59 protein-coding genes, 1 tRNA gene and 1 other RNA gene (1 of these 61 running past the window's edge) are annotated in these 57,671 nt (G+C 27.6%); 39 read left to right on the top strand and 22 right to left on the bottom strand.

Features of this window, described 5'->3' with window-relative positions; all coding sequences use genetic code 11:
* Window positions 1-569: the 5' portion of a 16S rRNA (uracil(1498)-N(3))-methyltransferase gene (locus BG_RS00300; protein WP_011193414.1), read on the bottom strand. The gene continues 148 nt to the left of window position 1, outside the view; only the first 569 of its 717 coding nucleotides appear in the window; its start codon is at window positions 567-569; its stop codon lies off the left edge, out of view.
* Window positions 570-642: 73 nt separating this feature from the next.
* On the opposite strand from BG_RS00300, the gene trxA reads away from it, so the two are divergent.
* The 8 genes from trxA (at window position 643) to secG (ending at window position 7,720) form a co-directional block, all read left to right on the top strand.
* Window positions 643-996, top strand: a complete 354-nt coding sequence (gene trxA / locus BG_RS00295) for a thioredoxin (protein WP_011193413.1) — start codon at window positions 643-645, stop codon at window positions 994-996.
* Between the two features lie 88 nt (window positions 997-1,084).
* Window positions 1,085-1,543 (top strand): rRNA maturation RNase YbeY, encoded by a 459-nt coding sequence (gene ybeY / locus BG_RS00290; RefSeq protein WP_011193412.1) that lies wholly within the window; start codon window positions 1,085-1,087, stop codon window positions 1,541-1,543.
* Window positions 1,544-2,323, top strand: a complete 780-nt coding sequence (locus BG_RS00285) for a hemolysin family protein (protein WP_011193411.1) — start codon at window positions 1,544-1,546, stop codon at window positions 2,321-2,323. It abuts the gene before it with no gap.
* A complete protein-coding gene (locus BG_RS00280; protein ID WP_011193410.1) occupies window positions 2,320-4,290 on the top strand; it encodes a tetratricopeptide repeat protein in 1,971 nt (656 codons plus the stop codon). The genes BG_RS00285 and BG_RS00280 overlap by 4 nt, the downstream gene beginning before the upstream one ends.
* A 74-nt stretch (window positions 4,291-4,364) precedes the next feature.
* A complete protein-coding gene (gap, locus tag BG_RS00275) occupies window positions 4,365-5,372 on the top strand; it encodes a type I glyceraldehyde-3-phosphate dehydrogenase (protein WP_011193409.1) in 1,008 nt (335 codons plus the stop codon).
* A 25-nt stretch (window positions 5,373-5,397) separates the two neighbouring features.
* Window positions 5,398-6,579, top strand: a complete 1,182-nt coding sequence (locus BG_RS00270) for a phosphoglycerate kinase (RefSeq protein ID WP_011193408.1) — start codon at window positions 5,398-5,400, stop codon at window positions 6,577-6,579.
* A 1-nt stretch (window position 6,580) separates the two neighbouring features.
* Window positions 6,581-7,342 (top strand): triose-phosphate isomerase, encoded by a 762-nt coding sequence (gene tpiA, locus BG_RS00265; protein WP_011193407.1) that lies wholly within the window; start codon window positions 6,581-6,583, stop codon window positions 7,340-7,342.
* A 15-nt stretch (window positions 7,343-7,357) separates the two neighbouring features.
* Window positions 7,358-7,720, top strand: coding sequence for a preprotein translocase subunit SecG (gene secG, locus BG_RS00260; RefSeq protein WP_011193406.1), 363 nt, complete (start codon window positions 7,358-7,360; stop codon window positions 7,718-7,720).
* 97 nt (window positions 7,721-7,817) lie between these two features.
* Here the strand turns inward: secG and ung are convergent, their stop codons facing one another.
* A complete protein-coding gene (gene ung / locus BG_RS00255; RefSeq protein WP_011193405.1) occupies window positions 7,818-8,489 on the bottom strand; it encodes a uracil-DNA glycosylase in 672 nt (223 codons plus the stop codon).
* Window positions 8,490-8,571: 82 nt separating this feature from the next.
* Between ung and BG_RS00250 the strand changes: the two genes are divergently transcribed.
* A complete protein-coding gene (locus BG_RS00250; RefSeq protein ID WP_011193404.1) occupies window positions 8,572-9,228 on the top strand; it encodes a TrmH family RNA methyltransferase in 657 nt (218 codons plus the stop codon).
* Here the strand turns inward: BG_RS00250 and BG_RS00245 are convergent.
* Both BG_RS00245 and BG_RS00240 read right to left on the bottom strand, forming a co-directional pair.
* On the bottom strand, window positions 9,225-9,914 hold the full coding sequence (locus BG_RS00245; protein ID WP_011193403.1) for a queuosine precursor transporter: 690 nt from the start codon (window positions 9,912-9,914) through the stop codon (window positions 9,225-9,227). The two genes, BG_RS00250 and BG_RS00245, sit on opposite strands and share 4 nt — an antisense overlap.
* A gap of 76 nt (window positions 9,915-9,990) precedes the next feature.
* Window positions 9,991-10,665, bottom strand: coding sequence for a queuosine precursor transporter (locus BG_RS00240; protein WP_011193402.1), 675 nt, complete (start codon window positions 10,663-10,665; stop codon window positions 9,991-9,993).
* 113 nt (window positions 10,666-10,778) lie between these two features.
* On the opposite strand from BG_RS00240, the gene ssrA reads away from it, so the two are divergent.
* Window positions 10,779-11,141: a transfer-messenger RNA gene (ssrA, locus tag BG_RS04710) on the top strand.
* A gap of 80 nt (window positions 11,142-11,221) precedes the next feature.
* Here ssrA and BG_RS00235 read toward each other — a convergent pair.
* Window positions 11,222-11,293, bottom strand: a tRNA-Gly gene (locus tag BG_RS00235).
* 150 nt (window positions 11,294-11,443) lie between these two features.
* On the opposite strand from BG_RS00235, the gene BG_RS00230 reads away from it, so the two are divergent.
* On the top strand, window positions 11,444-11,806 hold the full coding sequence (locus tag BG_RS00230) for a DUF3276 family protein (protein WP_011193400.1): 363 nt from the start codon (window positions 11,444-11,446) through the stop codon (window positions 11,804-11,806).
* 14 nt (window positions 11,807-11,820) lie between these two features.
* Here BG_RS00230 and rnhB read toward each other — a convergent pair whose 3' ends face one another.
* Window positions 11,821-12,366, bottom strand: coding sequence for a ribonuclease HII (rnhB, locus tag BG_RS00225; RefSeq protein ID WP_011193399.1), 546 nt, complete (start codon window positions 12,364-12,366; stop codon window positions 11,821-11,823).
* Window positions 12,367-12,458: 92 nt separating this feature from the next.
* On the opposite strand from rnhB, the gene BG_RS00220 reads away from it, so the two are divergent.
* From BG_RS00220 to phoU, 4 genes are read left to right on the top strand one after another with little or no spacing between them, the layout of a single operon-like run.
* Window positions 12,459-14,906 (top strand): AAA family ATPase, encoded by a 2,448-nt coding sequence (locus tag BG_RS00220; RefSeq protein WP_011193398.1) that lies wholly within the window; start codon window positions 12,459-12,461, stop codon window positions 14,904-14,906.
* A 25-nt stretch (window positions 14,907-14,931) separates the two neighbouring features.
* Window positions 14,932-15,333, top strand: coding sequence for a hypothetical protein (locus BG_RS00215; protein WP_011193397.1), 402 nt, complete (start codon window positions 14,932-14,934; stop codon window positions 15,331-15,333).
* Complete coding sequence (locus BG_RS00210; protein WP_011193396.1) at window positions 15,330-16,364, top strand: hypothetical protein; 1,035 nt, start codon at window positions 15,330-15,332, stop codon at window positions 16,362-16,364. Before BG_RS00215 ends, BG_RS00210 begins: the two co-directional genes overlap by 4 nt.
* Window positions 16,365-16,374: 10 nt before the next feature.
* Complete coding sequence (gene phoU, locus BG_RS00205) at window positions 16,375-17,046, top strand: phosphate signaling complex protein PhoU (protein ID WP_011193395.1); 672 nt, start codon at window positions 16,375-16,377, stop codon at window positions 17,044-17,046.
* 82 nt (window positions 17,047-17,128) lie between these two features.
* Here phoU and BG_RS00200 read toward each other — a convergent pair whose 3' ends face one another.
* Complete coding sequence (locus BG_RS00200) at window positions 17,129-17,980, bottom strand: protein-glutamate O-methyltransferase (RefSeq protein ID WP_011193394.1); 852 nt, start codon at window positions 17,978-17,980, stop codon at window positions 17,129-17,131.
* Window positions 17,981-18,171: 191 nt separating this feature from the next.
* Between BG_RS00200 and BG_RS00195 the strand changes: the two genes are divergently transcribed.
* The 6 genes from BG_RS00195 to BG_RS00170 all read left to right on the top strand — a co-directional run bounded on the left by BG_RS00195 (window position 18,172) and on the right by BG_RS00170 (window position 26,271).
* Window positions 18,172-19,674: a peptidylprolyl isomerase gene (locus BG_RS00195; protein ID WP_011193393.1), complete on the top strand. Its 1,503-nt coding sequence runs from the start codon at window positions 18,172-18,174 to the stop codon at window positions 19,672-19,674.
* 11 nt (window positions 19,675-19,685) lie between these two features.
* Window positions 19,686-21,224: a pallilysin-related adhesin gene (locus tag BG_RS00190; protein WP_011193392.1), complete on the top strand. Its 1,539-nt coding sequence runs from the start codon at window positions 19,686-19,688 to the stop codon at window positions 21,222-21,224.
* A gap of 8 nt (window positions 21,225-21,232) precedes the next feature.
* Window positions 21,233-21,970 carry a lysophospholipid acyltransferase family protein gene (locus BG_RS00185; protein ID WP_011193391.1) on the top strand — a complete coding sequence of 246 codons (738 nt, stop codon included), beginning with the start codon at window positions 21,233-21,235 and terminating at the stop codon, window positions 21,968-21,970.
* A gap of 20 nt (window positions 21,971-21,990) precedes the next feature.
* Window positions 21,991-23,790: a DNA topoisomerase IV subunit B gene (locus BG_RS00180; RefSeq protein WP_011193390.1), complete on the top strand. Its 1,800-nt coding sequence runs from the start codon at window positions 21,991-21,993 to the stop codon at window positions 23,788-23,790.
* Window positions 23,790-25,670, top strand: coding sequence for a DNA topoisomerase IV subunit A (locus BG_RS00175; protein ID WP_011193389.1), 1,881 nt, complete (start codon window positions 23,790-23,792; stop codon window positions 25,668-25,670). The genes BG_RS00180 and BG_RS00175 overlap by 1 nt, the downstream gene beginning before the upstream one ends.
* A gap of 67 nt (window positions 25,671-25,737) precedes the next feature.
* Entirely contained in the window at window positions 25,738-26,271 is a 534-nt protein-coding gene (locus BG_RS00170) for a P13 family porin (protein WP_011193388.1), read from the top strand.
* Between the two features lie 73 nt (window positions 26,272-26,344).
* Here BG_RS00170 and smpB read toward each other — a convergent pair whose 3' ends face one another.
* On the bottom strand, window positions 26,345-26,797 hold the full coding sequence (gene smpB, locus BG_RS00165; protein ID WP_011193387.1) for an SsrA-binding protein SmpB: 453 nt from the start codon (window positions 26,795-26,797) through the stop codon (window positions 26,345-26,347).
* Window positions 26,798-26,808: 11 nt separating this feature from the next.
* On the bottom strand, window positions 26,809-28,272 hold the full coding sequence (locus BG_RS00160; RefSeq protein ID WP_011193386.1) for an SUMF1/EgtB/PvdO family nonheme iron enzyme: 1,464 nt from the start codon (window positions 28,270-28,272) through the stop codon (window positions 26,809-26,811).
* Window positions 28,273-28,342: 70 nt separating this feature from the next.
* Here BG_RS00160 and lepB (BG_RS00155) point away from each other — a divergent pair, with 70 nt between their 5' ends.
* The 3 genes from lepB (BG_RS00155) to BG_RS00145 are packed head-to-tail and all read left to right on the top strand — an operon-like array spanning window position 28,343 to window position 30,381.
* Window positions 28,343-29,323, top strand: a complete 981-nt coding sequence (gene lepB, locus BG_RS00155; RefSeq protein WP_011193385.1) for a signal peptidase I — start codon at window positions 28,343-28,345, stop codon at window positions 29,321-29,323.
* Window position 29,324: 1 nt separating this feature from the next.
* On the top strand, window positions 29,325-29,960 hold the full coding sequence (lepB, locus tag BG_RS00150; RefSeq protein WP_011193384.1) for a signal peptidase I: 636 nt from the start codon (window positions 29,325-29,327) through the stop codon (window positions 29,958-29,960).
* Entirely contained in the window at window positions 29,950-30,381 is a 432-nt protein-coding gene (locus tag BG_RS00145; RefSeq protein WP_011193383.1) for a DUF188 domain-containing protein, read from the top strand. The genes lepB (BG_RS00150) and BG_RS00145 overlap by 11 nt, the downstream gene beginning before the upstream one ends.
* Here the strand turns inward: BG_RS00145 and bamB are convergent.
* Both bamB and BG_RS00135 read right to left on the bottom strand, forming a co-directional pair.
* Entirely contained in the window at window positions 30,367-31,416 is a 1,050-nt protein-coding gene (bamB, locus tag BG_RS00140; protein ID WP_011193382.1) for an outer membrane protein assembly factor BamB, read from the bottom strand. The genes BG_RS00145 and bamB overlap by 15 nt on opposite strands.
* A gap of 7 nt (window positions 31,417-31,423) precedes the next feature.
* The gene (locus tag BG_RS00135; RefSeq protein ID WP_011193381.1) at window positions 31,424-32,062 is read right to left on the bottom strand and encodes a BB0027 family outer member beta-barrel protein; all 639 of its coding nucleotides are present in this window, start codon (window positions 32,060-32,062) and stop codon (window positions 31,424-31,426) included.
* 150 nt (window positions 32,063-32,212) lie between these two features.
* On the opposite strand from BG_RS00135, the gene BG_RS00130 reads away from it, so the two are divergent.
* The gene (locus BG_RS00130) at window positions 32,213-33,118 is read left to right on the top strand and encodes a bifunctional 5,10-methylenetetrahydrofolate dehydrogenase/5,10-methenyltetrahydrofolate cyclohydrolase (RefSeq protein ID WP_011193380.1); all 906 of its coding nucleotides are present in this window, start codon (window positions 32,213-32,215) and stop codon (window positions 33,116-33,118) included.
* A complete protein-coding gene (locus tag BG_RS00125; RefSeq protein WP_011193379.1) occupies window positions 33,119-33,850 on the top strand; it encodes a YebC/PmpR family DNA-binding transcriptional regulator in 732 nt (243 codons plus the stop codon). It abuts the gene before it with no gap.
* Window positions 33,851-33,864: 14 nt separating this feature from the next.
* Here the strand turns inward: BG_RS00125 and BG_RS00120 are convergent, their stop codons facing one another.
* Window positions 33,865-35,004, bottom strand: a complete 1,140-nt coding sequence (locus BG_RS00120) for a PQQ-dependent sugar dehydrogenase (RefSeq protein WP_011193378.1) — start codon at window positions 35,002-35,004, stop codon at window positions 33,865-33,867.
* Between the two features lie 69 nt (window positions 35,005-35,073).
* Between BG_RS00120 and ruvA the strand changes: the two genes are divergently transcribed.
* The 6 genes from ruvA to BG_RS00090 all read left to right on the top strand — a co-directional run bounded on the left by ruvA (window position 35,074) and on the right by BG_RS00090 (window position 41,020).
* Window positions 35,074-35,664, top strand: coding sequence for a Holliday junction branch migration protein RuvA (gene ruvA / locus BG_RS00115; protein ID WP_011193377.1), 591 nt, complete (start codon window positions 35,074-35,076; stop codon window positions 35,662-35,664).
* Window positions 35,665-35,708: 44 nt separating this feature from the next.
* On the top strand, window positions 35,709-36,752 hold the full coding sequence (gene ruvB, locus BG_RS00110; protein WP_011193376.1) for a Holliday junction branch migration DNA helicase RuvB: 1,044 nt from the start codon (window positions 35,709-35,711) through the stop codon (window positions 36,750-36,752).
* Window positions 36,727-37,767, top strand: coding sequence for a tRNA preQ1(34) S-adenosylmethionine ribosyltransferase-isomerase QueA (gene queA, locus BG_RS00105; RefSeq protein WP_011193375.1), 1,041 nt, complete (start codon window positions 36,727-36,729; stop codon window positions 37,765-37,767). Before ruvB ends, queA begins: the two co-directional genes overlap by 26 nt.
* Before the next feature lie 77 nt (window positions 37,768-37,844).
* Complete coding sequence (locus BG_RS00100; RefSeq protein ID WP_011193374.1) at window positions 37,845-39,515, top strand: diphosphate--fructose-6-phosphate 1-phosphotransferase; 1,671 nt, start codon at window positions 37,845-37,847, stop codon at window positions 39,513-39,515.
* A 7-nt stretch (window positions 39,516-39,522) separates the two neighbouring features.
* Entirely contained in the window at window positions 39,523-40,035 is a 513-nt protein-coding gene (locus tag BG_RS00095) for a DUF8521 domain-containing protein (RefSeq protein ID WP_011193373.1), read from the top strand.
* Window position 40,036: 1 nt separating this feature from the next.
* Window positions 40,037-41,020, top strand: coding sequence for an RluA family pseudouridine synthase (locus BG_RS00090; RefSeq protein WP_011193372.1), 984 nt, complete (start codon window positions 40,037-40,039; stop codon window positions 41,018-41,020).
* Here the strand turns inward: BG_RS00090 and BG_RS00085 are convergent.
* Window positions 41,017-41,982, bottom strand: coding sequence for a YitT family protein (locus BG_RS00085; protein ID WP_011193371.1), 966 nt, complete (start codon window positions 41,980-41,982; stop codon window positions 41,017-41,019). The genes BG_RS00090 and BG_RS00085 overlap by 4 nt on opposite strands.
* A gap of 129 nt (window positions 41,983-42,111) precedes the next feature.
* On the opposite strand from BG_RS00085, the gene BG_RS00080 reads away from it, so the two are divergent.
* The gene (locus BG_RS00080) at window positions 42,112-42,486 is read left to right on the top strand and encodes a rhodanese-like domain-containing protein (RefSeq protein ID WP_095205635.1); all 375 of its coding nucleotides are present in this window, start codon (window positions 42,112-42,114) and stop codon (window positions 42,484-42,486) included.
* Window positions 42,486-43,106, top strand: a complete 621-nt coding sequence (gene udk, locus BG_RS00075) for a uridine kinase (RefSeq protein WP_004792201.1) — start codon at window positions 42,486-42,488, stop codon at window positions 43,104-43,106. The genes BG_RS00080 and udk overlap by 1 nt, the downstream gene beginning before the upstream one ends.
* On the opposite strand, the gene priA is transcribed toward udk, so the two are convergent.
* Genes priA through cdaA form a run of 7 tightly spaced genes read right to left on the bottom strand, consistent with a single transcriptional unit; the run spans window position 43,103 to window position 49,395 of the window.
* Window positions 43,103-45,085 (bottom strand): replication restart helicase PriA, encoded by a 1,983-nt coding sequence (gene priA, locus BG_RS00070; protein ID WP_011193369.1) that lies wholly within the window; start codon window positions 45,083-45,085, stop codon window positions 43,103-43,105. The two genes, udk and priA, sit on opposite strands and share 4 nt — an antisense overlap.
* Window positions 45,078-45,668, bottom strand: coding sequence for a uracil-DNA glycosylase family protein (locus BG_RS00065; RefSeq protein ID WP_011193368.1), 591 nt, complete (start codon window positions 45,666-45,668; stop codon window positions 45,078-45,080). The genes priA and BG_RS00065 overlap by 8 nt, the downstream gene beginning before the upstream one ends.
* A complete protein-coding gene (truA, locus tag BG_RS00060; protein ID WP_011193367.1) occupies window positions 45,661-46,401 on the bottom strand; it encodes a tRNA pseudouridine(38-40) synthase TruA in 741 nt (246 codons plus the stop codon). The genes BG_RS00065 and truA overlap by 8 nt, the downstream gene beginning before the upstream one ends.
* Window positions 46,402-47,241, bottom strand: a complete 840-nt coding sequence (locus BG_RS00055) for a DUF2225 domain-containing protein (RefSeq protein WP_011193366.1) — start codon at window positions 47,239-47,241, stop codon at window positions 46,402-46,404.
* 3 nt (window positions 47,242-47,244) lie between these two features.
* A complete protein-coding gene (locus BG_RS00050; RefSeq protein WP_011193365.1) occupies window positions 47,245-47,619 on the bottom strand; it encodes a 4'-phosphopantetheinyl transferase superfamily protein in 375 nt (124 codons plus the stop codon).
* Window positions 47,616-48,620, bottom strand: coding sequence for a YbbR-like domain-containing protein (locus BG_RS00045; protein WP_011193364.1), 1,005 nt, complete (start codon window positions 48,618-48,620; stop codon window positions 47,616-47,618). Before BG_RS00045 ends, BG_RS00050 begins: the two co-directional genes overlap by 4 nt.
* A 4-nt stretch (window positions 48,621-48,624) precedes the next feature.
* Window positions 48,625-49,395: a diadenylate cyclase CdaA gene (gene cdaA, locus BG_RS00040; RefSeq protein WP_011193363.1), complete on the bottom strand. Its 771-nt coding sequence runs from the start codon at window positions 49,393-49,395 to the stop codon at window positions 48,625-48,627.
* Between the two features lie 108 nt (window positions 49,396-49,503).
* On the opposite strand from cdaA, the gene BG_RS00035 reads away from it, so the two are divergent.
* The 3 genes from BG_RS00035 to trpS are packed head-to-tail and all read left to right on the top strand — an operon-like array spanning window position 49,504 to window position 52,546.
* Window positions 49,504-50,364 carry an HAD family hydrolase gene (locus tag BG_RS00035; RefSeq protein ID WP_011193362.1) on the top strand — a complete coding sequence of 287 codons (861 nt, stop codon included), beginning with the start codon at window positions 49,504-49,506 and terminating at the stop codon, window positions 50,362-50,364.
* Between the two features lie 53 nt (window positions 50,365-50,417).
* Complete coding sequence (locus tag BG_RS00030; RefSeq protein WP_011193361.1) at window positions 50,418-51,506, top strand: AI-2E family transporter; 1,089 nt, start codon at window positions 50,418-50,420, stop codon at window positions 51,504-51,506.
* 2 nt (window positions 51,507-51,508) lie between these two features.
* Window positions 51,509-52,546, top strand: coding sequence for a tryptophan--tRNA ligase (gene trpS / locus BG_RS00025; RefSeq protein WP_011193360.1), 1,038 nt, complete (start codon window positions 51,509-51,511; stop codon window positions 52,544-52,546).
* Between the two features lie 84 nt (window positions 52,547-52,630).
* On the opposite strand, the gene BG_RS00020 is transcribed toward trpS, so the two are convergent.
* Window positions 52,631-54,418, bottom strand: a complete 1,788-nt coding sequence (locus tag BG_RS00020; protein WP_011193359.1) for a phosphoglucomutase — start codon at window positions 54,416-54,418, stop codon at window positions 52,631-52,633.
* Between the two features lie 139 nt (window positions 54,419-54,557).
* On the opposite strand from BG_RS00020, the gene BG_RS00015 reads away from it, so the two are divergent.
* Window positions 54,558-56,036: a UTP--glucose-1-phosphate uridylyltransferase gene (locus BG_RS00015; RefSeq protein ID WP_011193358.1), complete on the top strand. Its 1,479-nt coding sequence runs from the start codon at window positions 54,558-54,560 to the stop codon at window positions 56,034-56,036.
* Complete coding sequence (locus BG_RS00010) at window positions 56,024-57,043, top strand: glycoside hydrolase family 3 N-terminal domain-containing protein (protein WP_011193357.1); 1,020 nt, start codon at window positions 56,024-56,026, stop codon at window positions 57,041-57,043. The genes BG_RS00015 and BG_RS00010 overlap by 13 nt, the downstream gene beginning before the upstream one ends.
* Window positions 57,044-57,159: 116 nt before the next feature.
* Here the strand turns inward: BG_RS00010 and BG_RS00005 are convergent.
* Window positions 57,160-57,671: hypothetical protein (locus BG_RS00005; protein WP_044007871.1), on the bottom strand; the 512-nt coding region annotated here is incomplete at its 5' end.

Here is a 57,671-nt window from a genome sequence, read left to right as displayed (position 1 = left end):
CCCACAATAATGGTTGCGTTGTTTATTTGCTCTATATCAATTAATTTTTTTTTACTATCTTTTTCAAGCAATATTTTTATTTCAAAATTTTCTTGTTCAATATATTTAAGGCTTTCCTTTAAATTTTTCATAATTTTTATTTTTGGCAAATATGTTGTTCCTCCTTGCATTGCTCCGGCTATTAAATGTTTTTCGTAATCATTATTTTTAAAGATTTTAGAATTTAAATACGACTTTTGAGTAAGCTCAGTGTTAAAAAAAATTATTTCGTATATTCCAATACTAGCAAGTTCTTTTATGATTCTTCTGGCGACAAGTGGTCTTATCATCCCAATTAGTACATTTAATTTTTTGAGTTTATTAGATTCTTCTATTTTAAAGATTTTCTTGAAAAATAGTTTTTTATCTTTTTTGTAAATGCAATGGTAAATGTTTCTTTCTCCAAGAATGCCAAATTTAAATTTGTCGTTATCTTTTAATTTTAAGATTTTAACAAGATGCTCTGCCCTGGTGTCATTTAGTGAAATTCCTGTTTTAAATTCATTAAAAGTTATTAACATTAGATTCATTTCTTATAATTCCTTATTATTAATATTGTATTTGTGATATAATTTTAAGTCGATAGGGGGGCATGTATAATATATGGCTGTTTCTTTAACCAAAGAAGATTTTGTTGCTAAAGTTTTTGATTATAAGAATAATAAAGAGTGGAGTTTTATAGGCAAGAGGCCTGCAATAATTGATTTTTATGCTGATTGGTGTGGTCCATGTAAAATGCTTTCTCCGATTTTTGAAAAATTTTCAAAAAAGTACGAGAATAGAATTGATTTTTACAAAGTAGATACAGATAAAGAGCAAGATGTTGTTTCTGTGCTTGGAGTTAAAAGTCTTCCAACTATTCTTTTTATTCCTGTTGATGGCAAACCAAAGGTTTCTGTTGGCTTTTTACAAGAAGATGCTTTTGAAAATATAATTAAGGATTTTTTTGGTTTTTAGTTTGCAAAATAAAATAAATTAATGAATTACTATAACGATTAATTTGTTTTTGTAAGTTATATATGGATTATTCTAGGGTATAGTTAATTTGTCCAAATCTGATTTGAATTTATTGGTAGAAAATATTAAATTTGAACATCTTAGTGTTTTTCATGATTTTATTTTATCTGTTTTAAATACTCTTTCTATTAGTGATTTTGAACTTTCAGTTATTCTTTGTGATAATGTTTATATACAAAAATTGAACAATAAATTTAGAAATAAGAACGAGCCAACCGATGTTCTTTCTTTTAATTATAATGAACTTAACGAGGGTTTGGTTGGTGGTATAAATTATAAAATACAAGGAGATCTTATAATATCTTTTGAATATTTAAAATTTAGTGCTCAAGAGTTTAATGTTGAAATTTATGAAGAACTTCAACGTGTCACTATTCATGGGATTTTACATTTAATGGGACATAATCATGAAACTAATGATTTTCAAAAGGAAGGTATGTTGATTCTTCAAGAAAATGTCTTAAGAAAAAATAAAAGGGTATTTTAGATGTTGGGATTTTTTAATTTTAAAAACAAAAAGAAGAAAAAAGGAAACCCAAAAAATGATCTTGAAGATAAGTCGAATATTGAAACTTCTTTGATAAAAAATTTCAATGCTCTTAAAGAGACTATTGTAAAAGAGATTATGATTCCTAGGATAGGGGTTATATTTGTTGATTATGCTAAGAGTAAGGACGAGCTTTTAAAGGTTGTGACATCTAGCAGTCATTCAAGATTTCCTGTTTATCATGGTACTATTGACAATATTGTTGGGATAATTCATACAAGAGATGTACTATTGCATATGTGTAAAAAAGATTTCTATGAAATAGATTTAAAAGATATTATGCGAAAGGTTATGTTTGTTCCTGAAAGCAAAAAAACAGACTCTCTTTTAAAAGAATTTCAAGAAAATCACGTTCATATTGCAATTGTAGTTGATGAGTATGGTGGTGTTTCAGGGCTTGTAACTCTTGAAGATATTCTCGAAGAGATAGTAGGCGACATTCAAGATGAATTTGACAATGAGCTTGATGAAATAGTTCGTCTTGATGATGGATCTTATCTTTGTGATGCGAGAATTTTGATAGAGGATTTAAATGAGAAGCTTAATTTAAATTTACCAAATGGAGACTTTGATACTCTTGGTGGTTTCGTTTATGATCTTTTTGGGAGGATTCCTTTGAAAAATGAAAAGGTTGAATACAATAATTTAGTTTTTTCGATTAAAAACATGCATCAAAGAAACATTAAGGTGATAAAGATTTCCGAGAAGGAAGGCTTATGAATTTTAATCGATTTTTAATGTTATTCCTTTTTAACTTTAGTGTTCTATTGGGCAGTGATACTACAGCATTAGGACATTATCAAAAGGCTCATGAATATTATTTATCTAAAAGGTATTATGATGCTATTGATGAGCTTGTTGAGGCTATAAAAATTAATCCCAATTATTATGAAGCTTATAAATTTATTGCATCAATTTATTATTCTCTTAAGATATATACTCAAGCACAATTTTTTATAGAAAAAGCTTATAAAATGTCTAACGAAGACATTGAGTATAAAATTCTTTATGCAAATATATTATTAAAAAATAATAAAATTGATCAAGCAAAAAAAATCTATTCTGAGGTTTTAGTTAAACAGAGAAATAATATTAATGCTTTAGTTGGTCTTGCTTCGATTTTTGAACAAAATGGCTTATTTATAGCTGCCGCTAATTATTATTTATCTATTCTTGATTATAGTCAAAATAATTATAGTGCGTTTGAACATCTTATTGATATTTATCAAAGACTAGGAATGCATGACAAGATTAGACATTTGATAAATAAAGTCAGAGTAAATTTTTTATCTTTTCCAGATTTTCATAAAAGAGTAGCTGAATTTTATATTAGCATTAATAATTTAGGGCTTGCCGAAAAGTATGCTTTAAATTATTTAGCTTTAATTGAAAGTTCTTATAAAGATTTTGGAGTTGTTGGTGCATATCGATTACTTGCGCTTGTTTATCTTCATGAATTTAAATATGAGGATGCAATAGAATCATTACAGAAAGCTATTTTGGTTAATAAAGACTCTGATGAACTTTATTACTTATTGGGATATTCTTACTTAAAATTTGGGAATATTGAAAAGGCTATTTTAAATTTAGAACGAGCTAAAAATCTTAAAAAAGATTTAGAATTTTATAGTATTGCTCTTGAGGAGAGTTTTTTTGCATCGAATTTTAGAAATTTTTTGAAAAACAATTCCAATGCTAAAATTTCTAAGCATTATGAAAATGAAGGATTTAAAGCTTTTAAATCTTTGGATTTAAACAAAGCATTGTTTAATGCAAAAAATTCTATTGATATTTGGCCTGATAATGACAGCGCCAGGTTTTTGCTTTCAAAAATTTATAAGCTTATGAATTTAGATATTATGTCTTATGAGCAGCTTTTTTATTTAGTTAAACAGAGAAATTCCACTGATTCTAGAATTTTGGATTTTTATGATGTTGTGTCTTTTGATGTTAGAAAGTCTTTATTTTATAAATATGGATATAAAAGCATTGCTGATTTTAATAAACTTTACGATGACAGAACGGTTTATAGAATGGCTATTTTTACTCAAAGTGAAAATAAATTTTTTGGGGCAAACGATTTGATATTAAGATACGCTGAAAGGGTGCTTGAGCGTAATTTGAATATAGAAATAGTTAACTATAATTTTGATTACAATAAAAATAGAGACTATTTGATTAATAATTTTTCCGAAGGATTTTCTTATTCAAGGAATAATAATTTGGATTTATTTTTAATTTTTGATTTTAAGGCAGATATTTTGAAAAATACAGCTACTTTATTAGTTAATGTTTTTTCGGGAAAAACAGGAATTAAGGTTAGTTCTTTCTCTTATGATGTGGGGGGTGTTAATTATTTAAGCAATGCTTTAAATTCCTTTTCTAAAGATTTTCATGATTATTTGCCCAAAAAGGGGAAGATCCTTCAAATTAAAAATGAGGATGCTCTTATTAATCTTGGTCAAGTAAACGGTGTTTTAAAGGGTGATATTTTTTTGATTCTTAAAGAAGGCGCTTTAAACGGTGAAACTAGAGATTCTAATTTTATTGTTTATAAAAGATCAGATATTTTGGGGGAGATTTTAATTGAGGATACAAGTGATTATATTTCCAGAGGTACTATAAAATCTTCCACCTTTTTAAAGGATTATATTCAAGAGGGAGCCACTGTGCTTGTAAAAAGATAGTTTGACACTCGTTATTAATTTATGATTTAATAAATCTAGTAAGAATAAAATCAAAAAAAATTGGAGGATTTTGTATGAAATTGGCTATTAATGGTTTTGGTCGCATTGGTAGAAATGTTTTTAAGATTGCTTTTGAAAGAGGAATTGATGTTGTGGCAATAAATGATTTAACAGATCCTAAAACCCTTGCACATCTTTTAAAGTATGATTCGACTTTTGGAGTATATAATAAAAAAGTTGAGTCAAGAGATGGCGCTATTGTTGTGGATGGAAGAGAAATAAAAATTATTGCCGAGAGAGATCCAAAAAATCTTCCTTGGGCAAAGCTTGGAATTGATGTTGTAATTGAATCAACAGGTGTTTTTTCATCAGCAACTAGTGATAAGGGGGGGTATCTTGATCATGTGAATCATGCTGGAGCCAAGAAAGTTATTTTAACAGTTCCTGCTAAGGACGAGATTAAAACAATAGTTCTTGGTGTAAATGATCAGGATATTAATTCTGATTTAAAGGCTGTGTCAAATGCTTCATGCACAACTAATTGTTTGGCTCCTCTTGCAAAAGTACTTCATGAATCATTTGGAATTGAACATGGACTTATGACAACTGTTCATGCTTATACTAATGATCAAAGAATTTTGGATCTTCCTCATTCTGATCTTAGACGAGCAAGAGCTGCTGCACTTTCTATTATTCCAACTTCAACTGGTGCTGCAAAAGCAGTTGGACTTGTTTTGCCTGAACTTAAGGGAAAGTTGAATGGGACTTCAATGAGGGTGCCTGTGCCAACAGGTTCAATTGTTGATCTGACGGTTCAACTCAAGAAAAAAGATGTTACCAAAGAAGAGATTAATTTTGCTCTCAAGAAGGCATCAGAAACGCCCGAACTTAAAGGTATTTTGGGGTATACAGAAGATCCAATTGTATCTTCAGATATAAAGGGAAATTCTCACTCTTCTATTGTTGATGGTCTTGAGACAATGGTTCTTGAAAATGGGTTTGCAAAGGTGTTGTCATGGTATGACAATGAGTTTGGATATTCTACAAGAGTGGTTGATCTTGCCCAAAAATTGGTAAAATAAGTATAACTATTTGTAAGGTAATAAAATGTCAATAAAAACAGTAAAAGACTTTAATAGCTTTGCGGGCAAGCGAGCTTTAGTAAGATGTGATTTTAATGTTCCCCTAAAAGAGGGGAACATTAGCGATGATACTAGAATTAAGGCTGCATTGCCCACAATAGAATACCTGAAAGAAAAAGGAGCTAGAATTGTACTTATAAGTCATTTGGGTAGACCAGAGGGCAAAAAAAATCTTAAATATTCTCTTAAACCTGTTGCCAATAAATTGTCAGAGCTTTTGGGCCAGGATGTCAAGATGCTTTCTGATTGCATTGGAAGAGAAATTGTAAATAATACTTTACAAATGAAAGATGGTGATGTTGTATTGCTTGAAAATGTAAGGTTTTATGCGGAAGAAGAGAAAAACGATAAAAATTTTGCAAAAAAACTTTCTGAGAATGGAGATGTTTTTGTAAATGATGCCTTTGGTGCAGCTCATAGGGCTCATGCTTCAACGGTGGGGGTTTCTGATTATTTACCATCTGTTGGTGGATTTTTAATGGAGAAAGAAGACAAATTTCTTGGAGAAGTATTAAAAAATCCCGAAAGACCATTTGTTTCGATTATTGGTGGGTCTAAGGTTTCTTCAAAGATTGCAGTACTGGAATCACTTTTATCAAAGTCAAATGTAGTTGTGATTGGCGGTGGAATGGCCTATACTTTTTTACATTCCAAAGGATATTCTATAGGCAAATCTCTTTTAGAGAGCGAATATATTGATATAGCTTCTTCTTTTTTAAAGAAAGCAAAAGAGTTGGATGTTAAAGTAATTTTACCGCTTGATCACATTGTAGCGGACGATTTTAATAAAAATTCTACTCCTGAGTATATTGATTCCTTTGATATTCCTGAAAATAAGATTGGCATGGATGTTGGAGGTAAGACTTTAAAAGAAATCGAAAAGGTTATAAAAACTGCTAAGACTATAATTTGGAATGGCCCTCTTGGTGTATTTGAATTTGATTCATTTTCAAAAGGAACTGCAATGGTTGCCGAAATGGTAGCATCTTGCGCAGGTTTAACTATTGTTGGTGGTGGAGATTCTGTTGCAGCTGTTAATAAATTTAATTTATCTGATAAGATCACTCATGTTTCAACAGGTGGCGGTGCATCACTTGAATATCTTGAAGGAAAGATTTTACCAGGTATTAAGGTTTTGGAGAAGTAAAGTGAGAAAAACGTTTTTAGCGGGAAATTGGAAAATGCACTATACAAGCACAGAAGCTTCTATTGTTGCAAAAAAAATCGCAACTGAAGTTAAAACTTTAAAGGATGATTTTGTAATAATGATAACTCCTCCATTTACGGCTTTGTCTAAGGTTTCAGAATGTATTAAGGGTAGCAATATTCTTCTTGGTGCTCAAAATATGTCTTATATGGAAAGTGGAGCAAGGACTAGTGAAATTTCACCTTCAATGCTTTTAGAATTTGGAGTAGAGTATGTTATACTTGGTCATTCCGAATGCAGATTGTATTTGGGAGAAACAGATGAAATAATAAATAAAAAGATTCTTACGGGGCTTAAGCATCCTTTTAAGTACTTAATTCTTTGCGTTGGAGAAACTCTTAATGAGAGAGATTCTGAAAAAACTTTAGATGTTGTTTTAAATCAGGTTAAAAAGGGGCTAGATGGCGTTTCTGAATCAGATATTAAAAGAATAATTTTAGCTTATGAACCTATTTGGGCAATTGGAACGGGCAAAACTGCAACTAAAGAGGAAGCAGAAGAAGTTCATAAGGCAATTAGACTTGAGATTATGAAGCTTTATTCAAAGTCGGTTTCGGATAATGTTATAATTCAGTATGGAGGCTCTGTTAATTCAAGCAATGTAAAAGAGCTTATGAATGAGCCTGATATTGATGGTGCTTTAATAGGCGGTGCATCTTTGAAGGCCGAATCTTTTTTATCTATAATTAATAACGTTCTTTAGTTAAAGAGGTTTGTTTTGGATTTAATTAGATTTTGTATTTTTATAATTTTTGTTATTGTTTCAATTTTTATTATCCTTTTAATTCTAATTCAAGATGAGCAGGGTGATGGAATAGGCGGTGTTTTTGGGGGCGGTAGTTCTTCTATATTTGGTGCAAAGTCTTCAAGCGTTGCTGTAAAAATTACTGGATTTTTTATAGCATTCTTTTTTATCTTTGTAGTTTTATTATCTTTTATGAATACTAAAAGAGCAGACAATAGCTTTCTAAATGATATAAAGACGGAAAATAAGAATAGTTCAACTTTCTGGGATAATGAGAATAATGAATCAGATACTAATATTAATAAAAGTAAAGAAGAAGATTTGAAAGAAAAATAATTTAAATTGATTACTGTTGTGCTATATTATAGCACTCTTTTACGCAAAGAGTTGACTCTTTACGTAAAAGAATTTTAAATCATAACTATTATTAATTTTATTGAAAGTTTATTTTATTTTTATTGTGTTGTTTTAAATAATTTAAAGCATCGCTAAAATGGTTTGATCCTAAAAATCCATTGTTTGCTGAATATGGAGATGGGTGGCTTGTTTCAAGAATTAGATGCTTTGTTGGGTTTATGAGCTTTTTTTTACTTCTTGCTAAATTGCCCCAAAGCATAAATACAATATTTTCCAAATTTTTCGAGATTATTTTTATTACTTCATCTGTAAAAATTTCCCACCCAATATCTTTATGAGAAGAAGGTTTGCCTTCTTCGACCGTTAAGATTGTATTTATTAAAAATACACCTTGAATTGCCCATCTTTTTAAATCTCCGTTTGGGAGTGTTTTTATTTTTAAACTTTTTTCTATTTCTTTAAATATGTTTTGCAAAGACGGTGGAATTTTGATTTCTGAATCCACAGAAAAAGCAAGTCCATTTGCTTGGTTTTTTCCATGATATGGATCTTGTCCAATTATTACCACCTTTATGTCTTTAAATGGCAAAGAATCAAAAGCATTGAATATAAGTTTTGGAGGAGGGAATATTTTACCTTTTTTTGTTTTATATTCATGTTTTATGAACTTCACAAGCTTTTTAAAGTATCCTTTATTAAATTCATTGTTTAAAACTTCTTTCCAAGATTCTTCAATTTTTACTTTCATTTTTGTATTATATAAGAAATAGTTTTTAATTTGAAATGTATTGAAGGTAAGACTTTACTATTTTTGAAATTTGATTTTTATTATGGATAATGATGTATTAAAAAGAATAGAGGTTTTGTCTGAATTTATTACGGATAAAAAAAAAGCTAGAATTGAGGAAGTATTAAGTCGTCGCACCAATTACTTAACATTTGTGCTTGAAGATATTTTTCAGCCCCAAAATGCAAGTGCTACCATTAGAACAGGTGAAATTTTAGGATTTAGTGATGTTCATATTATTAGTAAAAGGAATAAGTGCACTTTGAATCCAGATGTTACTTTAGGATCTTCCCAGTGGATAAATTTAAATAGGTATAACAATACTAAGTTTGCACTTGATAGGTTAAAGTCTGATGGATATAGCATAGTGGCCACATCTTTGGATGAACAATCAATAAATCTTGAAGATTTTCCAATTAACAATAAAATGGCAGTATTTTTTGGGACAGAGTTAACAGGGCTTAGCGCAGAAGCCTTTGAAGCTGCCGATTTATATTTAAAAATACCTATGCATGGATTTACTCAAAGCTATAATATTTCTGTAGCTGTTGCAATAGTTATGTATTCTTTATCGATTCGTTTAAGAAAAAGTAGCATTAATTACTTGTTAGATGAAGCTGAGAAATCAAATTTGAAATTAAAATACTATAGACAAGTTGTTAAAAATTATCAATTTATTGAAAATCTTATTAATTCTTAAACTTCTCTTATTTTTTTCCAAGAATTTAAAAATAGATAAAAAATGGTATCGATTGTAATTATCATTAATGTAAAAATTAGAGAACCTTCTATAAGTTCGATATTTTTTACTTCAGGGTAGAATTTAAGTATTGTAGTTATAGATATTGAAACTAGCAAATTAGCCAGATATCCAGAAATTAGCCTTGATAGAGGATGAATGATCCATAAAGATTTTATTTTTATTTGTTTAAAGTAATCATATAGCAAGATGTTTATATATTGCGATAGAAAAAACACATAAGTTCCAATTAATATTGTTAAAATGTATGTAAAGTTGTTGAATAAAATTTTAAAATGAATATCTGAGGTGTCTAATTTGTTATGATTGAATACTATCATAAAATTAATCATAATTGTAAAAGTTATGTTTAACAAAAGACCCAATATTACAGAATTTGTTGCTTCTTTTTTATTATATTTTTCTACCATTAAGTTTAGGGAGAATAATGCTGATAAAAAAGTAATGCCTGATAAATTTAAGGACATTCCAAATGTTTTTACATTTCTTAGTATTATAATATTTGATATTGTTGAAATAATTGCATTGAAACAAAAAAGGCCAGATTTTCCGAAAAATCGGTAAAGAATCCCTAATGTTATATATGTAAAGAGAAGAACTCCTATCCACAAGCTTAAATCAAACATATCTTTACTCATAGGATTTAATTTTACCAGATTAATTATCTTAGATAAAGTTTTTCATTTATTCAAATTAACTTTTTTATTTTTGAAGTTTTATATATTTTGCAAAATATATAAAGGGTGTTCCCAAAATTCCCGCAAAACCTTTAATTAGGTATGTGGAAATTACTATATCTAGGAAAGCCTGCTTTGGGAATACTTTAAAATAGGTTGCTATACTTACAAAAATTAGTGTATCTATTAAGCCACTTATCAATGTTGATCCATTGGTTCTGAAAAATAAAAACTTAGGAAATTTTTTTTTGATAAATTGATACAGGTATACATCGTTTAACTGGGATACTAGGTATGCGACAAGAGAGGCCAATAGTAAAGCTGGTATTGAGGAGAAAATGTTTTCTAAGCTTTTAAAATTTTCTTGAGTTCTATTTGACATAAAGTGAATTTGAGCATTTGTTAATACTGCAAAGACAATAAAGCTAATAAACCCAATATAAACGGCTTTTTTTGAAGTTTTTTTTCCATAAAATTCTGATAGAATATCTGTTGCAATGTATGACGATGCATAAATAATGTTGCCCAGTGTAGCATTAATTCCAAATATTGTAATTTGTTTTAAAACTTGAATGTTTGCTATAATAATCGCTACTGCAACCCAAGCGAATAATCCGTTTTTTTTAAAAAAAACGGATATAATAATTAGAAATGAATAAGTAGTAATTAGCATAGCAAACCATAAAAATTCATTAAACATAAAATTCTCTTTTAGTATATTGTTGGACTTATTATTATAAAATTTTAGCTTAATTTTTGCAAATAAGGCAGTATTGTTGTTTTTTTGAGACTATGCTAAAATGGCACTTATAAGGGGATGTTTTGGATTTGACTGAAAATGCTAATATTGTAAGTTGCAGGCAGAGGGAATCTCTTAAAACTTCTAAAATAAATGCAAAAAATAATAACTTTACAAGCTCAAACCTTGTAATGGCTGCTTAAGTTAGCAGAGAGTTTCGTTGAATTTGGCTTTGAGGTTCACTTATACTCTTTTCGACATCGAAGCTTGCTTAAAAATGTTTTCAAGTTAATTTTTAGGGACTTTTGTACTTGAGAGCAATTTGGTGGTTTGCTAGTATTTCCAAACCATATTGCTTAAGTAAAATGCTAGATAAGCTTGTAGAAGCTTATAATATTGTTTTTAGGACGCGGGTTCAATTCCCGCCATCTCCATTTATTTCATTCTTTTATTTATTCTTTAAACATAAGTCTTAAAAAGCATTGCTAAATTTGGAAGGTTTTTAATTATTATTTAAAGCGTCCTATCGGAATCGAACCGACATCATTAGCTTGGAAGGCTAAGGTAATAGCCATTATACGAAGGACGCAAGACAATAATTTACTTATATAAAAAAAATCAATTTATGTCAATAAGATTTATTGTAATGTTATTTTTGGCTAGCAATTTTTTTTTTAAATAAGTACAATTAATTTAACTTAAATGTAGTCAAGTATAAAAACTTGTGTGGAGGAAATTGATGGGAGAGAGAGGGGAAGTATACTCTGATAAGCTATTTACAGAGTCTGAGAGAACTTATTTTTTTAATATCAAGGAAAATAGAAAAGGGGATTATTTTTTAAATATTGTAGAGAGCAAAAGAAGTCCAAGTGGAGATTTTGAAAGACATTCTATTTTTGTATATGAAGAAAATATAAGTGAGTTTGAATCCAATTTGCTTAAGGCAATAGCTGTTATTAAGAAAAAAGTGTCTACAGGATCTGTTGATCCTTCTATGAGGCATGATAGGGGGGGATATGGAGAGAAATCTAAATTAGACGATTCTAGATTTCAGAATAAATCTCATTTATCAGGCGGACGATTTAAAAAGAAGGATTATTGATTTTTATTATTTTTTTAAATTAGTTTAAAATTTCTTCTATGAAGGCTTAAAACCCCATATTTCTTTATTGCATTTTTATGTTCTTTTGTGGGGTATCCTTTATTTTTTCTGAGCAAATATAGTGGATAAATTTTATCGTATTCATCCATCAGTTTATCTCTTTTAACTTTAGCAATAATTGAAGCAGCTTTTATTTCGTCTATTATTGAATCTCCTTTAATTATTGCTTTAACAGTTTTTGCTGTTATTTTTGGGACAAATTTACCATCTACAAATACTAAACTGCAATTTAATTTTAGGTTTTCGTATGCAGTTTGCATTGCAAGAAGAGTTGCGTTGTGAATATTTATTTTTTCTATTATTATATTTGAAATTTCAGCGAATGCATAATATGAGTTTTCAAGTATTAATGAAGATAGGTACTCTCTTTTTTCTTTTTTTAGTTTTTTAGAATCATCCAATTCTTTTATAAAGTTAGGTTTTTTTTTGAAAACTACAGCAGCACTGAGAACAGGTCCAAAAATACAGCCTCTTCCAACTTCATCTATTCCGCAAATCATAATGAACCTTTTTATAAAAATATTTTTATTTATTATAATATGAAATTGTAGATTTATCAGTAATTGTTTTTTAATTTTAATTGGGAGTTAGTTTGGTTTTAAAAAAAATAGTACTCTTGGGATTTAAATCTTTTTTAAATAGACAAGAGTTTGAAATAGATGGAAATTTGAGCTTTATTGTGGGTCCTAATGGATGCGGAAAGAGTAATCTTATTGATGCTGTTCGTTTTTGTATGGGAGAAGATAATTTAAAATTTTTAAGGGTTGAAGATATTTCTGATTTAATTTCTGTTTCAAAATCAGGAAAATCAAATTTTTCAGAAATAACTCTTTTTTTTAGTAACATTGATAGTGAAAAATCGACTTTAAGGGAATTTGGGGAGAATTTTTATATTCGCAGGCGTCTTTATAAGGACGGTTCAAGTGAGTATTATTTTAATAATAAAATTTTAAATTTTCAGGATTATAATAAACTTTTGAATAGGTTTCAGTTTAAAAAATCGCCTTATATGTTTATAACCCAAGGCAGGGTTGAAGACATTTCTTTGGGAAGAAATGTAAATCTTAAATCTTTAATTGAACAGGCAAGCGGAATAGATGTTTTAAAAATAGAAGAAGAAGAGGCCCTTAAAAATTTTAAGCAATCTAATCAAAATTTATCGTCTTTATTAACCTTGCAAGAAAATTTAAAGCAAAAGTACAATAACATAAAAAATGTTTACCTTTTGAGAAAAAAACATCAAGATTTAAGTCAAAAATTAGAAGCTTTAGAAAAAACAATAATATTAAAAAAGCTTTTCAATATTAATTTTGATATTAATGTCTTAAAAAACGAATTAAATTTAGACGGTTTGAGTAAATTTTTGTCTTCTAGTTTTAAGGAAAAGTTAGAATTTTATTCATTTAGAGAAAAAAATGTTGTTAATAATATTCAGGCATTAGAAAAGGTCCTTGAGCTTGCAAAATCTAAAATTCTTGGACTAGAGATTAAGATTCAAAAATTAGAGCAAGAAAAGAGTGTAAAGATGAATTTGGAAGATAAGCTTGTCAAGAGTAAATCTAATTTTGAGGAGAAAAAAAAATCTATAAATAATGATTTACATCAATTAAATAGTTTGCTTAAAGAAAAGAAAAATGAATTTTTTTCTTTAAGTGATGAAATTAATAGATATACTAAAAGTTTTTTTGAACTTGTTGATTTAATTTTATCTGTATTAAAGAGCGCTAAATCAGAAGAGTTTGTTTTATTAAAAGAGAATATATTAGACTCTCTTAAGCTTTTTGAAGAATCATTAAGTATAAAATATATTAAAGAGATTAGAGTAAATTTAATCAAGTATATAGGCAAAGATGAAAATCTTTTTGCTTTATTGAAGGATAAAATTGAGCCTATTTTAGATCAAAATGTTGATTTAAAAAAATTTTTGCTTGAAAAAAACTCTTTAAAATCAAATCTTGCTAAAGAGATAACAAATATCGAGAGATTAATCGAAGAAAAGACGCTTAAATTAAATGATGCGCTAGGGGAGCTTGAGTATATAGAGCTTTCTAAATTTAAAAATTTGGACGAAATCAAACTTATAGATGGTAATTTAGAATTTTTATCTGAATCTAAGAATAGTCTTGATGAAGAGATTAAAGATTTGTATTTAAAGCTGGACAATTTAAATTTAGAAAAGAGTGATATTCAGCTTAAATTAAACAATCTTGTTGGTGCTTCAAAATCCAATAATGAGCCTTTTAAGGAGAAAGATTTAAGCTCTTCAGTTTTTTTTAATAATTTTAAAAAAACTAATTATTATGAATATATAAAAAAACAGACAGAGTATGAATTTCTTTTGAACTCTAATTTAAGCATTAAGAATGAAATAGAAAATTTTAATATTTCTAATAAAATGTCTGATAAATTTAGATTGGAAGAGGACATTATAACCAGAGAGCTATTACAAAAAGAGATCAATGCAATCAATTTAGGCGATTATGTATTTTTCAATATTGATAAAGAGTTTGATGAAACCAAGGATCGTTTTGAAAAAGTAAGTTTACAAGTAGAAGATTTAAAGCTTTCGAAATATTCATTGCAAAAGCTTCAAAAAAAAATAAAGAGTGAAATTTATAAAAAATTTAGGGAATCATTTGATGAGATTAATAAAAATTTTTCTTACTTTTTTAAAAAAATTTTTAAAGGAACCGCCATTCTTTTTTATAATGAAAATACCGATAATGTTGAGATTAGAATAAATTTTTCAAACAAATTTGTCAAAAACAATAATATGCTTTCAGGAGGAGAGAGTACTTTGGTTAGCATGGCTTTTTTATTTGCACTTTATTATTATTCTCCTGCTTGTTTTTGCATGCTTGATGAAGTAGATGCAGCTCTTGATTTTGAGAATAGCAAAAAACTTTCTTTACTATTAAAAGAATTGGGCAAAAAAATTCAACTCTTGGTAATAACCCATAATGCATATGTTTCTGAGGGTGGTGAAAATTTGATAGGCATTACACTTGATAATGGTGAAAGTAAGGTGTTTAATATATAATTAAGTTAGATTTAAGGAAATTAACATGCAAGATGGAAAGTTTAGCTTTAGAAAATATTTTTTAATTTTAATATTTTTAATTTTTATTGTTTCAGGTATTACTTATTTCTATTCAACACAAATGTTAGAGAAATCTCAAAGGTTTGTTGAAGATAATTTAGACGCTAAGGTTAAATTAGTTGACATGGAAGATTTTTATTTTGATTTAAATGAATCTCTAAATATGGATGATTTTTTTATTCCTAGGCCTGATTTTTTAAATGAAAATTTAAATAAAAATTTAGTTATTGATGGGTTAATTAAAAATAAATTTCTTGATGAGAATTTTTTTAAGGATCTTTGGATTAAAAAGGAAAATTTATTTAACATTGATATTGAGAAGGAGAATGAAAAATTAATAGATAAGATTTTAGAATTTTCCAAATGATTAAAAAATATTTGATTTATATAAGTTTGCTATTTGTTGTTTTTGAAGTTTGCCCTGAGTCAGCTTTTATAAGTCAGAGTGATTCATATGAGCTTGATTTTAGCAGTAGAGAAGTAGATATTAATGTAAATACCAATTCAAAGTTTAATCTTTCTTTTAAAGATGAGTCTTGGATTTATATCAAAAACAATGAAAATAGAGGTTTTATTAAGTTGATTGGAGAATCTTACGAGAATGGTGCTATTTTTGCTTTTCAAACTTTTAAAAAAGAAGGCAAGATTAAGTTGCTTTTTAGCTACCAAAATGTTAACAATTCAATTGAATTTAATAAAATGATTATCTTGAAAATTACAAATAAGTTTGAAATTAAAATTCCATCTAGTGGTGGTGTCTCTGATGAAAATAAGGATATTATAAGTAATAATAGCCTTGAACTTGGAAGGGACAGTATTAATATAACCCCCGAAGAGGTTATTGCCGGGGCTTTGAATTTATCTTACATAAATGATTACAAAGGAGCAATAGATTTGCTTAATAGGTATAATTTTAATGATGATAAATATATTTTATTGAAGGCGGAAATTTATTATAAAAACAGGGATTATTTGAAATCGTATGAAAATTATTTGAAATTGAAGAGCAGATGCTTTCAAAGCATTGTTTTTGATCTAATTAAGCTTGGCATAGAGCTTAATATTAAAGAAGAGGTCTTAGAGAACGCTAGGTATTTAGTTGAAAATAATATTGATTTTCCTGAGAGTATTTATCTTGAGATTTTTGAATTCTTAGTAATAAAGGGAGAGTATGAGTTTGCTTTAAATTTTAGTTCTCTTTACTTTCCTAAGTATGTTAATTCTATCTTTTTAGATAAATATAGTTATGTGTTGGGGAAACTTTATGAGTCTGAAAGTAAACATAAAGATTTTTTAAAGGCTTTGCATTACTATAAATTAGTTATTAATAATTACCCCTTTAGTTATTATTATGAGAGAGCCAAGATAAGATATTTGTTTTTAAAGCGGTTTTTTTAGGAGATATTATATGATAAGGAGAAGGCTTACTAAACAACTTGAAATAATAAAAGATTATCTTTGGGATATGAAGGAATGTGTGCTTAAAATTATAGAAGACTCTTTAATAGCCTTAGAATCTAAGGATAAAAGTTTAGCTAAAAAAATAATCAATGAAGATGAAAAAATAATAGATGATTATCAATATGATATTGAGGATTTGTGCGGAAGGATAATTGCGACTGAGCATCCTGTTGCTACAGAACTTAGAGAAATTTTAGCAATTATTAAAATAATAAGTTCTCTTGAAAGGATTGCAGACCATGCTACCAAGATTGTAAGAGTTGTTCTTCTTCTTGAATCAGATTTGGATGATTTTGATTTTCTTAATCTTTATTTTAAACCTTTAAGAGAAATGGCTGATACAGCTAAAGAGATGTTGTCTGATATTTTTGACGCATATTTTGATGGAGATTTTACTAAAATATTAAAGATAGTTAAGTATGATAATATAATAGATAAATTATTTTCAAAGCAAAAAAGCATTGTTATTGATGCAATGAAAAAAAATCCTGAAAATTTAGATTATCTTTTAAATATATTATTTTTGAATAGTTTTTTAGAAAGAGTAGGCGATCATGTAGCTACAATTGGTGAATTGCTCTATTTTATTAGAATAGGTGAGAAAGTAAACTTAACTTAGCGGCAGCATTTTAAAATTTTTAAAGCCAAATAAATTTTATATAATGGAAAGTTTTTATAAAAAGAATTAATGATTATGATCATTAATTCTTTTTATAAGTAGCAGGCATTATGTATTCAAGATTTTTGTTTCCTCTTATTGTTTCTGAATGTCCAATTAAAAGATAAGAATCATCTTTAAGATAGAAATTCAATTTATTGGCAAGGTTGTTTCTAGTTTTTTCATCAAAATAGATCATGACATTTCTGCAAAATATCAGGTCAAATTTTTTGCTAAATGGAAATTTCTCATCCATTAAATTTAATTTTTTAAAGTAAACCATTTTTTTTAAAATTTCTTTAACTTGAAATTTATCATCTTGAAGTTGATTTAAATATTTAGTTTTTAAATATTTAGGCAAGTTTATTATACGATCTTCAGGATAAATTCCCTCATGAGCCTCTCTTAGAACGCTAATTGAAATGTCTGTTGCTAAGATTTTGACTTTAAAATTTGCTTTATTATTTTCCATGTATTCTTGTAGTATCATTGCAATTGTATACGGTTCTTCACCACTTGAGCATCCGGCTGACCATATTCTAATTTCTGGGTTTTCTGATTTTAATATTTTTTCAGTAAGGTTCGGCAATATTTTGTTATTTAAAAAATCAAAATGTTTAGATTCCCTGAAAAAATAGGTATGATTTGTTGATATTTTGTCTACTAATTCAATTAATTGAATGTTTCCAGTGCTTTTTTCTAAAAAGTTAATGTATTCAGTAAAATTTTTAAAACCTTTAACTTTGAGAAGAGATGATAATCTACTTTCAATTAGCATCTTTTTTTTTTCGCTGAGATTTATTCCAAAATTGTTGTAAACTATTTTTATTAATCTTGAAAGTTCGTCTTTAGTTATATTTATATTAAGATTGAATTTGTTTTGATTCATATTCATATACTTTTGATTTTATTCTCCTTTTTGATCCAGAGTGATTTGTTTTAATATTAGAAATGTAAAAATTTCTTTTTTAGTTCTATAATATTTAAGCGTACAGCTTAAGTTAAATATTTCAATTGCAATAATTTTTCAATTGTGATAATTTAGTAGTTAAATTATTAGTATGCTTACTTATTAAAGGTTGTTTTATGCGAAAAAGAAGTAGAAAAGTCAAAAATGATTTAGTTGCGCTTGAATCTAAAGAAAAAAAAGTTGGTATATGGGGTGTTTTTGCTCTTATTTTAATTGTTTTAGGATTTATTATTGCACCTTTACTTCCAGGGATCTTTGACAATTCTCATTCATCTGGTTTAAAATTTGGTTCTTATAAAGGTCAACCTATTTACTATAAAAAAGATAGTAAGTTTGCCAAGTATGTTAATTATTATTCAAATCTTTATTCTAGATTACAAGGGAATGCTAAAAATATTAATATAGATTACAATGCCTGGTATTTGGCATTTATGAAATATGTTGAGGATATTGCTTTTTTTGACTTGGTAAAAAAATATAATTTTTATATCTCTAAAGAGATGTTGAATAAAAATTTACTAAGATCCCCTGAGTATCTAGACTCTAATGGGAATTTTAGTTCTAAAAGATATATTAAAGCTTCTGATTATCAAAAAGTTAAAATTTATGATGATATGGTAGAAAATATACTGTTTTCTAATGTAAAAATTTTTTTAAATAGTAATTTAATATTTCCCGATTCTCTTTTTAATCTGATAAAAGATATGAGTACTGTAGAAAGGCATATTTCATATCTTTCTCTCTCTTATCAAGATTTTTCTAATAAAGAAGCAATATCTTATGCTGAAAAAAATTTAAATTTATTTAAACGCTTATCGCTTGCGTCTATTCGTTTTAAAAATATGAATGACGCTAAGAGTGCTTATGATAAGCTATTAAACAAAACTCCATTTGAAGAGCTTGCTAAGCTTTATTCAGATGATATAGCTAATTTTAAAGGTGTTGTTTCTTTGGATAAGTATTATTTTGATTTAGATCTTAATATTGAGAAAAAAGAAGATCTAAATTCTATTTTTTCTTTAAGAGATAGTGAATTTAGCAAGCCTATCAAGATTAAAAATAAAAATGAATATCAAATATATAAGGCATTTGGCAATGTTCATGATTTTGATAAAAATTCAGATCGTGATATTAGCTCTGTTAAAAATTATATTGAAACTTATGAGCCAAGTGTTATTGAAGGTTATTTGGAAAATAAACTAAATAATTTTCTTAGTGATGTTAAATTTAGTAGTTTAAGCCAAGCTCTTGAAAAATATCGGTTTAGTTTAAAAGAAGAAATTGTTAATTTATCTTATAATGTTAATATTTATCCCAATACTTTAAAAGAGCTGGTTGAGTTTAATAATAGCAAATCTTTCTACAATGTTGTTTTTGGATTAAAAGAAAATTCTTGGTCTAAGCCTTTTGTAGCGAATAAAAAAGTTTATTTATTTTTTCTTAACTCAGCTAAAAAAAGATCTAAACCATTTAAAGAAGAGCTTAAAAATGAAAAACTTCTTGACAATTTCAACATTGCGAATAGCGGTTTGATTACAGATTTTTTATTAAATAAAAAAGATTTTGTTAATAATTTTAATGAGTCATTTTTTGCTTTACAAAACTTTAGTCAAAATTAAGAAATAAATGTATGGTAAAGGTTTTGATTGCTAGCTTAATTAATTTTAGTAAAGAATTAATTCGACTTTATAATTGTTTTTATATCTATTTTTGTAGATTTTTGTTTTTATTCTTTTTTTTTACATTTTTAGCTTGTTCTAAAGCAAGCAAAGATTTTATTGTTTTTAATAAAGATGTAAAATCTTCTCCCAAAATCGATAATCCAAATTCTAATGTTTTAGAAATTAACAAAATGGAAGATTTTTTTGGAGATATTATAGATTTAAAAGGCTATAAAATTCTTGCAGTTCAGCAGGAAAATTTAAATTTAGATGTTTATTTTGAACAGGTGGTCTTAGCTCAAAATTTTTCAAATCTTAATGCGTATTTGTTTATTATTGGTTTTGATCCTAAAATTAAAGTCGGAACGATTCTTTTCAAAACTCAAATAGATATTGACCCAAAAAATTCTTATAATATGTATCTTGAGGATATTACAGGTGATTATGATTTTAATATAGTTGTTCAAGGATTTTTAAAAGATAAATCCGTTTTGTACGTTTTTCAAAAATCTGTTTTAAATGATGTATCTTCTTATAAGCCCATATTTTTTGATAAAGTTAATGGTACTGTTCTTATCAATAAGTATGCAAGATCTTCAGCTTATGAAGAAAATAGGTCAAGAGAAAGCTATCCTATTTCTTTAGAAAAATATGAAAAAGTAGGAGAAGATTTAATAATCAGTAAGATTGAAAAATATGAATATTCTCATGTTCAGGGCAAATATTATCTTTCTTCTGTGAGTGAAAAAGTTGGCAAGATTGATAATAATATTTACAAAACTTTAAAGAATTTAAGCAAAGATGAAGTTTATAGATTTTTGCATGGAGTTTGGTACGACGCCTATAATTATAATAAAAAACAAGGCAAAGAGATTGATGAAGTTTTATTTTTGTCTTTTGGAAGACAATCAAGCGAGATTAATCTTTTTAGAAAAAATTCTCAAGAAGTTGCAAAGATTGAATATATTTCAAAACCGGCCTACAACACTCTTAATGTTAGTGCGAAGTCTCTTTTTTCAGATTTGATAGTTTACAACTTTTGGATAAAAATTGTAGATAAAGAAAATATTGAAATCAAAATTGACACCAGTACAAATTCTTATGATAATAGTGGATTTTCAGGGTCATTTAAGAGATTCGATGAAAATGCCTCAAACGTTGTTAAAAAAAAAGGTAATAATATTTATTTTATTCCTAGTGGGAATTACGCTTATAAGGACAAGATTTATGATTTTTCTTATCCCCATTTAACTTATATTGATGAGAATAAAATTTATTATGGCATTTTTAATATTTTCCCTTTAAAAAATAATTTTGTTCTTGAATATGAAATTGATATGGGTAGTTACAAGCTTATTGAATCTTTTTTTCTTGAACATATCGAGAGAGTTGTTCAAAAGCAAAAATTTTCTACAATTATTCTTAATCCTATTAAAATTTTAAAAGATGATGTAAGCTTAGTTAAAGGACAAAAATTAAAACTTGAGCGAATAGAAAAAATAGGATAATAGTTTTTATGAAAATATTGAGAAGTGTTATAACTTATTTTAATCTTTTATTGTTCTTTTTGATTTTGATTTTTTTTTTGTTTCCTTTCTACTTGATTTGTAATATTTTTTCACTTGAGCGTTATGTTATTAGATTTAGCTTTATTCTGATGCGAGCTTGCATTAAGATTGGTTTATGGCTTGCTGGAATTAAAATTATTGTTACAGGTTCTGAGAATATTCCCCCAAAAGGCAATGTAATAATAATGGGAAATCATATTGCAGCTATGGATCCTTTAATTTTTATTTATACCTTTGTTAATCCATTTGTAATATTAGCAAAACATTCTTTGCTAAGGGTTCCTTTTGTGAATCTTGTTTTAATTGTTATGGGCGCTATTTTTGTTAATAGAAAGAGCATAAGATCTGCTGCTGCTGCTGAGGCTAAGGCAATAAAAGTTATGAGAGAGGGTAGATCTATTGGAATTTTTCCTGAAGGGACTAGAAACAGAGGGGGGGATACTAAGGTTTTTAAAAAAGGTGCAATTAAGATGGCATTAAAGACAGGAACATCTATTCTTCCCGTTACTCTTTATAATACTAACAACTTTTTCATTAAAAATATTATTTTTAATTCTGGAGTATCTGTTTATATTCATGTCCATCCTTTGATAGATGTTTTAAAATTAAGTGAATATGAAAAAGAGAATCTTACTAGTATTATTAGAGATCAAATAGTTAAAAAGCTTGAAACTATTAATATTTAATTTATAAAGCAAGGATTTAGATGAAGACTCAAAATTATGATGAAAGTAAAATAATAACCCTATCTTCTCTTGAACACATTAGATTAAGATCTGGTATGTATATTGGACGTTTAGGAGATGGTTCTAATATTGATGATGGTATTTATATTTTAATTAAAGAGATAATAGACAATTCAATTGATGAGTTTATTATGGGTTACGGAAATGAAATTTTTATAAAAAAAGAAAATAATCTCATTGCTATTAGGGATTATGGAAGAGGAATTCCTCTTGGGAAAGTTGTTGAGAGCGTTTCAGTTATTAATACTGGAGCGAAGTACAATGATGATGTTTTCCAATTTTCTGTAGGACTTAATGGGGTTGGAACTAAGGCAGTTAATGCCTTAAGTTCAAAATTCCTAGTAAGATCAACAAGAAATGGTAAATCTTTTGAGGCTTTGTTTTCTAAGGGAAACTTATTAGAATCCAGAGAAATGGAATCTTCTGATAAAGACGGTACTTATGTTGAGTTTTTAGCGGATTCAGAGATATTTGGAAAATATTCTTACAGCGAAGATTTTCTTAAGAGAAGATTTTTCCATTATGCTTGTTTGAATAAAGGACTTATAATAAACTATAATAATCAAATTTTTGAATCCAAAAACGGTCTTTTAGATTTTTTGAATTCAGAAATTAAAAGTGATGATTTGCTTTATGATATTGTTTACTATTCTAGCAAAACTTTGGAGTTTGCTTTTTCTCATACAAATAATTATGGGGAGACTTATTTTTCATTTGTTAATGGGCAATATACCAACGATGGAGGTACCCATCAGACTGGTTTTAGAGAAGGCTTTGTAAGAGCTATTAATGATTTTCTTAAAAAAACATATTCGTCAACAGATATTAGGGAAGGGCTTGTTGCAACTCTTTCTGTTAAAATTAAAGACCCAATATTTGAAAGCCAAACTAAGAATAAGCTTGGGAATATTGAAACTAGAGGTAATGTTGCAAGGGAAGTGCAAAAGATAATTTCTGAGATTTTATATAAAGATAAAATACTTGCAAAATTGATTGAGAAAAAAGTAGTTGACAATGAACGACTTAGAAAAGAACTAAGTAGTGTAAGAAAAGAGGCAAGAGAGAGGGCAAAAAAAATATCTTTTAAAATTCCCAAGCTTAAGGATTGTAAATTTCATTTTAATGACAGCAGCAAGCAGTCAGAACAAACTATGATCTTTTTAACAGAAGGGGACTCTGCAACGGGTTCAATGGTGTCTTGTAGAGATGTTTATACCCAGGCTATATTTTCTCTTAGAGGCAAACCTCAAAATATGTTTGAAAAAAATAAATCTGAAATATATAAAAATGAAGAGCTTTATAATATGATGGTGGCTCTTGGCATTGAAGAATCAATTGAAAATTTAAGGTACAATAAGGTTGTAATAGCAACTGATGCAGATTTTGATGGATTTCATATTAGAAATTTGTTGTTAACTTTTTTCTTAACTTTTTTTGAAGATTTAATTTTAAATGGCCATATGTATATTTTAGAAACTCCTCTTTTTAGGGTTAGGAACAAAAAAATCACAATCTATTGTTATTCTGAGGAAGAAAAGAAAAAGGCTATGATCCAGCTTAAGGGGGGATATGAAGTAACAAGGTTTAAAGGCCTTGGTGAAATTTCCCCAAATGAATTTAAAAGTTTTATTGATATTAATAACATTAAACTTACAAAAGTAGATCTTTTTAATATTAAAGAAATAAAAGAGAAATTGGGTTTTTATATGGGGCAAAATACCCCTGAGAGGCGGAATTTTATTATGGAGAATTTGATTTAATGGATATTAGAAGCGTACTTAAAGATAATTTTTTGCAATATTCATCTTATGTTATTAAAGATCGTGCTATTGCTAGTGTTGTTGATGGATTTAAGCCGGTTCAAAGGAGAATTATACATTCTCTTTTTGAAATGCATGATGGTAATTTTCATAAAGTTGCAAATGTTGTTGGTAATACAATGAAATACCATCCTCACGGTGATACGTCAATTTATGAGGCTCTTGTTAATATTGCCAACAAGGATCTATTTATTGAAAAGCAGGGCAATTTTGGTAATTTGTTTACAGGTGATCCTGCTTCTGCTTCTAGATATATTGAATGTAGATTAACCCCTTTAGCTTTTGATGTTCTTTACAGCAAAGAGATAACAGTTTATGAATCTTCTTATGATGGAAGAAATAATGAACCTTTGCTTTATCCTGCAAAAATTCCTGTTATTTTAATTCAGGGAAGCGAGGGAATTGCTGTTGGAATGGCAGCCAAAATACTGCCTCACAATTTTAATGAGATTTTAAGCGCAGTAAAGAGTGAGCTTCTTGGAGAGACTTACGATATTTATCCTGATTTTCCAACAGGAGGAATAGTTGATGTTAATGAATACGCTGATGGTAACGGCAAAATTTTAGTTAGAGCTAAAATTGAAACTCTAGATGAAAAAACAATTGTAATAAGGGAATTGCCTTTTGGTGAGACTACTGAGAGTTTGATATCTTCGATTGAGAAAGCGATTAGAAAAAATTATATTAAAGTTTCAAGCATTAATGATTTTACTGCTGAAAATGTGGCTATAGAACTATCTTTGCCGCGGGGTGTTTATGCAAGTGAAGTGATTGAAAAGTTGTATCATTATACAAATTGCCAGATATCAATTTCTGTTAATTTATTGTTGCTTAGTGAGAGGTATCCTGTTGTTTATACTATTAAAGATCTTATTAAGTTTCATGCAGACCATCTTCAAAAAATTTTAAAAATGGAACTTGAGTTGCAAAAAAGCAAGATCCTTGAAAAAATATTTTATAAAACACTAGAACAAATTTTTATTGAAAAAAAGATTTATAAACTTCTTGAAACAATTTCTAAAGAAGAAAATATTGTAAGTATAATATTGTCAGAGGTTTTGAAGTATAAAGAATCTTTTTCAAGGGAAGTTTTAAAGGAAGATGTTGAAAATTTGCTTAAGATTCCAATTAGAAAAATAAGTCTTTTTGATATTGATAAGAATTTTAAGGATATTAAAATTTTAAATAAAGAATTAAAGAGTGTAAATAGCAATATTTCTTCAATAAGAGGGTACTCAATAAACTTTATTGATTTATTACTTGCAAAGTATTCTAAAGATCATCAAAGAAAGACTGAAATTTCTTTAATCAAATCAAAAAATGTAAAAGAAATAGCTACAAAGAATATGAAAGTTTATTTGAACTTGGCAGAAGGTTTTGTAGGAACTAGTCTTTTTGATGGTGAATTTATTGGAAATGCTAGTTATTATGATAAAATATTGATTTTTAGGGAAAATAGTTATGTTCTTAAAAATATTGAAGATAAAGCATTTATAGATAAAAAGAATATATGTGCCTTAGTTTATGATATAAATAATTCAAAAGAACAAATATTTTCAATAATTTATCTTAATAAACTTGACAAATTTTATTATATTAAAAGATTTAAAATAGATAAATTTATTACAGATAAAGTCTATGAATTTTTAGGAGAAAATGATGAATTTGTTGATTTTTCATTGAATCCCAAATTTGTAGAATTTTCAACAAATAAAGATATTGTTAAAAGAATTGAAATTGCTAATTTTATGGTTAAATCAAGAAGTTCTATTGGTAAGCGAATTTCGAGTAATAATTTGAAAAAAGTTAAATTTAAGTAGCTTCAAAATCCTTTTTTAAATTTCATTAATATGCTACCATAGTACTAGTTTTAATAAAGGGGTTTTTATGAATAAATTTTTAATTTTTATTTTGGTAACCTTTTGTGCTTTTTCTAGTTTTGCTCAAGATGATTCTAAAAGCACTTTTAATCTGGGAGTGGGGGAAAAATTTTTGGTTTATGAAACTAATAAGAAAGATTCTCTTGTACCATTTTTATTGAACCTTTTTTTAGGGTTCGGGATAGGTTCTTTTGCTCAAGGAGATATCCTTGGAGGTTCTCTTATTCTTGGATTTGATGCGGTTGGTATAGGGTTAATACTTACAGGAGCTTATTTGGACATCAAGGCTTTTGATAATAATGCTAAAAAAGCTGATTTTAAGTGGACTTGGGGTAAGGGAATGATGTTGGCAGGTGTGGTTACTATGGCTGTGACAAGATTGACAGAAATTGTTCTTCCATTTACATTTGCTAATAATTATAACAGGAAGCTGAAAAATAGTCTTAATATAGCTTTGGGAGGATTTGAGCCTAGTTTTGATATTAACATGGGCCAAGCTAGTGCTCTTGGGTTTGGACTGTCTTTCAAAAAAAGTTATTAATTTTATTTATTATGAAAATGAGTGATTGCAATTTTGTATTGTGATTGCTCATTGTAGTTGAAAATTAGAGCTTTTATTTATATTTTATTTCTCTACTAAGATCTTTTTTTATGCTTTTTTGTTTTAGTATTTCTCTTTTATCATACAATTTTTTTCCTTTGCATATCCCAACTTCTACTTTAATTATTGATTTTTTTAAATAAAAACTAATAGGAATTAAAGTGTACCCTTCTTTTTCTTTAAATTTTTTTAGTCTTTGTAGTTCCTGTTTTTTGATTAGAAGTTTTCTGGGTCTTAATTCATCGTGATTAAAAATATTTCCTTCTTTATATTTTGATACGTGCAAGTTTTCAAGCCAAAATTCTTCTTTTTTTATGCTTGCAAAGCTATTATTAAATGACAATTTTTTTGCCTTTATTGATTTTACTTCAGTTCCTTTCAATACTATTCCACAACTTACTTTCTCTTCAATAAAGTAATTAAATTTTGCCTTTTTGTTTTCAAGAAGTAAAGTGTTTGTGTTCAAATCTATTCCTTCTATTCCTTTGATACAATCAATCTAAAACCAATGTTTGGAGAACTCCAATTTTTCAAAAAAGAAGCTTTAGTTGATGGATTGATTAAATTATTATTTTTATGGGAGTATGTTCTAACTTCTGTTACTAATGAATAAAAATTTGAATTTTCGTTATAAAAATTTTTTTCATTTTTGAACATTGCAATATCGTTAAAAGACGAATTTTGCATTAAATTCCAAAATCCAACTTTTTTTGATATTTCATTGATATTTAATGATTTTTTGTTTGGTTCTTTTTGGTACAATTCCCATTCTTGTGATATGGGGAGTCTTGCTTTAAATCCTTTGGGAAGTTTTTTAGAGTACCAGTTGGCATATTCCATTGCTGAGAAATAAGATATTCCCGTGATAGCTTCATTTAAGCCTATTTGATTAAAATTTTTGAGATAATTTTCGTCTACAAGTTGTTCTTTTATTAAATTTTCTTTGTTATTTAATGTCCATTTTGGATTTTCTTTTAAAAAATCTTGATACTCATATTTTGTAACATTTTGTTCTTGAATAAGAAATTCTTTTATACTATAGGTAGATTTTAGTGAAATATTTTTTGAATCTAATTTATAATTTTGAATTTTTTCGATTTTATTTGAATTTATTTTTTTAAATCTAGGTAACTTTATATTAATTTTTTCATTTTTAGAAATTAATTGAATGTTTTCATTGTCTAGAGTTTTGGTTAATTTTTTAATCCAAGGCTTATTTTTTGTTAGTATTTTGAGATCTTTATCTAAATTTTCTAAAAACAAAGGATTAGCCCTATTTTCTAAGTCAAAATTTGTTTTTAAAGAGTTCCATATTTCTTCTTGATTACTATTGCTTTGGTCTATTGAATACACTACTTTATATGAATCTAAAAAATCCTTAAACATTTCTATTGAATTTAAGTAAGGTATGGAATCTTTTAGAAATTTTTTAATGTATTCAGGATGTTCTTTGAGTTCACTAGATATTAATGAAAATACAGGGATTAATTTTGTATTTTCATTAGTATTTTTTATTTTTACCATTATAGAAAGTTCTTTTTGTCTTTGTTCAATGATCTTTTCAGGATCAACCAGTTCTAAATTTATTTGTAAATTATAGCTTCCAAAAAATTTGTTGTGAATTTTTATGTTTTGTTCGTAGGTTTTAAATCCCATCCTTTTCGCTTTAAGGATTCCTTCAGTGGTATTTATATATTTGTTAAGTGGAGTTCTGCCGATATATTTTTCGTTTAAATAGATATAAGTGTTTTCAATGTTAGAATTTATTTTTAAATATGCTCCTGGATTTTTAAACTTAGGTATGATAATTAAAATTGATACTAAACTTAAAAGTAATATTATTGTTGTAAGAAATACGTAAACTTTGGGAACTATTCCTAGAATTGGCTTTAATTTAACTTCAAAAAGATCAATATTTGAATTTTCATCAATTTCCTTCATCTTTTAAAGTATAGAAAAGTATTTAAATAAGTGTCAATATTTTGTATGATTTAATTCTTGAGGTTAGATTATGTCTTTAAGAAGATTGGATAATTTTGCATCTTTTTTGGTATATTCTGTTGAGAAATACTTGACATATCGAAAAAGAAAGAAGTATTTTTGCAAATTAAGAGCTAAGAAACGAGGATTTTTGCTCAACTTTTTATTTGATTTTGTAGCAGCGGCAATTTTTGTACTGGTAATAAATCAATATTTTGTCCAAGCTTATAAAATACCGTCAGGTTCAATGGAAAATACTCTTCAAATAGGGGATTTTTTATTTGTAGATAAATTTTCTTACGGCCCTGAGCTTTTACCAGGATTATTTAAGATTAATGGTTTTAAAGCCCCAGAAGAATCCGATGTTATTATTTTTGAAAATCCAGAGTATAAATCAAAGGGTGTTTTTTTTGATATTTTCCAAAGAATACTTTACATGTTAACGTTATCTTTTATTGATCTTGATAGAGATGAGTATGGTAATCCTAATGTTAGATTTCTAGTGAAAAGAGGTGTATTTGCAGACGGAAAAATTGTTAGATTTAACAGCGGTAAAGCCTACATTAAAAGAGAAGGCGAAGAAAATTTTATTTTAGAAGACTCTTATCGGGATTTGGTTGATCAAAATTTTAATATTAAGAAAATTGTGGCAAATGAGGACTATGGGATTTATGGTGATTTTGCTATGTTTGTTGCTTTGAGTCAGTTAAATATAAATTTAAGCAGCATTCCCGATTTCTCATTTTTTGATGTTAGAGTGATCGATAGGTTTGAGTTTGAAAGATTAGAATATAAGTATTTATCTGCTTTTATGCCATATGTTGATTATTATATGGAAAAAGCTATAATAAGGGATTATGGGATTTATGTTCCTTATGGATATATTTTGCCAATTGGAGACAATAGAGATAATTCTCATGATGGTCGATTTTTTGGCGTAATAAATAAGAATAAAGTGCTTGGAAAAACCTTAATAATATATCTTCCATTTTCTAGAGTAGGATTTATTTAAAGTGGCCCCATATTTAACTTTCGAACAAAGACTTTTAAGGAAAAGGCAAAGAAAAATTTTTTTAAAATATGTTTTAACATTTTTAATGCTAAATTTTTTTTTCACAAAGTTTATTTTGCAAATTTTTATGATTAAAGGTAATGAGATGTTGCCGACCATAACAAAAAATGCTAGTTTATTTTTTGTTGCAACACATATAACCTCTTTTTTTATTCCTTTAAAAATGAATGATATTGTTCTTTATGAAGATTTTAGGTTAAGTAATAATTTTTTATTAACTTTAATAAAAGATTTCTTTTTTTTAAATAAAATTTTTAAAAGAGCAAGCTATAAAGTATCAAGAATAGCAGCTGTTCAGGGCGATTATGTTTATGTTAGAGGTTTGAATGTTTTGGTAAATAAAAAGGATACAGATTTTTTTTATTTGAATGGCAATTTAGTTAGCTATTATAAGTTAAATAATTTTTTCAATACAGATGAAGTGGTTAAGTGCTTTATTTTAAAAAAAAATGAAGTTTTTTTATTAAATGACAATTTAAGTGTTTTGAATGATTCTAGAATATTTGGACCTATTAATAAAAATGCTATTGTTTCTTTTTTGGCCTTTAGGGTGGTGGACTATAAGATTGTTAAATAAAATTTTTGTTGATGCTGATTCTTGTAATTTTAAGATAATAAAATTTTTACAAAAATTTATATTGCATAATAAATCAAAACTTATTGTAGTTTCTAATAAGTTTTTGAGTTTAGAAAAAACAGAAAATGTTTTTTTAGAAGTGGTAGATGATGTTGATGCATTTATTTTGAATTTAGCAGATAGGTATAGCCTTGTGATTACTCGAGATATTTTTTTTGCTAAACTTCTTTTAGATCTTGGGGTTAAGGTTATGAATGATGAGGGTCAAATTTTTAATATAAATAATATAAATTATTTATATTTTAGATCTAAGATTAATCTTAATTTTCAAATTAAGATTAAAAAATATTATGATGTAGATTTTAATAAGTTTAGATATGAGAAATTTATAACAAATTTTTATTCTTTATTCTTTAGTTAATTTTTTATTTTCCAATTTCCACAAACCTTTGCCCTGAGTTAATATGTAAATTGTGTTGTTTGATACAGGAATAATATCATTAAGACCCGTTTTGCTTAGGTGGGAACCGTTATAAGCTCCAGGTTCTACAGACTTTGAAGGTGCTTGTAAAGCAAAAATTCCTTCTTTATTTTTTGTAAATTCTGCAAATCCATTATTACTTCCGATTAATATCACATCATTAAATTCCCTTGCAAAGTATCCGCTAAATTCACCTACTTCTTCTTGAATAAATATTGGCGTTGTGTAATTATTTGCATCCGAATACATTTTAAATTTTGTTTCTAAACTATTATAACCGCCAGTCATTACTAAAATTTCAGAAAAACCTCTAATGTTTGTTTTAATTATAGGCATTATTTCTTTGGCTTGTTGGTAGTCTATGTTTGTGTATGTATTATTATGTATTTGCCATATTTTAAGTGAATTTCCTGTAATTAAGTTGCCTTCATTTGATATTTGATAAAATTTGTCATTTTTAGTAGCTTGTGATGGTGTTTTGTCGACTCCTTGTAGATTAAAAATTCTCTCTTGATTATTTTTATCTATAGCTAAAATATATGCTTCTTTTATGCCATCGTTTCCCACAGATTTTAAGAATTTATACGCTTTTAGTGGTTTTTTAAATTTTAATGCCCAATCTTTTCCATTTAGTTCGCAAACTTCTAGTTCTGCTTTTTTGTTTTGGGCTAAAAGATAGGTTTTTCCAGATACATTTACAATGTCGTTTATAAACTCATAAGAATCGCTCAAGTCAATTTTTTCAACCTTGCCGTTTTCTTTTTTAAATAAATGCATGGCTGCAATATAGAGAGTTTCTCCTACTAGAGAAATTCCTCTTGGACTTGAACTGCCTAAAATGTTATATTCATGTTTTATTTTTTGCAGATTTCCTAGTTGGGAAAATATGGATTCGCTTGAGCATGTCAGTATTAAAAATATTAATAGGTTTAAAATTATTTTTTTTTTAAAATAGTTTTCATATTTTTGTTTCATTTTTGTCCTACAATTTATTTACATTTACTGTAACTGATAATGATATAAGTGCAAAATGTGCCATTTTTGCAGAATTTCCAAATTCAAACATCATCCACCAGGATGTTGTTGCTCCAAAAGACCATTTATAGTTAAAGTTCCATAAAATTCCAGATCCAAAAGCGATTGTAGGGAGTGCATCAAAAGTTCTTAAATTTGTAATATTATTGTTTCTATCTCCATATGTATTAAGAGAAAACCCTATATTTGTGAAAACTGGGATTTGGAATAATTCTCCTACGTCAAATATATAGTTTATTGAAAATGTAATAGGCACACTATAAAAAATTTTACCTACACTTGAATCTGGATTTAATATATTAAAAGAATGGTTAATATCAAAGTTAAACATATATCTTAGTTCAAGTCCAATTGCTAAATTGTTTAAAATATGGTACTGATATTTTATTGCCCCAATGCCTCCTGGATATAAATTTGTAGGATAAGCTCTTGATAGGTCGTTGTAAAAAATAGGCACCCCAACGCTTAAATCTATTCCCAAAGTAGAGTTTGTATGCCTATCAATGTTGACTGCGGCTTCAATTTTTTTTATGTTTACACCAATTAGCAAGACTGCAATTAGCGTTATAAAAAAATACTTTTTCATTATTCTCCATTCTTTTAAAATTACTATCCTTGTTTATTATAGTTGAAAATAAATTTAATTACAATTTGAAATTTAGTAGCTTAGCTTTTCTTATATTGAGAATCTAAGTATAATATTAAGGTAATCTTATTTAGGTTTAAGAGGCATGTTTTGAATACTGTGTTTAATGGTAAGGATTTTGCGAATAAGTATTATTTAATATTGAAAGAATTCTTAAAACAGCACGATTTGAGAGATAAAATTGCATTAAAAGTTGTTTTAGCAAATAACGAGCCTGCAAGCAAGCTTTATGTTTCAATTAAGAATAGAGTTGCAAAAGAGATTGGTTTAAATGTTGAAGTAATTAAATTTTCTGCGAATTCTGTTCAAAGCGATATTCTAGAAGTAATTGATAGAGAAAATAAAAATTTAAGTACAGATGGAATTATTGTTCAATTGCCCCTTTTGAGGCATATGGATTCAAATTCTATTTTAAATAGCATAGTGTATTCAAAAGATGTTGATGGCTTATCTTTTGTTAATTTAGGTAAAATGATTTTGGGTGATAAAAAAGGATTTATTCCTTGTACAGCTCTTGCTGTATTAAAGATTTTGCTAGATGAAGGAATAAGAACATCAGGGAAAACGGTTGTTGTAGTTGGTAGAAGTCCTCTTGTAGGAAAGCCCATTTCAATATTACTCTCATCAAAGCCTTATGATGCAACTGTTATTGTTTGTCACAGTAAAAGCATTTATTTAGATGTTTATTTAAGGCAGGCAGATATTGTTATTTCTGCTGTTGGTAAGCCTAAGTTGATAGATAAAAGCATGTTGTGCGGGGAACCTTATGTTATTGATATTGGTATTTCTGAGATTGAGACTGATAACGGAAAAATTCTCTCAGGTGATACAGATTTTGACAATATTAAAGATTGTGTTAAATTTATTACTCCTGTTAAGGGAGGAATAGGACCTGTTACGGTTCTTATGTTAATGTTTAATACAATTAAAGCCCATTTAATCAATAATAATATGTTTGACATTTTAGATCGGTTGGAAAAATTAGTGGAGGTGTAAATGTCTGGTCATAGCAAATGGTCAACAATAAAGAGAAAAAAAGGTGCTCTTGACGCAAAGCGTAATAAAATTTTTACAAAACTAATAAGAGAAATAACTATTGCAGCTAAAATAGGCGGGGGAGATGTTGAGTCTAATCCAAGACTAAGGGTCGCTGTTAATAAGGCTAAGGTTGCCAATATGCCAAAAGATAATATTGAGAAGGCAATAAAAAAGGGTATTGGCGGCAATGAGGGGGTTGAATATTTTGAAATAACTTATGAGGCTTATGCTCCTTATGGAGTGGCTCTAATGATTAAATGCTTGACAGACAATAAAAACAGAACCTCTAGTGATGTAAAAAGTGTTCTTGCAAAAGGTGGAGGGTCTCTTGGTACTCCAGGTTCAGTCTCATATATGTTTTACAGAAAGGGTCTTATTGTTTACAATTTAGAAAAATATCTTGAGGATGAAATAATGGAATTTGCGTTAGAAGCTGGCGTTGAAGATATTTTGGTTTCAAACAATGAAGCGGAAGTTATAACAAGTCCTGATGATTTTGATAAAGTCTTATCTTTTTTAAAAACTAAATTTAAAGAAGAGATGGCAGAGGTAGCTTTAATTCCTGAAAATAAAATTTCCTTAAACAAAGAGCAAGCAGAAAAAATAATTCTTCTTATTGAAAAGCTTGAAGACTTTGATGATGTTCAGGAAGTAATTCATAATTTGGAGATTCCAGAAGAATTAAGCTGAGTTTATAGTTTTATTTAAATCTTTTCGTAGTAGACTCTGTAGATTTTATTTCCAAAATCATCTGAAAAAAGAATTGAGCCGTCATAATATGTGATTATATCAACAGGGCGTCCAAATTTAGAGTTATCGTGCTTTAAAAATCCAGATAAGAAAACCTTGTAATTTTTTGCTATTCTTTTTTTGGGATCAATATCTAGCGTAGTTATCCTGTAGCCAACAGGAGAGGATCTATTCCATGAACCGTGTTCTGCTATGAATAATTTATTTATATATTCTTTTGGAAAGTTATTTCCTTGGTAAAAGTGTATCCCAAGTGGAGCTACATGTGCAGGAAGTTCATAAATAGATGGGCTAAACTTAGTGTTTTTTGGTGCTTTGTTATAAAAATTGTAATTTTTTTGGTTTTTCCCAAACATGTAGGGAAATCCAAAATGTTCTTTATCTTTGATTATTAGGTTTATTTCATCTGGGGGAATGTTGTCTCCCAATCTGTCTTGGCCATTGTCGCTGAAATATATTTCATTGCTAATTGGATGAAAATCAAATCCAACTGAGTTTCTTACTCCAAAAGCTATTATTTCTTCTTTTTTTGTTTTTAAATCAATGCTTAGAATTATTGCTTCTTTTTTTTGGGGAATTTTGGCATTATGTTGGGATCCTATGTTTACTATTAATTTGTTATTTTTAGGATCCACTTTAATGTAACGTCCAGCATGCATTTTGGTAGTATTTTTTGGTAAAAGTGAAAAAATTTGCATTTTCCATGTATAGTCTTTATTCGCTTTTATGCTTTTATTAATTTCTTCTTTTACATTTTTAACTACATATATTTTATCTACAGAAGATATATACAATTTATTCTCCCAATAAGCAATACCAATAGGTTTTTTTAGGGTTTTTGCTATGGTATAAATTTTTTTGTTTTTTGTTACAAAGTATGCAAAAGTACTCCCAGATCCTATGAATATGTTTCCATCTTGATCGCTTGTAATTCCTCTTGGTTTTTCAATTGTATTGTTTAAAAAAATTTCGACTTTAAATCCATTTAGAACTTTTAGTGCGGTTGTTGTTTCTTCTGCTGCTATAGTTATAGATGAGATTAAAAAAATACTTGTAATTAATAGAAAATAGCTATATAGAAATTGATTTTTCATTTAGTGTCCTTTTTTTATTTAAGGCTTTTGCTTTAAATTGAATGTTTCTGTGTAATATAATTTAATTATATGATAAATAAGATTCATGGTAAAGTTATAGAAAAAAAAGAATCTAGTTTGGTTTTAATGACTACTGTTTTTGAATTTGAGCTTTTAGTTAGTGCATTTTGCCTTGCTAATTTTAAGTTGTCAGACAAAGTTGAACTTTTTACTTATCTTTATGCTAGAGAAAATGAATTAAAGCTTTTTGGGTTTCTAAATTCAGATGAAAGAGAGACTTTTAAAAGTCTTATTGGAGTAAGCGGAATAGGGCCAAGGGCTGCTTTAAGAGTGCTCTCTAATATAAGGTATAATGACTTTAAGGAGGCTATTGATAGAGAGGATGTTGAGCTTGTTTCTAAAATCAAAGGTATTGGCAAAAAAATGGCTGGTAAAATGTTTTTACATCTTCAGGGTAAGCTTTTGATTAATAATGAGCTTGAATCTAGTCTTTTTGGATTTAAAGAATTAGAAGAATCGATTGTTAGCATGGGTTTTGACAGAAAAATTGTAAATAGTAAGCTTAAGGAGGCTTGCGATCTAATCGAATTTTCAAATTTAAAAGACTCTGAAAAGGAGCAGTTTTTATTTAAGGAGGTTTTAAAAAGAATGTCGAATTAATTATTAGTTTTTGATAGTTATAAAATAGTCTTTGAGAGGTGTTTATGAAAGACGAAAATAGTATAAACTTTTTGAGTTCTAATGAAAGTTATTTATATGATAAGAGTGAAAATGAGCTTAGGCCTAAAGTTTTTGAAGATTTCAAAGGTCAGGTTAATGTTAAAGAAACCCTTAGTATTTTTATAAGAGCTTCTAAAGAGAGAGGTGAAGCTTTAGATCATGTTTTTTTAAGTGGTCCGCCGGGACTTGGAAAAACTACTCTTGCAAGTATTATTGCCTTTGAGATGAATGCTTCGATTAAGATTACTTCAGCTCCGGCTTTTGATAAACCCAAAGATATTATTGGAATTTTGACAGGTCTTGATGAGAAGAGTATTTTATTTATTGATGAAATACATAGACTTAGACCAATAATAGAAGAAATGCTTTGTATCGCCATGGAAGATTATGAGCTAGATTGGGTAATCGGGCAAGGAGCTAATGCAAGAACTGTTAGAATGCCACTTCCAAAATTCACATTGATTGGAGCTACTACTAAACCAGGAAAAGTAACATCTCCACTTTATGCGAGATTTGGGATTACTGCAAGATTTGAACTTTACAGTGAAATAGAGCTTGTTGAGATAATAAAGAGGAATTCTATTATTTTAAATATTGAAATAGAAGAGGATGCTGCATTTCTTCTTGCAAGAAGTTCAAGAGGAACTCCTCGTATAGCAAATAGATTGCTAAGACGAATAAGAGATATTGCTCAGGTAACTGGAAGTTTGGTTGTCACAAGCGACATTGTTTCAATTGGGCTTGAAATGCTTAGAATTGATGGAGAAGGTCTTGATGAGCAAGATAGAAATATTTTAAGAAGTTTAATATTGAAATTTAATGGGGGACCTGTAGGCGTTGATACTTTGGCTATTTCTGTAGGGGAGACAGCAGATTCTCTTGAAGATTTTTATGAACCTTATTTGATTATGAAAGGATTTATTAACAGAACTCACAGAGGTCGTAAAGCTACTGAGTTCGCGTATCTTCACTTAAACTTAGAGATGAAAGAGGAGGATATTAGTGAAAACCAAAGAGTTTCATTTTAATTTACCCTATTCTTTAATAGCTCAATATCCAAGTGAAAAAAGAGGATCTTCAAGGTTAATGGTGTTAGATCCTAAATTGCAAAAAATTTATCATGAAAATTCTGTAAACAATATTTTAAAATATATAAATAGCGATACTTTTATTATTTTTAATAACTCAAAAGTTAGAAAATCAAGAATGTATGCAGAATCAGAGTTGGGTAATAATATTGAGTTTTTAATTTTAGATAGAATTGGCACTGATTTGTTTACTGCGTTGATTTCTAAGTCCAAAAAGCAAATTGTTGGCAATGTTTACAAATTCCCTGAAGGACTAATGGGCGAAATTTTGTCAAAAAATAATAGTGAAATTGTTTTAAAATTTGATAATAATGTTGATGAAGATTATTTTGAAAAACATGGTTTTGTCCCTATACCTCCTTACATTAAGAGAGATTATGATAAAATAGATGAAGATCGATATCAAACTGTTTATTCTAAGTATGTTGGGTCGGCAGCTTCTGCAACCGCAGGTTTGCACTTTAGTAGAGATTTGTTTTCTACTTTTGAAAAGAACAATATTGAATATGATTTTATTACTCTTCATGTGGGGCTTGGTACTTTTCTGCCTGTAAGATCGAAAAAGGTTGAAGAACATAATATGCATTTCGAAACTTTTTTAATAGAAGATTGTGTGGCTACTAGGTTAGAGAATGCGAAATTTCTTGGTAAAAAAATTTTATCAATTGGCACTACAACGCTTAGGGCCCTAGAGTCATCTTATGATAATAAACTTAAAAAATTTAAAACAGGTCAGCAAAGTACAAATCTTTTTATTTATCCTGGTAAAAATTATTGTTTTAAGTTTGTTGACATGCTTTTTACAAATTTTCATACACCACAATCTACTCTTTTGATGCTGGTCTCTTCATTTGCAGGCAAAGATTTTGTGTTTAGCTCTTATGAAGAAGCTATAAATAAAGGTTATAAATTTTTTTCTTATGGTGATGCGATGTTAGTTTTAAATCATATATAGATATTAGTTATGAATTATTTTAATATTTAAGTTGTGATAGACGCTCAATTTAATTTAATTAATTAGGAGGAAAATGTATGAATACTTCTCTTTTTCAGCAAGAAAGGAAAAAGTATGTTCCTAAATTGCCAAATATTTTAAAAAAAGATTTTAAGAATATTAGCTTGGTTTATGGAGAAAAGACTGAAGCAATTCAAGATAGACAGGCTTTAAAGGAATTTTTTAAGAATACTTATGGATTGCCAATTGTAAGTTTTACCGAGGGTGAGTCTTCTAATTTATCTTTTTCAAAAGCTTTAAATATTGGAATTATTCTTTCTGGAGGTCCTGCTCCTGGGGGGCATAATGTTATATCTGGCATTTTTGATGCAATAAAAAAATTTAATGCAAATTCAAAGCTTTTTGGATTTAAAGGGGGCCCTTTAGGCCTGTTAGAGAATGACAAAATTGAACTTACTGAGAGTTTGGTTAATTCTTATAGAAATACCGGAGGCTTTGATATTGTATCTTCTGGAAGAACAAAAATAGAAACAGAAGAGCATTATGATAAAGCCTTATTGGTTGCCAAAGAAAACAATCTTAATGCAATTGTTATTATTGGTGGTGATGATTCGAATACTAATGCTGCTATTCTTGCAGAGTATTTTAAAAAGAAGGGAGAAAATATACAGGTTATTGGAGTCCCAAAGACAATTGATGCTGATCTTAAAAATAATCATATTGAAATTTCATTTGGGTTTGATTCTGCTACAAAAATTTATTCTGAGATGATAGGTAATTTATGTCGAGACGCTATGTCAACTAAAAAATATTGGCATTTTGTCAAACTTATGGGCAGGAGTGCCTCTCATGTTGCTTTGGAATGTGCTTTAAAAACTCATCCAAACATTTGTATTGTGTCTGAAGAGGTTTTGGCTAAAAAGAAAACTTTATTTGAGATTGTTGATGAAATGGTGTTTGTTATTTTAAAGAGATCTTTAAATGGAGATAATTTTGGAATAGTTATAGTTCCTGAAGGCGTAATTGAGTTTATTCCAGAAGTTAAGTCTTTAATGGTTGAATTATGCAATATTTTTGATAAAAATATAGTAGAGTTTAAGGGACTTAATATTGAAGGAATGAAAGAAGTTTTCGTTGCCAAGCTTAGTGATTATATGAAGAAAGTTTATTTGTCTTTACCTTTGTTTATTCAATTTGAACTTGTAAATTCAATTTTAGAAAGAGATCCTCATGGGAATTTTAATGTTTCAAGAGTCCCTACTGAAAAATTGTTTATTGAAATGGTTCAAGCAAGATTAAGCGAGATGAAAAAAAGGGGAGAATATAAGGGAAGCTTTATCCCAGTTGATCATTTCTTTGGCTATGAAGGTAGAAGCGCTTTTCCTTCTAATTTTGATAGTGATTATTGCTATAGCTTAGGATATAATGCTGCTATTCTCATTTTAAATGGTCTAACAGGCTATATGTCTTGTATAAAAAATTTAAATTCAAAACCAACGGATTGGATTGCAGGAGGAGTGCCCCTAACAATGTTAATGAACATGGAAGAGAGGTACGGAGTGCAAAAGCCTGTTATAAAAAAAGCCCTAGTTGATTTAGAAGGAAGACCATTTAAAGAGTTTGTTGAAAATCGTGATAAGTGGGCTTTTAATAATTTGTATTTATATCCAGGTCCTGTACAGTATTTTGGTTCTTCTGAGATTGTTGATGAAATAACTGAGACTTTAAAGCTCGAATTATTGAAGTAGAAAATTCATGCTTATTGGAAGCTTGTTGTTGTTTTTTAGTGTTTTGAATGTTTATTCAAATTCACTTGATTATTCTAAACTGAATTTCAATTATTTAAAGTTAAGTATTGCTAAAAGTTTGCCATTGCAAGACAAATTAACTTCCAGTGGCAATTTTGCTTCTCAAAAAAAAAATAATATACCTGTTTTTGATAAGGACGATTCTTTTCTTTATAAAAATATTCAAGAGAATAAAGCTTTAAATCTTGAAAATGATCTTGAGTCAAAATCAGCAAAAGATTTGTTTAGGTTTTCAGCTATTAGTATTGGATCTTTTCCAATAGTTTTATTTTTAAGCTTGTTTTTTTTTGATGTAGGATATTATTTTTATAGCGGAATGAATGCAAATTACGTTCCATATCCTTTTTCAAATGGCCCTAGTTTTTCAAAAGATGAAATTTATAAAAAATTTATTATTTCAGCTTCCATTGGGGCTATGGTTGCATTGACCATTGCTTTGATTGATTATTTGCTTCAGTGATATGATAAGACTTAAGAAAGAATTTACTGTTAAAGAAAATGCTTTAAGATTGGATCTTTACTTATCAAATAATTTAGAAGTTTTTACTAGAAGTCAAATTAAAAGAAGAAATGTAGAAGCGTTCAAAAAGAGTAATGGAAAATTTTTTAATATAAAATTGTCTAAGCCTGTTTTAAAGAATGATGAAATACTGATTGAATTTGACGAAGAAGAAAGTAGTCAAATTGATTATCTTAGGCCCAATAATATCCCTATTACTATAATTTATGAAGATTCTAATATTATTGTTCTTAATAAACCACAAGGAATTTTAAGTCATCCTGGAATATCGCATTGGGATGATACTGTTGTGAATTTTCTTTTATACCATATAAAAAGATTGAAAATTAATTTTAATGAAGAAAAAGTTAGACCTGGAATTGTTCATAGATTAGACAAGGATACTTCTGGTGTACTAATTTGTGCAAAAAACATTAACACTTTGAGTTTTTTAGCTCAGCAGTTTAAAGATAAAAGGACAAATAAAGTCTACATTGCAATTGTTAAGGGCAATTTTAATAGTTTTTCTGGAAGTATTGAATCTTTTATAGATAGAGATAAATACAATAGAAAAAAATTTAGTGTTTCTAAAGATAGGGGTAAAAAAGCATTAACAGAATATAGATTGTTGCTCAATTTTAGAGGATATTCTCTTTTAGCTTTAAAACCTAAGACCGGTCGTACGCATCAATTGAGAGTTCATATGAAATACCTTAATTTTCCAATATTGGGAGATGAGGTTTATGGTAGAGTAGATAGCAGTTTTAAAACAGCAACTTTAATGCTTCATTCTTATAAGCTTGAAGTTGATGTTGGAAAAAATTCTTTCAAGAAATTCATTTCTGAATTTCCCAAAAGATTTGTTATTTTTTTGTCAAATTTTTACAAGAGCGATGAATTGAATTTGATTATTGATAATTTGGTTCTCTTTTTAAAAGATTTTTAATTTGAAATTTCTTGTTTTGATGAGATTGAATCAGGTATTATTTTGCCCCCAGTTATTTCATTAGTGTTAATAACAGTTATGAAACAATTTGGATCAACTTTTTGTGATATATACTTAATTCTTGACAAACGCATTATTGGAACTACTATAAATACTATGGTTTTTTCTGTTCCTGCCCAAGCTCCTTTTCCGTCTATTAATGTAGCGGCTAATTTTAACTTATTTGTAAGAAGATAAGCAATTTCTTTTCCTTTATCCGAAATGATTAATATTGCCTTTTGATTGCCAAATCCGGTACTTGTTTTGTCTGTCATGATAGATGTTACAAATGATGCTATTAGTGTATAAAGGGCTATTTCAATATTAAAAAAAAAGGTTGCAAGTATTAATACCGCTAAGTTAACTATGAAGTTTGTTGTTCCAATGCTAATTGAATATTTTTCTTTAATGATCATCGCAATTATATCTGATCCCCCTGAAGATCCTTTGCCTTTAAATATTAGTCCAAGTCCAAGTCCAGAAATAAGTCCGGCTAGTATTGATACAAGCATCATATCGTTAAGATGTATTTTATTTTGTAAAAACTGGGAATAGTTTATTACAATAGAATATAATCCCATTGCAATCCAACTTTGAATAATGAATGTTATATTTAGAAATTTTATTCCAATAAGAAATAATGGGATGTTTAATGCAAATATTGTCCATCCTAAATTGAAGCTTAACAGGTAATGCAGCATTAATGCAATTCCCCCAATTCCTCCACTAAGAAGTCCATGAGGAATATATAAAACATTTGTAGAAATTGCCATTAGTGCAGAGCCTAAAGTTATTTGTATTGTGCTGTCAAATATTAGTTTGGGATTTTTAGTTATAGTTTTTATTTTTTTTGCTACTATTATGAATAATAGTTTGAGTTTTTTTTTAATTCTGCGACTACTTATCTTTTTTTTCTTTTTCATCTTAACTCTAAAGTTACTTTTAAGCTATACGTTAATAATTCATTTGAATTCTATATTAATTTTGCAAAAAAAACAATTTTATTCCCTTTTTTTATTTTTTTTGATATTATGTTCATGAAAACTATGGCGATGAATTATATAAAATTTATAGTATTAATAGTTCTGCTTTTTTTTTATATTTGGGTTTTTATTATCCTTAGGATGAAAAGGGTTAATCTATTTTTGTTGGAAAAAATCAAAAATGGAGCAAAAATTTTGGATATTCGATCTCCCAAAGAATATAGTAAGTCTCATTATTTTAAATCGATCAACATTCCTTTTAATAATTTATTTGCTAAAAAAGATAAATTGGGAGATTTTGAGTCCCAAATAATTGTTTATGGCAAAAGTTTTAATAAATCTTACGAGGCTAAAAAAGTTTTAAAAAGCATGGGATTTAAGAATGTGTTTGTAGCTGGTACTTTGAAAGACATGCCACAAACTAAAAGAGAAGAAGTTAGTTGATGGCTAAGATTATTGGGATATCTGGTGGTTCTGGAAGCGGAAAAACTACAGTTGTAAGCAAGATTAGTGAGTTTATTCCAGAGTTTGTCCTTATTTCTCAAGATAATTATTATAAGAGTGTAGGTGATTATGAATATGAGTTTTCTAAGGTGAATTTTGATCATCCAGATGCTTTTGATAATAATTTATTTTATGAGCATCTGAAAAATTTAAAAAAAAATAGCCCAATAGATATGCCTCTGTATGACTTTATTAATCATAAAAGACAACTTAAAACGGTTATGGTTGTTCCTACCCCTGTTATTATTGTTGAAGGTATTATGATTTTTGTTGAAGAGAGAGTAAGAAATTTAATAGATCTTAAAATATATATTGACACTCCAAATGATATTAGATTTATTAGGCGTTTAAAGAGAGATATTTCCAAAAGGGGACGTACTTTAGAGTCGGTTATTGATCAGTATTTAAATACCACTAGATGGGGTTATTATAGATTTATTGAGCCTACCAAAGAATATGCTGATCTTATTATTCCCGAAGGAGGTCACAATGATAAAGCTCTTTATGTGCTTTCAACGTTTCTTAAGTCTTTAAGTAAAGAAGGTCTAGATTTTGTCTAAATTAATGATATTGGATAATAATCTATTTCAATGTAAACAGTATTTGTTAGTTTTACCTTTTCTCTTGTCTTGTTGACTAGTTTTTCAAGTAAGCCATAGGATTTTGACAAGTATATTATATTGTATCTATAATTTTTAGATATTTTTTTCATAATAGCTTCTGATGGGCCTAAGTGCTCAATTCCTTCTTGCAAAAATTCTTTAGATTTTTCAAAGAATTCCCAACATTTTTGTTTAGCAGATTCTTCATTTTTGCTTCTAAATATTATTCTAATAATTTTGTTAAACGGAGGATAGTTTAATTTTTTTCTTATATCTAGCTCTTGCTCGTAAAATTCTTCATATTGGTTCTTATAAGCACATTTTATGGCATAATAATTAGGATTTTTTGTTTGTATTATAATTGTGTTATCATCTTTAAATCTTGCGGCTCTTCCCATAATCTGCGAGAGTGTTGTAAAAATTCTTTCGCTACTTCTAAAATCAGGCAATCCTATTCCAATATCTGCGTTTATTATACCTAGTGTTTTTATATTTTTAAAATTGAATCCTTTTGCAATGATTTGTGTTCCGATAAGTATGTCTATTTCTTTGTTTTCGAACTTAATTATTGAATCTATATTTTCTATTTTTGTAATATCGGAATCTATTCTTGCAATTTTTGCATTTGGCAAAAATTTTTTTAATTCTTTTTCAACAAGTTGAATTCCATAAGTTTTGTATTTAATGTCTTTTGATTCGCATTGAGGGCAATTACTTGCTGTTTTTGTTTTATAACTACAATAGTGGCATAAAAGTTTGTTTTCTTTTTTGTGGTAAATCAGACTAAATGAGCAATTTGGACAATAAATTGTATGTCCGCATTCGTTGCATTCAAGATTTTTCAAATATCCTCTTTTATTAATGAAAATTAAAGATTGTCTTTTTTTATTTAAACTTTTTTGTATGCTGTATAATAGTTCTGATGAAATTGTGCTAGGTTCTTTTTTCATGTTTATTATTTTTATATCTTCTATTTTGCTTTGAAAGAATTTATTTTGCATTATTATTTTTTTTATTTGGTTATGTTTCATTGCGTGGTATGCTTCAAGAGAAGGTGTTGCACTTCCCATTATGAATTTAGCATTAAATTTTTTTTGCAAAAAAAATGATATGTGTCTTGAGTGAAATCTTGGAATATTTTCAGATTTGTATGTAGTTTCGTGTTCTTCGTCCATAATTATTAATTTTAATTTAGTAAAAGGCAGCATTAGTACACTTTTAATGCCAACAACAATCAGACTTTCTCCATTTTTGACTTTATTCCATATTAAATTTTTATTAGAATTTGAAACTTTAGAGTTATATTCATAAATTTTATGATGCATATTTAATGCATATTTTATTCTTTTTATTATTTGATATCCTAATGATATTTCAGGAATCAAGAAGAGTACTTGTTGTTCTAGTGTTAAGTAGTATTCACACAATTTGATAAATATTTCAGTTTTTCCAGATCCAGGTATTCCAAAAAGGTAAAAAACATTATTTTTTTCTGACCCAATAATTTCTTTGTAAATATTTTGTTGTTCGTTGTTTAGTTGCAGGTGCTTTTTATGATCCGGATACTCATTTATTGAAGGCAATGTTTGATTTTTTTCAGATTTTGAATTTTTGGGCAACCCAAAGAATAAAGTTTCTCCAAATCCCGAAAATGTTTTTCTACTAATCCAATGTGCTAAATCAATGTTATGTTCTGTTATTATTTTAGTTTTATCTATTATTTTAATAATTTCTTTTATTTTGAATTCAAATTTTTCTTTGAATTCGCTTTTAGGATATTTTTTAGTAATTATTCCAATTTTATTGGAGCCATTAAAATTAACCATTACTCTTATTCCAATTTCTAGATTCAAGTTAGACCTGTAAATAAAAAGTTTATTTAAAGGAATATTTATTGCAATTTCATAGTAATAAGTTGAATGATAATGTTCATCCATATTTTATTATGCCTTTGATTATTTTTAAATCCTGCCATATTTCTTTTTTTAATTCTGGATTTTTTATTTGATTTGTAGGAAGGTATGTAAAAACCAATGGAATGCCTTTAAATCTTAGTTCTATTCCTCTTACAATTTGAATTCTTAGCGGTTGATTTAAGAAAAAATCTATTTCTTCGCAAGATAAAATTGCTTTAAGGTTTTTGTTGCTGATTTCTAAGTTAAGTGATTCAATAGTATCTATTATTTTATAATTGTGCATGTTTATGCTTTTGCACCATTTTACTATAATATCCCTTGAAGGTTCGTCGAGATAGTTTTTGTTTACATATATTATGATATAATCATTGATACTTTTTTTTTGTAAGCTACTATTTGATAGTAAGTTTGTTAAATTTTTGTTTTTTGTAGATATTTCTGTAGTTGCTTCGCTATTTTCATTTTTTTGATAAATTTTAACTTTTTCTATTTTTTGTTTAATCTCATTATTTATTTTTTCAAAATTTTCTGTAATTTTGCCTTCGATATTATTTGTCAAAATTTTAAGTAGAAAAAGTTTTTTAGTTAAAATATTGTTACTCATAGTAAACTTTGTCTAAAAATAAAGCATTTGCGGGCGCAGTTGTTCTTGCAAGGTTTCTATTTTTTGATTTTAGTATTGTTTCAAAAGTAGAAATTGATTCATTTTTTATTTCGATATCCAGCATTGTGCCTATTATTGATCTTACCATTTTCCACAAAAAAGAAGATCCTATTATTTCAAAAATAATATATTTCCCTCTTTTTTTAAATTTGGCCAAATAGATATGCCTAAATTTGGATTTGCTTTTATCTTTTATGCATGAAAATGTGGTAAAATCATGGTTTCCAATTAATATTTTAGCCATTTGGTTTAAATTGCTAATGTTTAGTTTTTTATTTACATAGTGAGCTTGATAGCCTTCCCAGGGATAGTAGTTATTACTATTTAATATACGGTAGCTGTATTTTCTTTTTTGGGCGTTAAAACGTGGATGAAATGAATTTTTCATATACTTGAGTTTTAGTATTTTTATACTATTCTTTAATAATATTGCATTTAAAGCTTTTTTTAGATTGTTTAGCTGAATATTGATGTTAATATCAAAAGTTATTATTTGTTTTTTTGCATGAACTCCTTTATCTGTTCTACCAGATGAATGAATCTTTACTTTTTTTTTGTTGATTTTCATTAGAGCTTTTTCGATTTCTCCTTGAATAGTAGGCTTTGTTGGTTGTATTTGAAATCCATGGTATATGGATCCGTCATAAGTGATTTCAGCTAATATTTTTTTCATTTATTTAAGATTTTTCATTTCCTTTGATATTTTAAAGTATACTTCTTTGATTTTATCTAAAAGTATTGAAGGCTTTTCTTTTGAAGATTTGCCCATTCCTGCTATTTTAGAGAGAGTGGTTTTTATATCGTTTAATTGTTTGTATCTGTATTCCTTATTATCCTTATTTCCATAAAAGTATTCTAGAAGACCTGATAAGTAGAGAACACTGTCATAGCCATAATTTTTATCTGTATCTGGACCAAATATGGTTGATGCGCTAACAGGTTCTGAATTGTCTTTGTCTTTTTCAATAACTAGTTTATAAAGATATGCAGCTTTGTGATAAAATATTTTTTGAAGATAATTATAGTTTTTGTTCGGCTCTTCTTTTTCAAGGTCTTCAAATGTCCAAGCGGCTCTTATTGCTGATTTTGCTTGATTTAAAGTGGGATTATGATTCTTTTCAAGATGTTCATAACATAGCATAGCAAGAATGTAACTTGCAGCTCCCTCTTTTAATGTTCTAGATTTGCTGAAGTTAATCATGTCATCAAAAATAGCATTTATTTTTTTTCTTTCGGATTTTTTATTTTGCAAAATTTCTTTTTTGTTTTTAGGGATTGAATTAAATTCGCTTGGAAATGTTGCAAAGTAGCATTTTGGACATACTGTTATAGAATATATTCTAGGATAAATATTGCCATATTTGTTGTTTTTTATATATTCTCTTTTTAGATCAATTTTCAACTCACCAGCTATTAATCTGCTACTTCCAGTCAAAAGCTCTTCTTTTTGAAATTTAAAAGAGCATACAGGGCATTCAATTTTTTCTTTTGTAAAATAAGATATTTTTTTCATGAATTAATTTTCTACCATTACAAATGCAATAGCGTACTCCTTTTCATGGGATATTGTTAGGTATATCTTTAAATTCATTTTAATTGCAAATTTTTCAATTTCATTATGTAAATAAAACTTTGCATTTCCTTTTAAAGATTTTATTACCTCAATATCTTTAAGACCATAATGTATTTTATGTTGCAACAGTGGACTTAATGCTTTAATTAAAGATTCTTTAGCTGCAAATTTTCCAGCTAAACTTTCTATGACACTTCCCCCTTTTAATTTAAAATTTTCAATTTCTTTATGTGTAAAGAATCTCTCTAATTTTTTTTTATTTTCTAAAAAATTTTTGAATCTTCCAACTTTTATTATATCACATCCTATTGACTTCATGGTTTGATCTCCGAGCTTTCGATTATTTCTAGTTTTATTTTTTTTGGTTCATAATCATATATTTCTGTTTCATTGATATTTTCTTTAAGAATTATATTTGTGGTAATGTTGTAAATTCCGGGAGTTTTTATACTTGATAAATCAAAAGCAAGGCCTATGTTTTGATTGTTTATATGGGTTTTAATTTGTTTTTCAGAAAGCCTTGTTTTTATTTTTACAAACATTTTGTTTTCTGAGTTTATTATTTTTTCTATGTCTTTAATCGCAAGACCATTTTTTAGGTTATTAAAAATAAGGTTAGGAGATTTTATTGTTGTGTTTGAATATTTTTTGTTTAAATAAATATTGATCACAACATGACTTTTTTCAAGCATAACTAGGGGATTTGGGGGAACTACTTCAAGATAATCTGATACAAATAATGTTCTTGTATCAAACTCTTTTACGTTGGTTTGAATAGTGTTTATTTTTTTGAGTTCTTGTTCGGGTCCATATACTAATAAATTTTCAGGTAATATATTGTATTTTGCAATAAAATATTCTCCCTTACTATCTTTTTCTATAAGTTTAAACTTGGGCTCTATTTTAACTGATTTAGAGATTTTGTTATCAAGATTTAGCAATACATTTGTTTTTGAAAGTTTATATTCTGCAATGTGTATTGAGTTAAGATTTTTTATTTTTATTGGTAGTTTATATTTTCCAGGAATCTTTATTTTTGATGCTTCAATAAATAATATTATTTTATTAAGATCAAGATATTTTAAGTCATCTTTGTTGACTTTTATTGTAATCTTTACTTTGCTAAAGTCGGGAACTTTCCCAAGAGCTATTTGATCATTCAAGATTATTTTGAATTCTTTCTCAGTTGTTATTGATTCTATTTTATTGAAATTAAACGCTACAAACATTAGAATAGCTATTAAAATGGCAATAGCTTTATTTTGCCAATCATCAAATAGTAACTTTATTATATTTGTTATTTTTTTGCTTATTTTCATTTATTTACTCTATTAGTTCGAGATTCAATTTATTTCTAATTTCATTTAAGTTTAAATTGTATTCCAATTTCGCATTGACTGTAATAGAAATAGACCCGGTCTCTTCGGAGGTTATTATTGTTATTGCATCAGAATTTTCAGAAATTCCAAGTCCTGCTCTATGCCTTGTTCCAAATGCTTTACTAATAGAATCAACATTAGATAATGGTAAAAATGAGCCTGCATATTTTAATTTATTTTTACTAATTATTACGGCTCCGTCGTGAAGAGGAGTTTCGCGCTCAAATAGTGATATTAGTAGCTCACTAGATATTAGTGCATCAATTTTAGTTCCTTTGTTTATTATTTGCTCCAGCTGTATTTTTTTTTCAATGCATATTAGGCTGCCAGATTTGTTTTCAGACAGGTGTTTAACTGCTTTTAGGATTTCAGAAATAACTTTTAAAGTTTCTTCTTTTTTATTTGAAAGCTTAAAAGCTAAATTGAAATTTCCAATTTTCATTATTATTTTTTTTATTTCTTGATTAAAAAGTATGACTATTGTTATTGGTAGTATATTAGCTATATAATTTAACAGCCAACCAATGGTATAGAGATTTAAATAATATGAGATAATTCCTATAGAGGTGATGATCAACATTCCTTTTAGTAGATTTGTAGAATAAGAATTGATTACATTTTTATATATGTAGTACACCAGGATGCTAATTAAGCTTAGATCTAAAATTCTTGAAAAAGTATCTTTTATATGATTTAAATCATTTATGTCTATCATAAATTTTCTACTCAATGTTAAAATGCTGTACTTATTAACCTATATTAGTATAATATAAAATATATAAATAAGCACAGTTTATAATTAAATTAAATTGTTTTTGAATTTATGAATGAAAGAGAAAATATTATAGCTTTAATATTTGATTTTGACAATACTCTTATTTATGGTAATATGCAGCAAGTGCTTTTTGATGAGTATTGTGTTGATTCTTGTTCCTTTTGGAAAGAAGTTGAAAGCTTAGAGCATGTTTATAAGCAAAACGGTTATAATATAATTTCTAATGAAATGATATATTTATCCCATTTTCTAACCTATGTAAGAGAGGGGTTTTTTAAAAGTCTGGATAATAGAGCGTTATTTAATTTAGGTGCTAAGTTAAGATTTTTTGAAGGGGTTATTGATTTATTTGATGAGATATCTAAAATAAATAAGAAGTTGGAAAATAATAATTCGCAGATTAAAATTTATATTGTTTCAAGCGGGTTTAGACAAATGATTTTGGGAAGCAAAATTGCGCCTTATTTGAGCAAAGTGTGGGCATGTGAGTTTATAGACTCTTATTTGATGCCTTTTTATGAACTTAGAGATGAAAAATTTTCTAAAAATAAAGTTTTAAGCAGTGTTTGTTACTTTGTAGATCATACAATAAAAACCAGAGTTATTTTTGAAATTAATAAAGGTTCTTATGAGAAGATTAATGATAGAGTTCCAAAGAGTAAAAGAGAAATTCCTTTTAAAAATATATTTTACATTGCAGATGGATTTAATGATATTCCGGCATTTGAAATCTTAAATAATATTTTGAATCATTGTAAAAATACCTTGACAGTGTATCATGGAAATGATAAGAATGCAAAAAAATTGTTTTATGAGAATAGAGTTGGAGATTTTGCTGAGGCTAATTACAGTAAGGGCACTAAACTGTATAATTGGATAATGGAAAAAATTTGTTTGAGCTGTAATTGATTGATTTATTTTCCTTTAGTTGATAAAAGCAGTAAAAAACGAAAAGAGGGAATATGTTTAAAGATTTAAATACAAATCAAGGGTTAAGGCCTTGGAGAGTAGAATCTGTTTTTTATTTTATTGTCATAGTTTTAATATTTATTGGGGCTTTTAAAATAGCAGAAGCCGTATTTAAACCTTTGGCTATTTCCATAGTGTTGGGATTTTTAGTTTATCCCGTTTATACTTTTTTAGCACGATTTAAAGTTCCAAAATTTTTAATAGTTTTTATTATATTTTTTTTATTATTTTCTTTTTCTTATTTGATTTTTATTTTTGTTTATTACAGTGTTACTGTTTTAATGAGACAATTACCCTATTATCAAAATCAATTGGCATTTATTATGAAAGATGTGCTTAGTCGCTATAAAGTTGATAGCTCTGTTATTAATGATATGAATTTTTCTGGCTACATTTATCCTTTTTTAACAAGAGCTTCTAATGAGATTATTGGATTTACAAGTAGTTTAGTAGTGGTTTTTTTGTTGTTGTATTTTTTGCTTTCAGAAATCCATGTTTTTGGAATGAAACTTGATAAAGTTTTTAAAAAGCGAGTATCTACTAGATTTATTGGGGCTCTAGATACGATTAATAATCAAATTGGCAAATATTTGGGCATAAAAATTCTTATGAGCTGTTTAACAGGTATTTTAGTGTTTATTGGATTAACTTTGTTTGGACAAGACTTTCCTCTTGTTTGGGCAGTTCTTACCTTTGTTTTCAATTTTATTCCTAGCATTGGATCTATATTAGCTGTGTTTTTTATTGTAATAACATCTTTAATTCAATTTTATCCAAATTTAAACATAGTGCTTTATATTTTTATATACAATACTTCCGTTCAAATGTTGATTGGAAATATTCTTGAGCCAAAAATGCAGGGGAAAAGACTTGATATCTCACCATTTTTGCTCTTATGTTTTTTGTTTTTTTGGGGATGGCTTTGGGGCATTGTGGGCCTTTTAATAGCCTATCCTTTTACTGTGATTGTAAAGGTAATAGTTGATAATGTAAGTTGGTTAAAGTCTTTTTCCGTATTTTTAGGTGGTTCTGAGATTTTAAGCAATATTAGTCATGTTTCAGGCAAAGATAAGGAGATTTGATTTTGAAAAGAAAGGTTATGCTTACGGGAGATAGACCTACTGGCGCTCTTCATTTAGGACACTATGTGGGATCTGTAGTAAATCGACTAAAATTTCAAGAAGAGTATGAAACGTATTTTATTATAGCCGATTTGCATACTTTGACTACAAAACCCGATTTAAAAAGTATTAATACAATACCTTTTAATGTTAGAGAAATGGTCTTAGATTATCTTGCTTGCGGTATTAATCCTAATAAGGTTAGTATATATTTGCAATCAGCCATACCCGAACTCTTTGAGCTTTATTTAATGTTTTCAATGATTGTTACTGTTGCGCGTTTGCAAAGGATTCCAAGTATAAAGGATATGAGCATTGCGGCTGGACTCAAAGAGATTCCTTATGGTCTTTTGGGATATCCTGTTCTTATGAGTGCAGATATTTTAATGGCAAAGGCGAATTTAGTTCCCGTTGGGCGTGATAATGAATCTCATATTGAATTTGCAAGAGAACTTGCAAGAAGGTTTAATCATTTGTACGAAAATAATTTCTTCCCAATACCCGAATCTGTTTTTACAGATTCTCGTCCTTTGGTGGGTATTTGTGGTAAAAATAAAATGAGCAAGAGTCTTGATAATGCAATTTTTTTAAAAGATGATGAAAATTTGTTAGAAAAAAAAATTATGTCTATGTATACAGATCCAAATAGAATAAGGGCAGATATTCCTGGTAATGTTGAAGGCAATCCTGTTTTTATTTATCACAGTATTTTTAATAGTAATCATGAAGAAGTTGAAGATCTTAAAAGTAGGTATAAGAAGGGAAAAGTAGGTGATGTTGAGGTTAAGAAGAAATTGTTTTTAGCTTTGAATAGCTTTTTAAAGCCAATCAGGGATAAAAGAAGTTTTTATGAAGCCCAAAAAAAAGATTACATTGATGAAATTATTTTTGATGGTACAAGCAAGACAAGGTTTATTGCAAATAAAGTAGTAAAAGAGGTTAAAGATTTAGTAGGACTTTCAAAAACTTGGAATGGAATAAAATATAGTGTTGAAAAATAAAAAAATGAAGAATGAAAATTATTAATTTTATGATAGACTTATAGCTGTGATCAACTTATTATTTAAATCAAACAATATTAATTATTATAGTAGATTTGCCTTTTTTATTAATCTTTTATTAAATTCTAGTAGCTTAAACAAAGCATTTCTTTTTGTATAAATAACCTCGCTAAGCACCCTTGTTACTGGTTCTGTTTTTGAGATTCTCATCCATAAGGTTGCAACGATTTCTTTATTAGTTTTTAATAATACCTTTAATCCTCCCGAGGCATCTCCTGTTCTAATCTTAGATTGTATTTTGCCTTCGTAGTTAATGATTTCATAATCAACTATTGATAATTCTTGAAATAATTTGTTGCTTTTTATCTCTTTAATCAATAGATTTTCGTAATTGCTTTTTAAAATTTCTTGGTTTTCTATTTTGAGATTTGTTAAATTGGCTTTCTTGGATGATACTATTACATTGCTATAAAAATTTGTTGTATTTAAAATATCTTTTAAGCTGTATTTTTCTTTATAGTAGTTTTTAGACAATTTGCACCATATTTGGTAAAGTTCTTTCATTTTTAATAATTTTACGATACTAAGCAGAGTGGTAATTGGGTCTCTTACTCTTGAAGGATATATTATGCAACCCCCATTTGATCCCTCTCCTGAGATTTTTACAGTAAATCCCTGGGCTCTTAAATCATCTGCCATTTCTGTTAGATTTGCTTCTCCAACTTCTACTCTATAAACTTTGGCGTTGAAAAAATTTGCAATTTTTTCAATATTTAGAGATGTTGCATCATTGGTTACTATTGCTATGTTATTTTTTATTCCTGTATAATAAAGATAGCTAAGCTCTGAAATTACTACAAGTGCAAATATTTTTTGTGCTTCGATAATGCTTGGAGTGTTTGTGACTTTGTCTATAAACACCAGATTACCTCTATCTCCATCACAATCCGGTACATAGCCCAGCTCAAAAGAATTGTCTTTTATATATTTTTTTTGTAGTAGCTTTTTACATTCATTTAAAGATTTTCCTTCAGGAATAATATTGTGCTTAAAAATGCCCATTTTGTCATTATGTAATTCTATTTTCAATCCCAAAGATTCTATCAATTCTTTATCTATTGAATTGATTCTAGAGCTTCCATTCATTTCTGCTATTATTCCAATTGGATTTTTTAGTATTCTTTTCTTTAAAATTTCGATATTTTTATTGTTAATATCGTTTTCATACGCTATTTCATGTATTAATGATTTATAGACTTCGTAAGATTGGTTTTTATTTTCTTTTTCTAATTTTATTGTTTTTTTATAATATTCTAAATGTGATTTATCTTCATCAAATTTGTTCAGGGTATTAATTAAATGCTTTATTAAATTTTCATTTTGGCTATTATTTTTAATTTGTTTTATTATTTCCTGAGTTTTTGCAGAATTTAGTACGCCACCATCGTTTAACCCTATTTTTATTCCATTGTAACCTGCTGGATTATGGCTTGCAGAGATATAAATGAAGCCTTTTGAATCTTTGCTGTTTTTTGTACAAGCTAAAATTTCAGTTATTGGAAGTATGCCAAAAAACTTAATCTTTTCTTTGCTTGTTATTAATATTTTTATTGTTATTTCTGCAATAATGTTACCAGTTGGTCTTGAATCTAATCCTAATCCAATATAGGGTCTGGATTCAATTTTAAAATAATTTGATATTGTGAAGAATATTAGTGCTATTAGTACTTTATCTTCATTGGCTATTTCATTTTCTGTTGAATCTTCATCTTTTGATTTGGCAAAAATTTTTCTAAATCCCGAAGCAGAAAATATCATCTCATCAAAAGCTTTTTTAAAATTCTTCATGTTAAGTGAATATTGTTTAAGCATTTAAATTTCTTCTCATTGATATTCTAGTCATATTATTGCTATAATAATCAATAATATGTCACTTATACCATTATACTTGAAAATTTGTTTTTTTGCTTATATTAATAAGCTTTATCTTTAAGGGTTTTAGTTTTTATTGATGAATGTTAAAGTTGATAAAATTTTTTCTGAAATGATACTCGAAAAACTTAATTCTGGTGAGATAGGAATTAATAATTTTGAATCCATCAAATATTTTCCTTGTGATAGTCATGAAAATATTTTTAATATTTCAGATAAAATTTTAAAGTTTAAGCTTAACAAAAATTTGGTTGAAGACAATTTAAAAAAATATTTTTATGATTTTTCTAAATTTTTGCATTCAGAAGAAGGTGATTGCTATATTTTTTCTTCTTGCGATCTTGAAAATTTGGGACTAATTCTTTTCCCATATCTTTCTTTTGGAATCTTAAATGGGGGCTCTGCAACAAGTTATTTTGATTTAGCTAAAAATAGGGAGTTGAATAAGGATTTATATATTCTATATGAATCTAAAATACTTGAATTTAAAGAAAAATTTGGAGAATTACCAAAGGGTATGACCCCAGCTTATATTAATAAAGACGGCAGTTTGGGATTTTCATTTTTTGCTTTGAAAATCAGACACCTTTTAATGGTTGCCAAAAAATATGAATCTTTTTATGGTAGAATGATTAAGCCTTCAATATTTCAAATGACTAGTTGCAAAACGGATGAATTTATTTCAAAATTTTTGGAGCATTTATTTGCAGATAATTTGATTAAAAGTGTAAATTTTTGCAATTTGAAAAAAGAAGATATTCTTACAGCTATTCAACCTTTAATTTATTGTTATGAAAAACTGAATGGTTCTAAGTATCAATATTTTACTTTCAAGGATAATAAAAATGATTATTCTATTTTAGCTTGCCCTGCTGGTCATGGTCAAAATTTTAAAATTTTAAAAGATTTTTATTTACAGCTTTATGAATCTGGAAAAAGATTCGTATACATTGGTAATGTTGATAATATGGGCTTTACAATTAATTTTAAAGCACTTGCTATAATGGCTTTAACGAATTGTTCTTCTGGATTTGAATTTAGTTTTAAAAGTAAGACAGATTTTAAGGGAGGGGTATTGGCAGTAAATAGTGAGAATCGTTTAACTTGTGTTGATATTGGTGGAGGTATTTCTTCAGAAATTATACAAGAGTTTGAGAATAAGGGTAATAAGCTGTTATTTAATTGCGCTACCGGGCTTTTTAATTTAGAATATTTGATAAAAAACATTGATAAAATAATAGAAAAAATGCCCATTAGAATTATAGAGCAAGATAAAGAAGTTGGTAAATATATTTCGGTTGAGCAAATAACGTGGGAAGTATTAAAATTAATGGAAAATCCATTGATTTTAACGGTTGACAGAAGTAAAAGATTCCTTCCTGCGAAGTTATTTATCGACATGTTGCTTAATAGTAATTATCTTGAAGATAGGTACAAATATTGTTGTAGAAAGAGAGTTGGTAATTCTAATGCTACTAAAGATTTGTATTGTTCTCTTTCTACTTTGTTATCAAAAGATTATGGATTGCTTAATGGGTGTTGTAGATGGGCTTTTTAAAAGCTTTATCTTTTATCTTTTTTTGTTTAAATTTATTTGCGATAGAATCTTTGCCAGAAATAGATTATGAATATTTTAATAAGGATAAATCAGATCTTGTAGATTTAATTAGGTTTTTAGGTGAATTTGATTTTCAAACTATTTTAAAAGATAGAAGATTATTTATTGGAATTAGAAATTTAACAAATTTTAAAAATGTTCAAGGACTTAATGCCGATGATATTAATAGAATAAAAAAGATTAATCCGATTGGTATAATTTTATTTAGAGAAAATTTAAAAGATGCTGAGCAAACAAAAGGATTGATTAGCGCAATAAAAAGTCATATTGGACATGATATTTTTATTGCTATTGATGAAGAGGGAGGGATAGTTAGTAGAGCTAGTGAAAATAAAAAAATGGGAGTTTATAATTTTCCGGCTATGGAGTATGTAGGGAATGTCAAAGATTTGCATCTTATTTATAAAATTGGTGAAGTTCTTGCTAAACAATTGCGTAGGTTGGGTATTAATTTAAATATGGCTCCAGTTGCCGACATAAAATTTATACCACATACCCCTTTACTAAATAGAACATTTGGGGGATATTCTGCTTATAATATTGGGCTTATGGTAGAAGCTTTTATTGATGGCATGCAGAATCATGGAGTATTTTCGGCAATTAAGCATTTTCCAGGATTAGGGGGAATAACCACAGATACACATAAATATTTGGCTTTTTTACCTTATAGTAAAAGCTTTTTAATGTTAAATAATTTTGTGCCGTTTGTTTTTGGCAAGACTTCTAAATTTATCATGATTGGCCATGCAAATGTTCCTAAAATTTCTAAAGATATAACTAGCATGTCTAAAAGTATTGTTAATATTATAAGAGAAAATTTAAATATTACTAGTATTATGATAACAGATTCTTATAATATGGGAGCAATTACAAGAAGTTTTTCTAATATTGAAAATGCTATTAAAAAGTCTTTAAGTTCAGGTATAAATATAGTTCTTATTCCTTAGTAAAATTGCTTAAAAATTTGTTTTTAGTCTTTGTCAGTTTATTATTTTTTATATTTAGACAATTGGATAGTCTTTTGTTAAAATATTTCAAAAAGAAGAAAAATGTTTAAAATTTTTTATGGTATAAATATAGAAATTCCTAGATCCAAAAGAATAAATTCTTTAAAAGAAGTTGATAATTTATAGTAAATGCTATAGTTATTAGGTATGAAATCAATTTCAAATTTTAAGGTAATTAGGGGAAGGATTGGATAGAGAAATGCATTAGTTGTTTTTCCTATAAATATACTAGTTCTTAGAGTTAAATCGACTTGGGTTCCAATAAAGAATTTTATAGTAAGTGTATCGGCTAAAATTGAATATTTAACAATGTAAATAGTGAAAGCTAAATTAAAATAAGCATTTGAAACAAAATCTTGATTTATTGGGATAGTAAAAAAATTTATGGGACTGAACTGTATTTCAATCCATTCATTATAAGCTGTTAATATCCCGATAAAGGCAATATATTTATAGTTTTCATTATAAAAGATAGGATTTATATAATTATGGTAAATTATACCTATTTTCATTTTTTTTTTAATTATATTTTCTTTAGGGAATTCCCATCGAGAAGTAGTTAATTTAT

The organism is Borreliella bavariensis PBi (assembly GCF_000196215.1).
Taxonomy (GTDB): domain Bacteria; phylum Spirochaetota; class Spirochaetia; order Borreliales; family Borreliaceae; genus Borreliella; species Borreliella garinii.
This window is presented reverse-complemented; position numbering and strand designations above follow the sequence as displayed.

What these genes read in the sequence shown, in the direction of transcription:
- BG_RS00170 (WP_011193388.1), top strand. Translation starts at nt 25,738, where the DNA reads ATGAATAAATTTTTAATTTTTATTTTGGTAACCTTTTGTGCTTTTTCT.
- BG_RS00020 (WP_011193359.1), bottom strand. Translation starts at nt 54,418, where the DNA reads ATGCTTAAACAATATTCACTTAACATGAAGAATTTTAAAAAAGCTTTT.
- BG_RS00030 (WP_011193361.1), top strand. Translation starts at nt 50,418, where the DNA reads ATGTTTAAAGATTTAAATACAAATCAAGGGTTAAGGCCTTGGAGAGTA.
- BG_RS00175 (WP_011193389.1), top strand. Translation starts at nt 23,790, where the DNA reads ATGGATATTAGAAGCGTACTTAAAGATAATTTTTTGCAATATTCATCT.
- BG_RS00160 (WP_011193386.1), bottom strand. Translation starts at nt 28,272, where the DNA reads ATGAAGGAAATTGATGAAAATTCAAATATTGATCTTTTTGAAGTTAAA.
- BG_RS00120 (WP_011193378.1), bottom strand. Translation starts at nt 35,004, where the DNA reads ATGAAAAATCAATTTCTATATAGCTATTTTCTATTAATTACAAGTATT.
- BG_RS00125 (WP_011193379.1), top strand. Translation starts at nt 33,119, where the DNA reads ATGTCTGGTCATAGCAAATGGTCAACAATAAAGAGAAAAAAAGGTGCT.
- BG_RS00215 (WP_011193397.1), top strand. Translation starts at nt 14,932, where the DNA reads ATGCAAGATGGAAAGTTTAGCTTTAGAAAATATTTTTTAATTTTAATA.
- truA (WP_011193367.1), bottom strand. Translation starts at nt 46,401, where the DNA reads ATGAAAAAAATATTAGCTGAAATCACTTATGACGGATCCATATACCAT.
- udk (WP_004792201.1), top strand. Translation starts at nt 42,486, where the DNA reads ATGGCTAAGATTATTGGGATATCTGGTGGTTCTGGAAGCGGAAAAACT.
- cdaA (WP_011193363.1), bottom strand. Translation starts at nt 49,395, where the DNA reads ATGATAGACATAAATGATTTAAATCATATAAAAGATACTTTTTCAAGA.
- bamB (WP_011193382.1), bottom strand. Translation starts at nt 31,416, where the DNA reads ATGAAACAAAAATATGAAAACTATTTTAAAAAAAAAATAATTTTAAAC.
- BG_RS00095 (WP_011193373.1), top strand. Translation starts at nt 39,523, where the DNA reads ATGCTTATTGGAAGCTTGTTGTTGTTTTTTAGTGTTTTGAATGTTTAT.
- BG_RS00210 (WP_011193396.1), top strand. Translation starts at nt 15,330, where the DNA reads ATGATTAAAAAATATTTGATTTATATAAGTTTGCTATTTGTTGTTTTT.
- lepB (WP_011193385.1), top strand. Translation starts at nt 28,343, where the DNA reads ATGTCTTTAAGAAGATTGGATAATTTTGCATCTTTTTTGGTATATTCT.
- BG_RS00245 (WP_011193403.1), bottom strand. Translation starts at nt 9,914, where the DNA reads ATGTTTGATTTAAGCTTGTGGATAGGAGTTCTTCTCTTTACATATATA.
- BG_RS00250 (WP_011193404.1), top strand. Translation starts at nt 8,572, where the DNA reads ATGGATAATGATGTATTAAAAAGAATAGAGGTTTTGTCTGAATTTATT.
- BG_RS00055 (WP_011193366.1), bottom strand. Translation starts at nt 47,241, where the DNA reads ATGAAAAAAATATCTTATTTTACAAAAGAAAAAATTGAATGCCCTGTA.
- BG_RS00035 (WP_011193362.1), top strand. Translation starts at nt 49,504, where the DNA reads ATGAATGAAAGAGAAAATATTATAGCTTTAATATTTGATTTTGACAAT.
- BG_RS00135 (WP_011193381.1), bottom strand. Translation starts at nt 32,062, where the DNA reads ATGAAAAAGTATTTTTTTATAACGCTAATTGCAGTCTTGCTAATTGGT.
- rnhB (WP_011193399.1), bottom strand. Translation starts at nt 12,366, where the DNA reads ATGATTTGCGGAATAGATGAAGTTGGAAGAGGCTGTATTTTTGGACCT.
- BG_RS00100 (WP_011193374.1), top strand. Translation starts at nt 37,845, where the DNA reads ATGAATACTTCTCTTTTTCAGCAAGAAAGGAAAAAGTATGTTCCTAAA.
- BG_RS00090 (WP_011193372.1), top strand. Translation starts at nt 40,037, where the DNA reads ATGATAAGACTTAAGAAAGAATTTACTGTTAAAGAAAATGCTTTAAGA.
- BG_RS00185 (WP_011193391.1), top strand. Translation starts at nt 21,233, where the DNA reads ATGAAAATATTGAGAAGTGTTATAACTTATTTTAATCTTTTATTGTTC.
- BG_RS00080 (WP_095205635.1), top strand. Translation starts at nt 42,112, where the DNA reads ATGAATTATATAAAATTTATAGTATTAATAGTTCTGCTTTTTTTTTAT.
- BG_RS00010 (WP_011193357.1), top strand. Translation starts at nt 56,024, where the DNA reads ATGGGCTTTTTAAAAGCTTTATCTTTTATCTTTTTTTGTTTAAATTTA.
- phoU (WP_011193395.1), top strand. Translation starts at nt 16,375, where the DNA reads ATGATAAGGAGAAGGCTTACTAAACAACTTGAAATAATAAAAGATTAT.
- BG_RS00200 (WP_011193394.1), bottom strand. Translation starts at nt 17,980, where the DNA reads ATGAATATGAATCAAAACAAATTCAATCTTAATATAAATATAACTAAA.
- BG_RS00085 (WP_011193371.1), bottom strand. Translation starts at nt 41,982, where the DNA reads ATGAAAAAGAAAAAAAAGATAAGTAGTCGCAGAATTAAAAAAAAACTC.
- trxA (WP_011193413.1), top strand. Translation starts at nt 643, where the DNA reads ATGGCTGTTTCTTTAACCAAAGAAGATTTTGTTGCTAAAGTTTTTGAT.
- gap (WP_011193409.1), top strand. Translation starts at nt 4,365, where the DNA reads ATGAAATTGGCTATTAATGGTTTTGGTCGCATTGGTAGAAATGTTTTT.
- priA (WP_011193369.1), bottom strand. Translation starts at nt 45,085, where the DNA reads ATGGATGAACATTATCATTCAACTTATTACTATGAAATTGCAATAAAT.
- BG_RS00050 (WP_011193365.1), bottom strand. Translation starts at nt 47,619, where the DNA reads ATGAAGTCAATAGGATGTGATATAATAAAAGTTGGAAGATTCAAAAAT.
- BG_RS00230 (WP_011193400.1), top strand. Translation starts at nt 11,444, where the DNA reads ATGGGAGAGAGAGGGGAAGTATACTCTGATAAGCTATTTACAGAGTCT.
- BG_RS00195 (WP_011193393.1), top strand. Translation starts at nt 18,172, where the DNA reads ATGCGAAAAAGAAGTAGAAAAGTCAAAAATGATTTAGTTGCGCTTGAA.
- BG_RS00190 (WP_011193392.1), top strand. Translation starts at nt 19,686, where the DNA reads ATGGTAAAGGTTTTGATTGCTAGCTTAATTAATTTTAGTAAAGAATTA.
- BG_RS00015 (WP_011193358.1), top strand. Translation starts at nt 54,558, where the DNA reads ATGAATGTTAAAGTTGATAAAATTTTTTCTGAAATGATACTCGAAAAA.
- ung (WP_011193405.1), bottom strand. Translation starts at nt 8,489, where the DNA reads ATGAAAGTAAAAATTGAAGAATCTTGGAAAGAAGTTTTAAACAATGAA.
- BG_RS00045 (WP_011193364.1), bottom strand. Translation starts at nt 48,620, where the DNA reads ATGAAAATAAGCAAAAAAATAACAAATATAATAAAGTTACTATTTGAT.
- BG_RS00280 (WP_011193410.1), top strand. Translation starts at nt 2,320, where the DNA reads ATGAATTTTAATCGATTTTTAATGTTATTCCTTTTTAACTTTAGTGTT.
- BG_RS00240 (WP_011193402.1), bottom strand. Translation starts at nt 10,665, where the DNA reads ATGTTTAATGAATTTTTATGGTTTGCTATGCTAATTACTACTTATTCA.
- BG_RS00285 (WP_011193411.1), top strand. Translation starts at nt 1,544, where the DNA reads ATGTTGGGATTTTTTAATTTTAAAAACAAAAAGAAGAAAAAAGGAAAC.
- BG_RS00180 (WP_011193390.1), top strand. Translation starts at nt 21,991, where the DNA reads ATGAAGACTCAAAATTATGATGAAAGTAAAATAATAACCCTATCTTCT.
- ruvA (WP_011193377.1), top strand. Translation starts at nt 35,074, where the DNA reads ATGATAAATAAGATTCATGGTAAAGTTATAGAAAAAAAAGAATCTAGT.
- ruvB (WP_011193376.1), top strand. Translation starts at nt 35,709, where the DNA reads ATGAAAGACGAAAATAGTATAAACTTTTTGAGTTCTAATGAAAGTTAT.
- BG_RS00065 (WP_011193368.1), bottom strand. Translation starts at nt 45,668, where the DNA reads ATGAGTAACAATATTTTAACTAAAAAACTTTTTCTACTTAAAATTTTG.
- BG_RS00270 (WP_011193408.1), top strand. Translation starts at nt 5,398, where the DNA reads ATGTCAATAAAAACAGTAAAAGACTTTAATAGCTTTGCGGGCAAGCGA.